The sequence below is a fragment of the Enterobacter sp. Sphag1F genome (assembly GCF_014193275.1).
Lineage (GTDB): Bacteria > Pseudomonadota > Gammaproteobacteria > Enterobacterales > Enterobacteriaceae > Pantoea > Pantoea symbiotica.
This window is the reverse complement of sequence record NZ_JACHZD010000001.1, coordinates 805,423-862,864: the sequence shown is the minus strand read 5'-3', so window position 1 is coordinate 862,864 and position 57,442 is coordinate 805,423. Positions and strand designations below refer to the sequence as shown.

Sequence of the window (57,442 nt, the reverse complement as noted above, 5' to 3'; positions counted from 1 at the left end):
AGATTCGACGGCATATCGTGTTGATTCCCGGCAGCATTGAACAACATCGGCACCGTATTGGCGAGGCCAAAACCCACCAACAGGAAAGCCAGCAGCGCGATTTGCGGCCAGGGTAATAACACCGCCAGCGTCATACCCGCTGCAGCGGCTAACGCACCGGTCAACATCACCGGATAACGGCCAAAGCGTTGAATCACTTTATCGCCGGTCAGACGACCAATGGTCATCGCCACCGAGAACACCGCATAACCCAAACCGGCGTGCGCCGGGCTCATCTCCGGGCTTTGCAGCAGCAACAGCGCGCCCCAATCCAGCACCGCGCCTTCGGCAAGAAACAGAATAAAGCAGAGCAAACCGAGGAAAGCCACCCAGCCGCGCGGGATCACCAGCCACGGCTGATCGGGCTGGTGCAGGCGTTCGGTCATCAGCGTTGGCAAACTCCACACCAGCAGCAACACAATCAGCACCATTACCGCGCCAACCGCTTGCAACGGCGTCAGGCCGCTGCCGAGCAGCAGGCTGACGGAACCCGCGCCGATAATGCCGCCGAGGCTAAAGAAACCGTGGAAACCGGACATCATCGGCTTGCGCGCGGCTTTTTCCACTTCCACCGCCTGCACGTTCATCGCCACATCCAGCATGCCGAGTCCGGCACCAAACACCATCAAGGTGGCGGCCATCAGCCACATCACATCGAGCGTCGCCAGCAGCGGTAACACCGCAAGAACCACCAGCGTTGAGCACAACATCACCCGACGACCACCGAAACGCGCAATTAAACCGCCGGTAATCGGCATCGCCGCCAGCGATCCAATGCCTAAACACAGCAGCAAACCGCCCAATGACGCGCCGCTTAACGCCAGACGCTGGCTGGCGAACGGCACCAGCGGTGCCCATGCGGACATTCCCAATCCGGCGATGAGGAAAACGATGCGTGTCCCAAGGTTGACACGGTGATGCAATTTATTGTGCGGCGCGGCGTCCAGTGCTGTCATAAAGAGTATTTTTCAGTAGCGGTTGAAGCGACGAAGTTTAGCATCAAAGCGGGCGTCACACCGCGCATCAGACAATTCGGATGGCAGCGATTAAACGCCAGAAACAGGCATATTACCGATTTTTCACGCATCGCTACGCTTTTCCAGAACTTTCCTGGCATGTGCCAACCAAAACTGGAGTGACTTAAGTAAAATTTTTTCTGCTGAATGATGCAGTATACTGATGAAAGATTCCGCGCCAGACGCGGCTTACACGTCAATTTTTTGGCGCTGTCGCAAAGCACGCATTTCCGGATTTTCGCCAATAGGCAGCGACCACCTAAAACCGATATGTTAGTCATCCCATCGCCTCCCGATGCGGAATATAGCGAGATCGAGATTATTTCTCCCGATTGGGAGAGTTTTGCTGTGCCTTCTTTTAATCCTTGTTACCTGCTGGTAACCCGTTTTCATCAGGTGAAGCGGACCGTTTATTAACGGCCTGTATGGCGCACCGGTACGCTTAAATCATTAATAAGCTTAATGGCCGCTGCAATACATTCCCTGTAACGAGGTTATCTATGTCTTCACGTCAATCAGAACAACAATTAGCGGCGATTCTGCAATCTGCGGTCAGCCTTTATCCGGTGGCAGACGACACGTCAACTTTGCAAACGCGCAGCGTGAATATCACGCCGCCTGCGCCGCTACGTCCGTATGAACCCATTGCGATGGATGGTGTGATCGCCGCGTGGGAATCCGGCAGGAACATTCACCTGCGCGGTCGCGCCGAATCCGAACCGGGCGCCACCGTGACGCTGAGCTTTAACGGTGAAAGCTGGCACAGCACGGTGAATAAATGGGGTTACTGGAATGCCTCAATGCCGCCTTCGGTGCTCAACGGATTAGCCGATGGCGACTATTCGTTGACGCTAACCATCACCGACAAAGCTGGCAATAGCACCGATACGCAGGTGGGCTTCGGGGTTTACGTGGATAAAACCATCAAGCCCACGCTGACGGTAGATCCGATCAGCGGGGATAACGCGGTCAACGTGGCAGAAGGGATTTACGGCGTGGAGGTGCACGGTAGCGTCACGCATATGCCGGCGAACAGCCATATTACGGTGATCTTAGCCGGTCAAAAATATATCGGCGGCGTTAACGACAAAGGCGAATGGACCGCCGCCATTCCCTCACAAGATCTTCAGGCATTACAGGATGGCGTCTATAGCCTGAAAGTCAGCGCCACCGATCCCAACGGCAAAACCACCGCTTATCAGCAGGATGTCACCTTAATTACCCACGTCAGCAGTTTGCCGCACATCAGTTTCGATAAGGTCACGGCAGACAACGTGATCAATAAAGAAGAGAGCCAAAACGATCTCACCTTTAGCGGCGATCTCTCGGTGGTGGTGCCGGGCCAGCAACTGTTGCTGTGCAGCGGTGATGCGGTCTATCACGCGCAGATTGGCAGCGATGGTCACTGGCAGGTAACGATTCCGTCCAGTGACGTAGCGAATTTCATTTCACTGGGCGAAATCCGTGTTTATGCGCAGGATGGTGCCGGCAACAGCACCGACGCGATGCTGGAACTCAACGTGGTTACCAAACTGCCAGACATCTATTACGAAATTAATATTGGCGGCGATACCACGCTGAATCAGCAAGAAGCACAGCACGATCTCAGTTTCTATCTCGAAGGCGTGAAGGAGCTGACGCTCAACGGCAAAAATTACACGCCGGTCAACGGCATGGTGACCATCAGCGCCGACGATCTGCAGGCGTTGCCGGATGGTGAAGTGTCGCCGCTGGCCACGCGCTGGGATGAGTACGGTAACCACGACACGCAAATCATCGAGAACTTGTTCAATGTCGCCACACATCAGGTACCGACCGTTACGCTGAATCAACCGTCAGGCGACAGCGCCGCCGCCGTTCCGCATAGCGATGCGCGCGCCACGGAAAGCCACTACAACGCCAGCGATAGCAGTTACACCCTCGCCGACCATTTGCAGCAACATCAGGTTCAGAGCCTGGCGTAATCCGCCCATCAACCGCTAGCGACCTCGGCTAGCGGTTGCCAGCTCACTCTCATTTCTCACGGGACAACAGGGATGACTGCACAACCCTTCAACAGCGACAACGGCATCGCGGCGATGCTGCGCGTGGCGGCACGCTTCGGTAAACCAGCAGACGCCAGCACGCTGCGTCAGCAGATGCGCTGGTTTCAACATCTGGTACCCACGCAACAACTAGAACGTTTAGCCGGGCTGTTAGGCCTGCATTTCATGCTGGTGCCGCATAGCAAACTGCGCTGGCGGCAGGAAATTGTGCCGATATTGCTGCTGCTGGAAAACGGCAGCGTGGCGTTGATTGAAGAGGTGGATAGCAAGGGTGGCGTGCGTTACTGGCTGAGCGAAAGTGGCGATGTGGTGCGCGCAGGTCAGCTGCAGGATTTGTTACTGCAGGCCGACATGCAAGTTGGCGTAATTGGCGTGGCGGCACGGGCGCGCGATGCGCGCATCGACGAGTTTGTGCAGCCGTATCAGCCGCACTGGTTTTGGCATAACTTTCGTGGCATGAAGCGGCGCATCGCGGAGATCAGCCTGGCATCGCTGGTCGGTAACGTGCTGGCGTTGGCGGGCATTTTGTTTTCCATGCAGGTCTACGATCGGGTGATTCCGGCGCAGTCGCAGCCGACGTTGTGGGTGCTGTTTGCCGGTGTGGTGCTGGCTGCGGCGATCGAGTATCTGATTCGCCTGATGCGCACCCAGGTTTCCGATCTGATGGGCAAACGCATCGACCTGAAAATATCCGCCATGCTGTTTGCGCGGGCGATGAATATCCGCAACGAAGCGCGTCCGCGTTCCACCGGCTCCTTTATTGCCCAACTGCGTGAAATTGATCAGGTACGCGAACTGCTGACTTCGACGACGGTGAATGCCGCCGCCGACCTGCCTTTTGTGCTGCTGTTTCTGCTGATCATGGCGTCGATTGGCGGCTGGCTGGTGCTGATTCCGTTACTGGCAATTCCGCTGATTGTCATTCCCGGCTTGCTGGTGCAGATCCCAATGGCGCGGCTGGCGCAGGAAGGGCTACGTGAAAGCGCGCTGCGTCAGGCGGTGCTGGTGGAAACCCTCGAAGGCGTTGAAGACATCAAAGCGCTGCAAGCGGAACCCTATTTTCAGCGGCAATGGGAGCAAACGCACGAAGTCAGCGCGGCCATCAGCAATCAGCAACGTTTGTGGGGTGCGCGCCTCACCGGTTGGTCGGCCAGCGTGCAGCAGCTCACCTATGCCGGCATGTTGGTGTTCGGTGTCTATCTGGTGCTCGACAATCAGATCACCACCGGCACGCTAGTGGCGTGCAGCTTGCTCTCGTCACGCACCATCGCGCCGCTAATGCAGCTCACCATGGTGTTCTCGCGCTGGCAGCATGCTAAATCGGCAATGAAAGGGCTGGATGAGCTGCTGAAAAAGCCGCTCGACCAACCCGATCACGCCTCGCTGGCGCACTGTCCGGTGCTGACCGGCAGCTATCAACTGCAAAACGTGCATTACCGCTACGAAGAGGAGAGCGGTAATAGCGTGCTTAACATTCCGCAGCTGCAGATCACGCCCGGCGAACGCGTGGCGATCCTCGGTAAAGTCGGCGCGGGTAAATCGACGCTGCTGAAAATGCTGGCCGGGCAGGCGCGCGCTAGCCAGGGAAAAGTGCTGGTGGACGGCGTCGATCTCACCTGCATCGATCCGGTCGATCTGCGGCGTCAGCTTGGCTGGCTGTCGCAGGATGCGCGGCTGTTTTTCGGTACGCTGCGCCAGAACCTGCTGCTCGGGAATCCGCACGCCAGCGAGCAGGAGATGCTGCAGGCGCTGCGCATCAGCGGCGCGTTAGCGCTGGTGCAACAGGACGCTGCCAGCCTCGATCGCATTATTCATGAGGGCGGACGCGGCTTGTCCGGCGGCCAGCGGCAAATGGTGCTGCTCAGTCGGTTGATTCTGCGCCAGCCGCAGGTAGTGCTGCTGGATGAACCGACGGCGGCGATGGATGAACAGCTGGAAGCGCAGGTGATTCGTCAGCTGGCGCAATGGGTAACCGGGCGCACGCTGGTGCTGGTGACGCATCGTCCCGCGCTGCTACGCATGGTTGATCGCATTATCGTGATGGATAACGGCCGTATTGTGGCTGATGGCGCGCGCGACGAGATTCTGCGTCATGCCGCCAGTAAAAAAGGAGATGCGGCATGAGCGTGGTGTTGCTGGATAAAGAGCTGGCGCGGCGTGAACGTCATACCTCGGCCATCATCTGGCTGTGCGTGGTAGCGCTGCTGCTGTTTCTGCTGTGGGCGCACTTTGCGGTGCTGGATGAAGTGACGGTGGGCATCGGCAAAGTCACGCCTTCCAGCCGCGCGCAGATCATTGATAGCCTCGATGGCGGCATCGTCAAACAGCTCGATGTGCACGAAGGCAATATTGTGCAACGCGGCGAGGTGCTGGCAACGCTCGATCCCACGCGCTTTCAAACCAATTTTGGTGAAGCGATTGCGCGGGTACGCACGCTGCGTGCCTCCTCTGAACGTTTACAGGCCGAGCTCAGCGATACGCCACTGAAATTCAGTACCGATATCCTGCAACATCCCGAGCTGGTGGCGCGTGAAACGCAGCTCTATCAGGTACGGCGGCAGAACTTTATCGAGACCATCGGTAATTTGCAGCAATCGCTGACGTTGGTGCAGGCAGAACTCAACGTGACGGAACCGCTGATGCTGCGCGGGGCGGCGGGGAAGGTGGACGTGATTCGTCTGCGTCGCCAGGTGAGCGATCTGCGCGGCAAAATCGACGAAGCGCGCAACGATTATTATGTGCGCGCTCACGAAGAGCAGGTGAAGAACAACGGTGAGCTGGATGCGCAATTGCAGGTGGCGGCGGGAAAACAGGATCTGTTGACACGCACCACGCTGATTTCGCCGGTACGCGGCATTGTGAAAGATGTGCGCGTCACCACCGTGGGCGGCGTGCTGGAGCCGGGTGGCAAGCTGATGGAGATTGTGCCGCTGGAGGATCAGCTGCTGATTGAGACGCGCATCAATCCGCGCGATATCGGCTACATTCGCCCAGGTTTGCCTGCGGCAGTGAAGATCACCGCCTACGACGCTTCCATCTATGGCGATCTGCGCGGAGAAGTCGAAACCGTTTCACCCGATACGTTGCAGGACGACGTGCGCCACGACGAATTTTACTATCGCGTCTATGTGCGCACGCAAAAAGCCGAGCTGACCAATAAAAGCGGACGCAAATTCGCCATCATGCCCGGCATGGTGGCCAATGTTGAAATTAAAACCGGTCAGAAAACCGTCATAGATTATTTACTTAAGCCGCTGAATAAAGCGAAGGAATCACTGCGTGAGCGTTGATAATCTGCACCGGCTATTATTGCAGCAATCTTTGTTACGTGCCGAAATTAACATTGCCATTTTAAGACTATGAATTGAACAAAATGTGCGGAAAGAGACAAATAATGCGTAGCGATTATTGTGGTTAATTTGACCCGCATAATTAACTTTACGCAATATAAGGTGACACCTGAATTTCTGGCAAAAAAATGCCGGGCAATCTAGCCCGGCGGGAAATTAGGGTAAATCAAATCATTCGGGGTGAATGAAGGTAATAATGAAATAAATGATGATAGCGGGGATAATTGTATGCTCTGGATAGGTTAGAGTTTTGTCATTCAGTGCGGAAATGCAACTTATGTAATCTTATGTTTTTAAACGATTAAATTATATGTTGTCAAAAAGTGCTATATTTTTTACCTATCTGTGCTGGTTATTAGTTCCCCGATATTTACATCCTGAAATAACTATTAAATAGAATGAAACAGTTTTGGAAATTTAGTAGCATTTTCGTGATAGATTATTGCCCAACATAAAATAACAATGGCTTGCCGGCTGAATTTTTAATCGTTCAGCTCGCAGTGGCAAAAATAAAGGCACATTAAAGAGGGTAATAAAATGAAACGTCGCGTTCTCTCCCTGATGATTCCTGCATTGCTGGTTGCAGGATCAGCAAGCGCAGCTGAAATTTACAACAAAGATGGCAACAAATTAGACCTCTACGGCAAAGTGGATGGTCTGCATTATTTCTCTGATAACTCTAGCTCAGACGGTGACCAGTCTTACCTGCGTTTTGGCTTCAAAGGTGAAACTCAGGTGACCGATCAGCTGACCGGTTACGGCCAGTGGGAATATCAGGCAGCACTGAACACTGCAGAAAGCGAAGGCACCGCTAATAGCTTTACGCGTGTTGGTTTTGCTGGTCTGAAATTTGGTGATGCAGGTTCATTCGATTACGGCCGTAACTACGGCGTGATGTACGATCTCGGCGCATGGACTGACGTTCTGCCTGAGTTCGGTGGCGATACCTACGGCGCGGACAACTTCCTGTTCCAGCGCAGCAACGGCCTCGCAACCTATCGTAATACCAACTTCTTCGGTTTAGTCGATGGCTGGAACTTCGCGGTTCAGTATCAAGGCAAAAACGACAACCCAACCGAATCTACTGGCTCTGGTCGTGATGTACTGGGCGAGAACGGTGATGGCTACGGTCTGAGCACCACTTATGATCTGGGTTCAGGTTTCGGTATTGGTGCAGCGATGTTCCAGTCTGACCGTACCAATAACCAGAATGGTAATAATCCGCGCACTGCTAACATTCTTGGTCGCGGTGATAAAGCCGAAGCTTACAGCGGCGCGCTGAAGTATGACGCTAACAACGTTTACCTGGCCGCAATGTACAGCCGTTCATATAACGCGACGCGTTTTGGTGCGAGCGATAGCGGCACTGTTTACGGTTACGCTAACAAAGCAGATAACTGGGAATTGGTGGCACAGTACCAATTCGACTTCGGCCTGCGTCCATCTCTGGCATTCGTCTCTTCTCGCGGGACTGACATCGAAGGTTACGGCAGCCAGAACCTGAAGAAATACATTGATGTAGGCGCAACTTACTACTTCAACAAAAACATGTCGACCTATGTTGATTACCAGATCAACCTGCTGGACGACAACAACTTCACCGACGCAGCCGGTATCAATACCGATGACGTCGTAGCGCTGGGCTTGGTTTACCAGTTCTAAGGGTGATGGAGCGTGACTTGCCGGTCACGCTCCCGTTTTCAGTAGCGCATTCAGCGCGGCACGCAGCACCTCGACCACCAGTTCCGCATCCTCGCCAATCTGTACCTGCACAATCGCTCCCTCAACCAGCAACACCATTTGCGCCGTTTTTACCTGCTGCTCAGGCATCAACTTGTCGCTTATCGCCTGCGCCATCTCACGCTTATGCTGACGAATAATTTCGCTGGCTTCCGGTAACGTGCTGCCCAGTTCCGCCGCGGTATTGATAAACGCGCAGCCGCGATAATCGTCATCCCTGAACCAGCTCAGTAACGCTGCGGGCAGGGCATCGATCAACGCCGCGTGCTGATTCAGCGCATGACGAAACGCCAGCATCCAGCGCTGATGACGCTGCTGCAAAAACGCCAGCACCAGCGCATTTTTCGCCGGAAAGTGACGATAGAAAGTCACTTTAGTCACGCCCGCTTCTGCAATCACCTTATCCACGCCGGTGGCACGAATGCCCTGTTGGTAAAACAACTGCTGCGCGCACAGCAAGATACGATCGCGCGCGGATGCGCTGGCATCAAAGATCAGAGGTTCAAGCATAAAAAATTCCTTGTGTGCATGTAGACAGAATTGTCTACATACGGCAGGATGAATCAAGTAGACAGACCTGTCTACATAATCGGGAGAAATAACATGCTGGTGCCACCGTTCAATCAACAAACCGCGTTACAGAAAGTCCGCATGGCGGAAGATGCCTGGAACAGCTGCGATGCGCAGCGTGTTTCGCAGGTGTACAGCGAAGACACGCGCTGGCGCAATCGCAGTGAATTCGTTAATGGGCGCGCAGAAGTCGTGACCTTCCTGCAGCGCAAGTGGGTCAAAGAGTTGGATTATCGACTGATTAAAGAGTTATGGACGTGGCACGAAGATAAGCTGGCGGTGCGCTTTGCCTACGAATGGCATGATGACAGCGGTAACTGGTTCCGCAGCTATGGCAATGAGAACTGGCACTTTGGCGCCGATGGTTTGATGATTCAGCGATTCGCCTGCATCAACGATCTACCGATTAGCGCCGACCAGCGTCTGTTCCACTGGCCAGCTGGCACGCGTCCGGACGATCATCCGGGCCTGAGTGAGTTGGGGCTGTAGCGGTTACTGCATACCGCGCCATTTTTTGGCTTTGGGCGCCGGTTGCGGCGGCGGGTTGGTGATGGCGGTCAGGCTGCCTTCCATCGCGACACCCGCCAGCGTAAAGGCGGAGAAGCTAAGCCAGTGCTGCCATTTACTGTTTTGTGTTTTAGTATTTTCCATTCTGCACCTCGCTGAAGTTCAACTCATCTTCAACAATGCAGCATTCATGCCAGCGCACCGCTCTCAGCGCCACGCGCCTTGCAGCGACTTTGCTACACTGCGCCAGCGCTGAAGCGGTGCAGAAGGGTGATTTTCTGGTGCAATAATTTAACGTCGGCGTGCAGGATAGTGCTGAATCAGGCGATGGCGGTAAGTCTGCCAACATTTGAAGCTGCCATAAATAAATAGCGCGGCGGTAATTGCGACAATCATATAAACCATCTGATGCTCCTGTAGGTATAACGTTGCAGGAACCGCTTATCCTGTGTCAGCGTTTATCGAACATCAAGCAACTTTAGACTGCTTTACAAGCGAGTTATGCTTTGTAATTGGCTGTAGTAATGCGTTACAGATGAGGAATTGATGCGTTTTCAGAATATTCTGCTAATTAGCCTGCTGGCATTGGGACTCAGCGGTTGCGAAAAAAACAGTAGCCAACCCGCGTTGGTACTGGAAGGCAAAACCATGGGAACCGTGTGGCGCGTCAGTGTTGCCGACGTTGATCAACAGCGCAAAGCGGCGTTGCAGCAGCTGATTCAGCAACAGCTGGATCGTGATGACGGCGAACTCTCGACATGGAAAAGTGATTCGGTGCTGTCGCGCTTTAATCAGTATCAAGGTAATACTCCGCAGCCGGTGAGCGCCGATATGGCGGATATCGTCACTGAAGCGCTGCGAATTGGGCACAAAACCTCGGGTGCGATGGATATTACCGTCGGCCCGCTGGTCAATCTGTGGGGCTTTGGCCCGACAAAGCAACCGGCGCACACGCCCAGCGAGGCGGAAATCGCCGCCGCTAAAGCGCAGACCGGTTTGCAGTATCTGCGCGTCATTCAGGGCGTTGACGGCCAATGGCTGCAGAAAGATCTGCCCGGCTTGTATGTCGATCTCTCGACCATGGGCGAAGGTTATGCCACCGATCACCTGGCGCGCCTGATGGAGCAGCAAGGTATCACCAATTATCTGGTTTCGGTGGGCGGCGCGGTATTGAGCCGGGGCGTTAATGCCAATCAAAAGCCGTGGCGCGTGGCGATCCAGAAACCCACCGATCGCGAAAACGCGGTGGAAGCGCGCGTTGATCTGCAAGGGCACGGCATCAGCACTTCCGGCAGCTATCGCAACTATTATGAACTGGACGGCAAACGCATTTCGCACGTCATCGATCCCACCACGGGAAGACCGATTGAGCATAAGCTGGTGTCGGCGACGGTGATTGCCACCACCGCGCTGGAAGCGGATGGCTGGGATACCGGCTTGATGGTGCTCGGCAGCGAACGCGCTAAAGCGTTGGCGTTAAAAGAGCATCTGGCGGTTTATTTGATCAGCAAGCAGGGCGACGGCTTTACTCACTGGATGTCGCCGCAGTTTAAAACCTTCCTCATCGATCAGGCATCTCAATAAAGGAGGCGCACATGCTGGATTTATTTAGTGACGAAGCGCCGTGGCAGGAACCGCTGGCGGAAGGCGCGGTGATTCTACGACGTCGTGCCCGCGATCAGGCTGATGCGCTACTGGCGGCGATTCACGACATCGCTGCTAAAAATCCCTTTGCCCATCGCATCACGCCCGGCGGCCATCGCATGTCAGTGGCGATGACTAACTGCGGCGATTTTGGCTGGTCCACCGATTCGCGCGGCTATCAATATACCGAGCAGGATAGCAACAGCGGACACCATTGGCCGCCGATGCCCGCGCTGTTCCGCGAACTGGCGCAGCACTCCGCGCGTGAAGCGGGCTTTGCCGGTTTCAATCCTGATGCCTGCCTGATTAACCGCTACGAACCCGGCGCAAAACTGACGCTGCATCAGGACAAAGATGAGAAGGACCTGCGCCAGCCGATTGTGTCGGTTTCATTAGGATTGCCAGCGGTGTTCCAGTTCGGTGGTTTCGAACGCGGCGATGCCACCCAGCGCGTGCTGCTGGAACATGGCGATATTGTGGTGTGGGGCGGGCCATCGCGCCTGCGTTATCACGGCATTTTGCCGCTCAAACCCGGCATTCATCCGCAGGCAGGCGCGTTCCGTTTCAACCTGACTTTCCGCCGTGCTTTTTAGGCACTTTCGGCGTTTATATGCAGGTGCGCATGAATGCGCACCCTACGAAACCCCGCCATATATCCGTAGGGTCGCCATTCATGGCGACCAATTCATTCAGGCAACTAAGAGATGAGAATTATTCTTGCTATCAGCCAAGGCGACATTAAACTGCAGGCTGCTTTATTGACCGCTGGAACCCTTTGATGGCATTGCTGCAAGTCGTTTTTCGCCAGTACCGCTGGCCTTTTATTGGCGTTATTCTTCTCACGTTGTTAAGTGCCGTGCTCGGTATCGGCCTGATTGCCTATATCAATAATGAGCTGATCGTCGCGGTGAATACCTCGATTTCGGTGCTGCCAAGTTTCCTTGGCCAACTGTTCCTGCTGATGGCGGTGACGCTCGGCTCACAGCTGGCGTTGACCATGCTCGGCCACCACTTTGTCTGGCGGCTGCGCGGCGAATTCATCAAACGGATCCTCGACACGCGCGTGGAGCGCATCGAACAGATCGGCAATGCCCAGTTGCTGGCCGGTCTCACCAGCGATGTGCGCGCCATCACCATCGCCTTCGTGCGTTTACCCGAGCTGATTCAGGGCATCATTATTACGCTCGGTTCGGCACTTTATCTCGCCTGGCTCTCGCCGAAAATGCTGCTGATCACCTGCCTGTGGCTGGTGGTGACGCTGGTTGGCGGCTGGTTGCTGGTGTCACGGGTTTATCAGCACATGGCTAAGCTGCGTGAAATCGAAGATGACCTATATCGCGATTTCCAGACCATTATTGAAGGGCGCAAAGAGTTGCAGCTCAACCGCGAACGTGCGCAGCTGATTTACGACAGCGTTTATCAGGAAAATGCCAAAAGCTATCGCCACCATATTGTGCGTGCCGATACCTTCCATCTCAGCGCGGTGAACTGGTCGAATATCATGATGCTGGGCGCGATTGGCATCGTGTTCTTTATGGCGAACGGATTGGGCTGGGCCAACACGGCGGTGGCGGCAACCTATTCGCTGACGCTGCTGTTCCTGCGCACGCCGCTGCTGGCGGCGGTTGGCGCCTTGCCGACGCTGCTTAGTGCGCAGGTTGCCTTTCGCAAACTCAACACCTTCGAACTGGCGCCGTATGAAGAAACTTTTAAAGCGCTGCCAAAAGTCAGCGACTGGCAAACGCTGGAACTGCGCGATGTCTACTTCCACTATGGCGAGCACGGATTCCAGGTTGGGCCGATCAATTTGACGCTGCGTCGCGGCGAGCTGGTGTTCCTGATTGGCGGCAACGGCAGCGGAAAATCGACGCTGGCGATGCTGCTCACTGGCCTCTATCAACCGCAGTCGGGCAGCTTACTGCTGGACGGCAAAGTGGTTGACTGGCAAAACCTCGATGCGTATCGCAAACATTTCTCGGCGGTGTTTACTGACGTACATCTGTTTGATCGCTTGATCGGCGACCAGGGGCAACCGGCCAATCCTGCGCTGGTGCAGCAGTGGCTGGAGCGTCTGAAGATGCAGGATAAACTCAAGCTGGAAGGTAACAAGGTGCTCAATCTGCAACTGTCGAAAGGGCAGAGCAAGCGACTGGCGCTGCTGCTGGCGGCTGCTGAAGAGCGCGACATCCTGCTGCTCGACGAATGGGCAGCGGATCAGGATCCGCATTTCCGTCGCATCTTCTATCGTGAGCTGCTGCCGTGGTTACAGGAATCGGGCAAAACGGTGTTCGCCATCAGCCACGACGATCACTACTTTATCCATGCCGATCGCTTGCTGGAGATGCGCGAAGGTCAGCTGAGTGAGTTGACCGGCAACGAACGCGAGATGGCAACGCTGGATGCGGTGCAACGTACCGATACCGGCCATTAACGCCAGCCGGGAAAGCTTAGCGAAAACCCTTATTGGGCAAGAGGTTGCGGAGTGAGTAAAGTGACTCCCAGCAGAAATCCTCGTTTCTGCGTCCCTGGAACACTTTTCTGTCGTCTTGTGTTGTCACCGGCTCGGGTTTATTTCTGAGCCGGTTTTTTATTTTGGTAGCGGATGCGTCAGCAGTGTAATCACGCGGTTTCCAGCCAGCCAGAAACGCGCCTGCAGCAATACTTCCGTGGTGAAATGCCTATCAAAATCCCGACACAAGCGCAGCGTTGCGCGGCCTTGCTGCACGTCCAGCTCTACGACTTCCGCCTGAAGAAAATCCATCGGCTGATGCAACTGCGGCCACAGCGCTTTGTAAACACTCTCTTTCAGTGAAAACAGCAGCGTAGCGGCCTGGGCAAAGGGCAAAGGTTGCGCCATCAGACGCTGCTTTTCCGCCGTGTTCATTAACATCTCAGCAGTTTCATTAGCGGTTTCCTCCGCCATTATCTGCTCAACGTCCACGCCAATGCACAATGGCTCGCGCGTCGCAGCCATCACCGCAACGCTGTGCGTGTGCGACAGCGACGCCTGAATGCCGGCGGGCCATAGCGGTGAACGATCAGGTGCATTACACAATACAAAATGCGGTAAGCCGAAGTGCGCAAGGTTTTGCTGCACCAGCCAACGACTCGCGAGATGCTCGGCTTTGCGTTTGGTCACCGCGCACTGTAGCGACGCGGGCAGCGGCAATTGCCACGCCTGATGCAGTTCGGCATGCCAGTGTTGTTGATCAAATTCACACCAGGCGATCGGTACGACATCCAGCGACATGCCAGCAGCGCGGATAAACGGGGAAGAGGGCAGAACAAGCGGCGTTTGAGAGGCGAACATAAAAAATCACGGCTGACGGAAAACGTAGTTTTACCAGTCAGCCGGATGGAGAGCAAGCCAAAGGGGCTCGCCTACTTTTAGTTGTTTGGCGGAATCGCCATACCTTTAATCTGCACCACGAAGTGCTGATGGCCTTTGGTGATGCGCGCACCGCGATCGCACCAGCGCGAGGCGAGACGGAAGAAATCGTCGCTGCCGATATCGTAAGCCAGTTCAACTTTATTGATACCCGAGTGCAGGAGTTCTTCCGCATCCTGCAGGTTTTTTGCTTTGATGACCATAATGGTTTCCATCGAAAAAACAAGAGACCTAAGAGTAAGAGAATTCTGTGACAGTTTTGTTTCAGTTTGATGAAGTGCTGTCATATTTATCCAGAAATGTGATCTGGCTAGGGTTGGGTTGCTTTCGGTAAGTTACTGATTAAAAGTCATTTATAACCTTCAGATTGGCGATAATCTGATATTTCTTCTGATCTCTAAAGAGATGGGGGCGTGGCGGAAAAATTTAATCTTCCAAATCGGGATCACAAATAAACCGTGTATTTCTATATAAGAGACGTTTGAGGGTGACGTAGGTCAAATTTATAAACAATAAGAAGTGTATAAATACGTCAACTTAATTCGAATCGGAAATTAACAAGTGAAACCTACCTTTGTTGCTTTATTCATTAGCATGGCTGCTTTTAACCTGAATGCTATGGATTTTTCACAGGCTCAGGAAGGCGTTAGCCATTCAAGTCGTATGGCATCCGCTGCACAAGCTCGTATTAATGATGCCCAAAGCCGAGCTTACGAAAGTGGCACTTTACACGATCGTAATGATGCTCAAATGATGAATAGCGCAAGCGAAGCAAGAGCAAATGCAATAGCTGAGGAACGTGGATATGCCGCTGCACTGGCCAATGCTGTCAATACTCAATCACAACAAGATGCTAATTATGGCATTAAAGGCAATGCAAACCTGACAAACCAGGTAAGGGATATGCAGCAAGCTGTTTCCTATTCAGGTATGTCGCCACGTCAGGGATATGGGGCAACTATTAATGTTGCTGTAAGCAGTTTGAAACCAGATGCAAAAGTCAGTGTGACAGTGAACGGAGTTACCAAAGTGACTACGGCCGCTGCTATTACCGCGGTTAATCCAGAAGCACAAATTGCCGTCTCACATGTTTCCGCCTTTCAGGCTAATCCGGGCAAAGGTTCCAAAAATGATCAAGGCTCATCACATTCTGTTGGTGGCAGCGGCAATGGTGCTAATAATGCTGCTAACACTCATAGCGCGCATGGCTTAGGTGGTGGTGATCATATTGGTGGTGGTTCAGCAATGGGCGGTGGATTCCACGGTAGCTGGTAAGCGAGACTATTGAGATATGAAAAAGGGACTATCCCGAAAGATAATCCCTTTTTCGCAGTGATTTGGTCGGCACGAGAGGATTTGAACCTCCGACCCCGGACACCCCATGACCGTGCGCTACCAGGCTGCGCTACGTGCCGAACGTGGAAGAATATTACTGTTTCCGCGCACGATTGCAATATGAGCAGCATTTAACTGCCTCATAATTAATCAGTTTGCGACGAATCGCTTCTCTTCCGTCAGCACCTGCAGCAGCAACGCCAACTGCGGTTTATGATCTTTCAGCTTGTGACCCTGCGCATCGTAAGCGCTGTAGCTGCCGTTGTTATTCAGCACCAGCGTCACGGTTGGCGTGGTCACCACCAGTTTGCCATCTTCGCTGCTCGCCACCCAATCGTGGCTGCGTTGCGCGGCAAACAGATCTTCACCCTGCGAGAAGTTGGCGGGGTTGGTGCGCACGTGCAGCAGACGCTGCATCAGCGTGGTCATAACATCCTGTTGATCGGTCAGGCGATCGATGGTTTGCGCGGGCGTGTTAGGCCAATGCACCACCAGCGGCACCTGCAAGGTCGCACGATTACCTGGATTATCATCGTTGCTATCAAGATTAACCGCACGCTGCGCCGTAATCACCACCACGGTGTTTTTCAGCAAATCGCGATCCTGCAAGGTTTGCAACACCGCATTAATCTGCTCATCGACACCGCTTGCCTGACGCGTATAGCTGCGCTGGCGCGCCTTCAGGTTGTCGCCATTAACCGTGACACCGTTCAGGGCAATCCACGAGAACCATGGTGCGCTGTTTGCTCTCTGGCCGTTGAGCCAGTTTTGCCACTGCGTCACCGTGGTGCTATTCGGCTGGGTATCGGCCTGCGGCAGCGAATAGTCTGCTAATAAAGCCTGACGATATAGCGGTTGGCTAAAGCCGTCCGATGAGAACAAGCCAAACTGATAACCTTGCGCATTCAGCGCATTGAGCAGGGCCGAAGGCGTGCGCGATGCTAAGACGCCATCCATATAGCTGGAAGAGATGCCGTAGAACAGGCCAAACAGCCCTTTTTCCGGTTGCAGTCCCGCGCTGTAATGTTGGGTGAAGCGCACGTTTTCGCTGGCGAATTGATGTAGCGACGGCAGCGCTTTTTCCACCGTGGCGTTGTTCAGGCCATCAACGGTCAGCACCAGCAGATTGTGGCGCGTACCGCCATCGCGGAAGGTAATGTCACTCAGCGGATACTGCACTGACAACGCTTCCGGATCGCCCTGTTGCACCAGACGGCGCTGATACTCTTGCGCATCCAGCAAACCGTGACGCTCAAGGAAGCGACGCGCAGTCATTGGATAGGAGAGCGGCAGATTGGCGCGCTGCATAGTAATCGGGCGATAGAAGTTAGCATCGGCCCAGATATACAGCAGATGGCTGGCGAAGAAGGCGCTGATAAACAGGGCGGCCAGCGGCTTGCCGAACGAGCGCCGATTAAGGCTGCGCAGTTTTTGCCAGCTCCAGGTCGCGAATAGCATTTCGACGAGGAAAATCAGCGGCACGCTAATAAACATCAGCTGCCAGTCACGCGCCATCTCACTTTGATCGGGGTTAATCACCAGCTCCCACACCACCGGATTAAGGTGCAAATGGAAGCGGCTGAATACCGCGCTATCGACCATTATTAGCGTCAGCCCGGCGGTGGCGATAATCGCCGACAGCACCCTCAGCAATCGCTGTGACATCACCACAAAGGTGAGCGGGAAAATGATCAGCAGATAGCCCGCGAAGACAATGAAACTGAAATGACCGATCCAGCTGGTAAAGGCATAGATACGTCCCGCGAGCGACGCGGGCCAGTCGGCGACCAACAGGTAGCGGCTGCCTAATATAAACGCGAAGATAATATTAAACAGGGCAAACCAATGCCCCCAGCTGATCATCTGGGAGACTTTTTCGCGGTAGCGCTGCCGGTTGGTTACCATATTATGAGGTCAAATCTGCATATTAATGAGCGTTATCGTCGCGTACGGATGACTGCAACGCATCCGCGAAAGATCGTGCCAGAGTGCGGCGTTGAGCCGGTGAAACGCTGGTATTGATCAAGTTAGTTACCATGTTACCCAATACCATCAGGGAAAGGTCGGTTGGCGCTTTGTCTTTTTCAAGAATCTGCGCCATCTCTGCGAGGAGCTTTTCCACGCGTTCGTCACTGTAACGGGATGATTGTGGCATATCGTCGTCTAATCAAGGGTGAAAAGGCGGTATATTACCGTAACAACGCACTTTTTTCCGCAATTTTATCGCAAGCAGAGCGATCAGTTTGTGCTGGTAGTTGAAAGCGGCTGCGGGCGGTGTTTGAATACGCGCCTGAGCTAAAAGGAGAGTCTACCATGAGTCTGGATATCGACCAGATTGCCCTGCATCAGTTAGTTAAACGTGATGAAAACCAGCTGGAACTGGTACTGCGCGACACTTTGCTGCCCGCGACCCGCGCGGTTGAAGAGATGGCAGAAGAGCTGCATCGGGTTTACAGCGCCAAAAGCAAAGCCTACGGCCTGTTTAACGAGGACAGTGAACTGGCCGATGCGTTGCGTAACTGCCGCAAAGGGGAAGATGACTTTCTGGCATTTAGCCGTGCGGCAACCGGACGTCTGCGCGATGAGCTGGGTAAATATCCCTTTGCGGAAGGCGGCGTGGTGCTGTTCCTGCACTATCGTTATCTGGCCGTCGAATATTTGCTGATTGCGGTTCTCAACAGCCAGTCGAGCATGCGCGTGAATGAACAGCTGGATATCAGCAGCACGCATTATCTCGATATCAATCATGCGGATATCGTGGCACGCATCGATCTCACCGAGTGGGAAACCAACCCGGAATCCACCCGTTATCTCACCTTCCTGCGCGGGCGCGTAGGCCGTAAAGTGGCGGATTTCTTTATGGATTTCCTCGGTGCCAGCGTCGGTCTGGACACCAAGGCACAAAACCGTGGCTTGCTGCAAGCGGTGGATGATTATTGCGCCGAATCGGATCTCGATAAAAATGAGCGCCAGAACTATCGTCAGCAGGTTTACACTTACTGCAACGATCAGCTGCAGGCGGGCGAAGAGATTGCGCTGCACGATCTCTCCAGCGAATTACCGCCGCTGGGTGAAAAAACCTTCCAGGCGTTTACTCAGGAGCAGGGGTACGAGCTGGAAGAGACCTTCCCGGCGGATCGCAGCACCTTGCGCCAGTTGACCAAGTTCGCTGGTAGCGGCGGTGGCTTAACCCTGAACTTTGACGCCATGCTGCTTGGCGAGCGCATCTTCTGGGATCCCACCACCGACACGTTGACCATCAAAGGCACGCCACCGAATCTGCGCGATCAGTTGCAACGTCGGACCAGCAGTAAATAAATTTCAACCATAAAAAAACGCCGCATATGCGGCGTTTTTTTTCAACTCATTCAGCGATTAAGCGCGAACGAAGTCGATGTGGAACAGTTTTGGCTTGAACGGATGACGCTGTACCGCCTGAGCTTTAACTTTGATTTCTTTACCATCAACAGCGATGGTCAGCACTTCGCTGTAGAACTCAGCTTTAACTTGCACGTTCATCACAGCGTCGTGGTCCAGTTCGATAGCAACTGGTGCTTCATTTCCGCCATAGATGATGGCTGGGAATTTGTTTGCTACACGCAGGCGGCGGCTCGCACCCTTACCCTGGTCTTTACGTACTTCAGCGTTAATAGTGAACATTTGATGTCTCTTCAATAGTTCCTGCTACAGGCGACCCAGCAACAGGACGGTTATTCAAACTGCTTTTACGGATGCAAAAGCGGGCGGCATTATAGCCCCAATGATGTCGCAGGGGCAAATGATTCTGCCGCTTATCGCAGCTCATTGGCGCGGCGATAACGGCCCTGATAATCAAACATTTTTTCGCGGATCTGCCAGAAATGGCCTTTTGCACGTGCCACCACGAAATCTGGATGGCGTAATAAAGGCTGTAAGGCGATCACATCCGCTGCGGTTTGCCAGCCGAGTTCCACGCCTGGCGCGCGCTGATGCGGACGCATAAACAGCTGCTCAAAGGCTTTACGTTGCGCTGGCGTTTGCAGGCGAAAACGCTCGCTGACGCTGGTGCCATCTTCATCGAAATAGGTGGCTTTCAGCCATTCACCTTTGTCATCGCGTCCTTGCTCCAGCGTCATGCCAGAACAGCGCAACACACGCGCATCTTTCAATTTCAGCGCGGCTTTCAGCATGTCATCCGGGTCGACCAGAATTTTGTCGCATTGATTGCAGCGCCGCGCGGCGATGTCATTCTCGGCGCCACAATCCGGGCAGCTTTTAAAGCGGAAGCGGTAATCACACTGTTCGCGCTCGCCTTCATCATCTTCCAGCACGCCCTGACAGCGGCGACCAAAATGCTCAATGATGTGACCATCTTCAGTGGTTTTGCCCCAAAACGTGTTGGCGAAACCACAGGCGGGACAGAACACCTGCACCGGCTGATTGTCGCTGGCGCCTTTCGGTGCGCCGACTTCGGGGGTAAAAAGATCGTGTGGATTTCCAGCGTAATCCAGCACCAGACAATCGGTTTTGCCGGGCGACAGGCGCAAACCGCGACCGACAATCTGCTGATAGAGGCTGACGGATTCGGTAGGGCGCAGAATGGCGATCAAATCAACGTGGGGCGCGTCAAAGCCGGTGGTCAGAACGGCAACGTTGACCAGGAACTTCAGCTGCTGCGCTTTAAATTCACCAATTAAGCGGTCGCGATCTTTCACTGCCGTTTCCGCCGATACCAGCGCGCTGTTTTCAGGCAGTAGCGTGAGAATTTCACGGGCGTGTTCCACGGTAGAAGCAAACACCATCACGCCGCGTCGATCTTCAGCAAACTCAACAATCTGCCGGATAATATGCGGCGTCACGCGATGCTGTTGTTTCAGCTCGCGGTTGAGATCGGCTTCGCTAAACAGCCCATTATTCTGCGGGATCAGCCGGCTGAAATCGTACTGCACCACCGGCATATCTAAGCGCTCCGGCGGCACCAGAAAGCCGTGTTTGATCATATAGCGCAGCGGCAGCTCATAAATGCAGTCGCGGAACAGTGCTTTCTCATCACCGCGCACCATGCCGTGATAGTGGAACTGGTAAATCCAGCCTTTGCCGAGACGGAAGGGCGTGGCGGTCAAACCCAACAGGCGCAGCTGCGGATTATGTTGCCGCAGGTGAGTGAACAGCAGCTGATACTGACTCTCTTCGTTATCGCTGATGCGGTGACACTCATCGACGATCACCAGCGAAAAGGCGCTGTCGAAGCGATCAAGATTGCGCGCCACCGACTGCACGCTGCCAAACACCACTTTGCTTTCGCTCTGTTTGCGCTGCAAACCGGCGGCGAAGATGTCGGCTTGCAGGCCATACGCCTGATATTTGCTGTGATTCTGCTCCACCAGCTCTTTCACGTGGGCCAGCACCAATACTCGTCCGCGCGCTAACCGCGCCAGTTCAGCAATCACCAGGCTTTTACCCGCGCCGGTCGGCAGCACAATCACCGCCGGCGTAGCATGGCGACGAAAGTGGTTGAGCGTGGCGTCAACCGCCTCTTGTTGGTATGGGCGCAGGGTGAATGACATCGGGGCAAACTTTTTTCTGGAACGGACGCGCATTATGGCATGAAAGCCAGTTAAACGCAGGTTCACTACTGTTAGCAGTCTAAGGATCAAGCTATACTGCCCACACTTTCTTAACGGACAAAAACACCGTTTCAGTTTCCCCCGCAGTAACAGGCAAAGCGAATTCATGCGACTCGAAAAATTCATATCTCAGCAACTGGAAGTTAGCCGTGCTATCGCCGGACGCGAAATCCGCGCCAAAAAAGTCACCATTAACGGCGAAGTCGTGCGCGATGCGGCTTACAAAGTATTGCCAGACGATGAAGTCGAATACGACGGCAATCCGCTGGTGGTGCAGCAAGGTCCGCGCTACTTCATGCTGAACAAGCCGCAAGGTTACGTCTGCTCAACCGACGATCCCGATCATCCCACCGTGCTGTTCTTTATCGAAGAACCTGCGGCGTTCAAGTTGCATGCGGCGGGACGTCTCGATATCGACACCACCGGTTTGGTGCTGCTGACCGACGATGGTCAATGGTCACACCGCATTACCTCACCGAAGCATCACCTGGAAAAAACCTATCTGGTTGAAGTCGAAGAGCCAATCGATCCAGAACTGGTTGAGAAATTCGCTGCAGGTGTACAGCTGCACAATGAAAAAGAGCTCACCAAACCTGCGGTGCTGGAGATCCTTGATGAGAAAGCGGCACGCTTGACCATCAGTGAAGGGCGCTACCATCAGGTCAAACGCATGTTTGCGGCGATGGGTAACCATGTATCGGCGCTGCATCGCGAACGTATTGGTGACATCGAGCTCGATGAAGATCTCGGTGAAGGTGAATATCGTGAATTGACCCAGCAAGAGGTCGACAGCATCGGCCTGCCAGAAGAACTCAAACAACGCAAATAGCGGGAGAACGCGGTGCGCAAGGAAAAGAATTCACCGGTTGGTTTAGTGGTCATCCTCGGATTGCTGGCGATGTTGATGCCACTTTCGATTGATATGTATCTGCCGGCCATGCCGCAAATCGCGCGCGAGTTTGCGGTTTCGGCGGGCAGCGTGCAGATGACGCTCAACCTCTACATCCTCGGTTTCGCTATTGGCCAGTTAGTTTATGGTCCGCTGGCGGATAGCTACGGACGTAAACCGGTGATTGTGCTGGGCACGCTGATCTTTGCCTGCGCCGCTGCGGCTTGTGCGCTGTCACAAACCATCGATCAGCTGATCTTTATGCGCTTCCTGCACGGCTTATCGGCCGCCGCTGCCAGCGTGGTGATCAACGCCTTAATGCGCGATACCTACTCGAAAGAGGACTTCTCGCGCATGATGTCGTTCGTGATGCTGGTGACCACCATTGCGCCGCTGCTGGCACCGATTATCGGTGGCTGGCTGCTGTTGCTGTGGAACTGGCACGCCATCTTCTGGACGCTGGCGGGTGCCGCGCTGATCACCACGGTGCTGGTGGTGACGCAAATCCGTGAAACGCTTAAGCCCGAACAGCGGCAGCGTTTTCATCTGCGTACCACCTTGGGTAACTTCGTGGCGCTGGTGCGCCACAAGCGTGCCTTCAGTTATATGCTGGCGAGCGGTTTCTCCTTTGCCGGATTATTCACCTTCCTCAACGCCGGTCCGTTTGTGTACATCGAAGTGAACCACGTTTCACCGCAGAACTTCGGCTATTACTTTGGCCTGAACGTGGTGTTCCTGTTCGTGATGACGCTGATCAATAGCCGCGCCGTGCGCCGCTTTGGTCCGGTGAAAATGTTCCGCCTGGGATTGGTGATTCAGTTTGCGATGGGCGTTTGGCTGCTGATCTCCAGCGCGCTGGATTTAGGCTTCCTGTCGCTGGTGTTTGGCGTGGCGATGTTTATTGGCTGCGTCTCGACGGTGTCGTCGAATGCGATGGCGGTGATTCTGGATGAGTTCCCACATATGGCGGGCACGGCTTCCTCGCTGGCGGGCACGCTGCGTTTTGGTGTCGGTGCGTTAGTCGGCGCACTGCTCTCATTAGTCAGCATTAACAGCGCATGGCCGATGGTGGCTACGATTGCGCTGTGCGCCACAATTTCGATTGTGCTGTTTACCTATGCTTCACGGCCTCAACAGCCAGCGTGACATCACCAAGGTCGCCATGAATGGCGACCTTACATATCCTGAATCTTCCCGTAGGGTCGCCATTTATGGCGACCTGGCCTAACTTAAATCTCTCCCCTCACTCGCTAATCCCCATTCATTCGTTATGCTTAATGTTTCCATTATGTGAAAATTTAGAGATAAAAAAGTAACGAGATTGCGTCTAAAATGATTGTTAACCGCAGCCGAACACGGTAAACATAGGCATAAATGTGAGAAGCCTCGCAAATTATAAATTGGCTACACGCTTTGTGCTTAAAACGATAAGGCAGACTGAGTTCGTATTCTGAGCTAACCAGGTTGGGATTCACCACGTTGTGCCGTCGTCGTGAATAAAGTTAACGTCTCTGGGGGCCGTATAACTATGCTGCAACTTTCCGTTGTGCATCGCTTGCCACAACATTATCGCTGGTCGCTTGAACATGCGGGTGAAATTGAGCGTCAGGAAGCGGCGAATGGCGTGCATGCCGAAGATTTAGTGGTACTGCGTCTGCTGAGCCACGATGGTCATCCGGCGCTGGAAATTCTGCACCAGCTGAAAGAAACGCTGGCGCAGATTCAGGTCGAATGCAAAATCGCTCAGTGTGAAGGGCAACCTTGTCTGCTGATTCAACGTGATGACGAAAGCGCGACCAACTGCTGCCTGAAAAATCAGGGTGTTGCTATCGCCGAAACCTTTGATGGTCACTGACTAAGATCTTTTCCCTGCGCTGACGCCAGTAGCTGCCGCGTGTAATCGGCTGCTGGTGCGTTAAAAAGTGTTTCGCAATCACCTTGCTCCACCACTTCACCCTGACGCAGCACAATCAGCTGATGACAGAGCGCGCGTACCACCTGCAAATCATGACTGATAAACAGATAGGCGAGTTGATGCTGCTGCTGCAAACGACGCAGCAAGGTCAGAATTTGCTTCTGCACCGAGCGGTCCAGCGACGAGGTGGGTTCATCCAGCACAATCAGCTGCGGCTCAAGGATTAACGCGCGGGCGATAGCGATGCGCTGACGCTGACCGCCGGAAAACTCCGCCGGATAACGTGAACGGCTGTCGGCATCGAGTCCCACTTCCTGCATCACCGCAATCACCTTTGCTTCCTGCTCGGCAGCACTGAGTTCCGGACGATGCACCGCTAAGCCTTCTGCAATCACCTGTTGCACCGTCATACGCGGATTGAGCGACGAATTGGGATCCTGAAACACCACCTGAATGCGCTGGCGCAGCGGCAATAACTGCTTTGGCGATAGCTTATGCAGCGGCTGATCGTCAAACCAGATCTCCCCGCGCGCGGTGATTAAGCGCAGCAGCGCCAGGCCGGTGGTACTTTTACCCGAACCCGATTCGCCGACCAATCCCAGGCTTTCGCCACGCCGCAGCGTAAAGCTGAGATCCTTAAGCGCCAGCTTCTCTGCCACGGTGCGACGCAGCAATCCACGCCGGATCGGGAAACCAACCTGTAGATTCTTCACCTGCAACAGCGGTTTAGGATCCAATAGCGGCACCGGTTGACCATCCGGCTCGGCGGCGATCAGCTCGCGCGTATAGGGCTGCTGCGGTTGGCTAAACAGCAAATCGCAGCGATTGTGTTCCACACCGCGGCCATTACGCATCACCGTGACGCTGTGCGCCAGCTGACGCACAATATTCAGGTTGTGGGTGATGAACAGCATGCCCATATTGAGTTCACGCTGCAGTTCGCGCAGCAGTTGCAGAATCTGCGCCTGAACCGTGACATCCAGCGCGGTGGTCGGTTCATCGGCGATCAGCAGCTTCGGTTGCGTCAGCAGCGCCATGGCGATCATCACGCGCTGTCGCTCACCACCGGAAAGCTGGTGCGGAAAATCCTGCAGACGAGACGCCGCGTTACGAATGCCGACGCGATCCAGGCAGCTTAGCATTTCGCCACGCGCGGCTTCGCGCCGCATCCCGCGATGCACCGACAGCACTTCATACAGCTGCTTTTCCACATTGTGCAGCGGATTGAGCGACACCATCGGCTCCTGAAAAATCATCGCCATCTGGTTGCCACGCAGCCCGCGCAGGGTGCGTTCGCTGGCCTGCAGAATATCCTGGCCGTTAAACAGAATTTCGCCTTGCGGATAGTTGACCGGCGGCTGTGGCAATAAGCGCATGATCGATAGCGCGGTAACGCTTTTACCGGAACCGGATTCGCCCACCAGCGCCAGCGTTTCGCCGGCATCAATCTGCAGCGAAATGTCTTCCACCACGCGGCGATCCTGAAAGGCCACCGCCAGATGATTCACCGTTAGCAGGCTCATTTAGCGTCCTCGGCTCGGGTCAAAGGCATCGCGTACCGCTTCGCCGATAAAGATCAGTAACGACAGCAGCAGGGCGAGGGCAAAGAAGCCCGCCAGCCCCAGCCAGGGTGCCTGTAAATTGTTTTTGCCCTGAAGCAGCAGCTCGCCGAGCGATGGCGATCCGACCGGCAAACCAAAACCAAGGAAGTCCAGCGAAGTTAGCGTGGTGATTGAGCCGCACAGGATAAACGGCAGAAACGTCAATGTGGCGACCATGGCGTTTGGCAGCATGTGGCGCAGCATAATGCGGCTGTCGCTGACGCCAAGCGCGCGTGCCGCACGGATATAATCGTAGTTACGTGCGCGCAGGAATTCGGCACGCACCACGCTCACCAGGCTCATCCAGCCAAACACCACGGTAACCAGCAGCAGCCACCAGAAGCCGGGCTGAATCACGCTGGAGAGCAGAATCAGCAGGAACAGCGATGGCATGCCGGACCACACTTCAATCAGACGCTGACCCACCAAATCGATGCGGCCACCAAAGTAGCCTTGCACCGCGCCGACCACGATGCCAATCACGCTGGAGAACAGCGTCAGCATGATGCCGAACAGCAATGAGATGCGCGTGCCATACAGCAAGCGTGCCAGCACATCGCCGCCGTTAGCATCGGTGCCGAGCCAGTTTTGCGCCGAAGGCGGAGAAGGGAAGGGCACATCGGTAGCGAAGTTGATGGTGCTATCGCTAAAGCGAATCGGTGCCCAAATCGCCCAACCTTGCTGATCGATGCGCTGCTTCAACCACGGATCCTGATAATCAGCGGGCGTAGAGAAATCGCCGCCGTAATCACTTTCGCTGTAGTTGAACAGCAGCGGCATGTACCAGCGCTGCTGATAATGTACTAGCAGCGGTTTGTCGTTGGCCAGCAACTCAGCGCCCAACGACAGGACAAAAATGATCAGGAAAATCCACAGCGACCAGTAACCGCGACGGTTATGGCGAAAACGCTGCCAGCGCTGTTGGTTAACAGGAGATAAGCGCATCAGCGTCCCTCAAAATCAATGCGCGGATCGACCAGCGTGTAGGTCAGATCGCTGAGAATGTTCATCAGCAGGCCAATCAGGGTGAAGATGTAAAGCGTGCCAAACATTACCGGATAATCGCGTTGTATGGTGGCGTCGTAGCCGAGCAGGCCTAAACCATTGAGTGAGAACATCACCTCAATTAACACCGAGCTGGTGAAAAACATGCTGATAAAGGTGGCAGGAAAACCGGCGATCACCAGCAGCATGGCATTGCGGAACACGTGGCCGTAAAGCACGCGCTTCTCATCCAGCCCTTTGGCGCGCGCGGTGACCACGTATTGTTTGCGGATCTCATCGAGGAAGGAGTTTTTGGTCAGCATGGTCAGCGTGGCAAAACCGCCAATCACCGTGGCCAGCACCGGCAGCGTGATGTGCCACAGGTAATCGGTGATTTTGCTGTACCACGGCAGCGCATCAAACTGCGGTGACGTCAGGCCGCGCAGCGGGAACCAGTCGAAGTAGCTGCCGCCGGCGAACAGCACAATCAGCATGATGCCGAACAGGAATGCCGGAATCGAATAGCCAATGATGATAAAGGTGCTGCTCCAGATATCGAAGGCACTGCCGTTACGCACCGCTTTTTTGATGCCCAGCGGAATCGACACCAGATAAATGATCAAGGTGCTCCACAATCCCAAACTGACGGAGACCGGCAAACTCTCTTTGATTAGCTGCAGCACCGATGCGCTGCGGAACAGGCTGTCGCCGAAATCAAAACGGATGTAGTTCCACAGCATTTCGCCGTAACGCTGCAGCAGCGGCTTATCGAAGCCGTAGCGATGCTTAATCTCCTCGATCACTTCCGGATCCAGGCCGCGCGCGCCGCGATATTGGCTGTCGCCGGGATTGTCGCGCACCAGCGATCCGCGCGCGCCGGCGTCGCCACCGCCTGAGCCGGGAATACCGGTGCTGTGACCAAACTGCACGTTGGCTAACGCCTGATCCACCGGGCCGCCGGGTGCTATCTGCACAATAAAGAAGTTCAGGGTGATGATCGCCCATAGCGTGGGGATGATCAGCAGTAACCTGCGTAGAAAATAGGCTGCCAAACCGTGCTCCTCAGCGTCGATCGACCGGCAATCGCCCGGCTTTGTTCACATCGTACCACCAGTTTTCCAGACCGGTAGCAAACGCGGGTTTAATCTCGGGATGGGAAAACTTGTCCCAATACGCCATGCGATCTTCCGCGCTGTACCACATCGGAATCATGTAGGCATTCCACAGCAGGATGCGATCCAGCGCCTGGCCAAGCGGCAGCAGCGCTTTCTCATCGCCCTGATGCTCAACGATCTGCTCGACAAAATGGTCGACGATGGGATCTTTCACGCGCGGCGTATTCCATGAAGAGTTGATGAACTCAGACTGCCAGATAGTGCGCAAGCTGGTGGAGGGCCATGGCATCGCGTAATAGAGTGACGGAATCATGTCGTAGTCACCTTCACGTAAACGCCGTAAATATTGCGAGCTGTCAATCTGGCGCAATGTGACCTGAATGCCAAGCCGTTGCAGGCTGTGCTGGAACGGCAGCGCCCAGTCGTTTTGCGTGCCGCTGCGCATCAGTAATTCGAAACGGAACGGCTGGCCGGTTTTCACGTTCACCAACTGCTGGTTTTTAATCTCCCAGCCCGCCTCTTTCAGCAGCTTCATGGCTTGCAACAGGTTGCCGCGATCGAAACCGCTGCCGTCGGAACGGGGCGGGGCATACTCATTGTTGAACACTTCCGCTGGCAGCTGCGCCTTGTACGGCGCCAGCAGAATCAACTGCTCGGCTTTGGGATAGCCAAGTGCAGCATATTCGGTGTTCTGGAAATAGCTGCGCGTGCGTTTATAAGCGCCGTAGAACAACGCTTTATTCATCCACTCAAAATCAAATGCCAGCGTAATGGCTTCGCGTACGCGACGATCGGCGAACAGCGGTTTTTCGTTGTTAAAGGCCAGCCAACGCGTGTCGGTGGAAACGGTGTTGGGAATGGTTGATTTGACGATGGCGTGACTATCAAAGTTGCGCCCGCGATATTGCGTGGCCCATTTCTTGGCTGAACTCTCTTCACGCAAATCGTAAGCGCCGGCTTTGAAGGCCTCGAACGCCACGTTGTCATCGAGATAATAGTCATAACGCAGGGTATCGAAGTTAAAGCGTCCGCGATTGACCGGCAGATTGGCCGCCCAGTAATCTTTCACCCGGCTGTACTGGATAAACTGACCCGATTTATACGAGGTGACGCGATAGGGCCCGCTGGCCAGCGGCGGATAACCAATCGGCTCATTAAACTTTTTGTTTTGCCAGAATTTTTCCGGGATGACCGGCAGCGTTAACCAGCTAAGAACGCGATCTTTGTCCGGCTTCGGCATGTCGATGCGCACGGTGAGGCGATTAAGCGCTTTAACTTGCACGTCGCGAAACGCCACGCGAAATTGCGGCACACCTTCCGTCATGAATTTCTGAAAGGTAAAAGCCACATCCTGCGCGGTAATCGGTGTTCCATCCTGAAACTGTGCATGTGGATTGATCGACACTTCCATCCAGCGATAGTCGTCGGGATAGCGCGCCGATTCAGCGATCAGCGGATAGTAGCTGCCAGGTTCATCATCGGATGTGGTAAACAGGCCGTCATACAGCGTATCAGTGCCAATGCCGGGATTGCCGCGCGAGGCGAAGCGATTGAAGTTGTCGTAGGTGCCGACCACCGCCAGCGTGATTTTGCCGCCTTTAGGTGCGGCGGGATTGGCGTAATCGTAGTGCGTGAAATTGACCGCATATTTCGGCTCGCCCAGTTTAGCAAAGGCATAGCTTTCGTTGATGGTTGCGGCATGCAGCGGCGCAATGGCGCTACAAAACAATAACGCTGTGACAAGACGCAGCAGCATAAGTGAGGCGATCTCCTGTGGTGTTCCGCACTTTATGGTAGCAGTTTCATGGGGTTCGCGTGATGCTAACTCAGTATGCGCTGGCGTTGGAAGTAACTGGCGAGTTTTTCAGGTCGTAGCGGTCGGCTAAACAGATAGCCCTGTAAATGCGTCACGCCGCGATTCACCAGCCATGCAGCCTGATCGCCGGTTTCAACGCCTTCCGCCACAGTTTTCAGGTTTAGTTTTTTCGCCAGCAGCAGCACCGCATCAAGAACCGGCGAGGTGACGGTTTCCGTGCCAATGCTTTGCACAAACCCACGATCGATCTTCAGATAATCGAACGGATATTTTTCCAGGTAGATCAGCGCACTGTGTCCGGTGCCAAAATCATCAATCGCAATTTTGAAATTGTTTTCGTGCAGCCAGGCGAAGATTTCACCGGCGTTTTTTTCCCCGACCATAGTGCGTTCGGTAATCTCAAACACATAGTTGAAATGATCAGGCGGCATGGCGTTAATCCATACCTGCACATCATGACGGAAACTCTCTGAAGCGAGATGCAGCGGCGAGAGATTGAGGCTCAGACGTGTGCCACGCGGCAGTTGTTTACAGAGAAACTGTGCATCGCGCGCCACCAAAGTAAACAGATGCTGGGTGAGCGGAATAATCAGGTTTTGCGCTTCGGCGTAGCTAATAAAGGCATCAGGCGGAATCATGCCTTCAGTGGGATGCGTCCAGCGCAGCAGCGCTTCCACGCCGTAAGGTTGTCCATCATGTGCGGTAACCAGCGGTTGGTATTCAACGTGAAACTGACCACGTTTGATTCCCTGCATGATCTCTTTGCCCGGACGCTGATGTCGAGTCAGCAATAGCCAACTCAAAGCGGAAACCAGTAAGGAAAATAGTATCCCAGTGAGCAGCGTCAGTGAGTAATCACGTGGCGCTAAGGTGCTGCCAAACAGCACAAAGTGCAGGTCGCTATTGTTAAAGGCTATTTCATGCAGCGATGCAGGCAAATCACTGGCGTGCACCACCTTGTTGCTGCCGCTGAGTAGCGCCTTATTACCAATCACCAACGCCATGCCGGTGATTTCGGGATGATAGGAAGCCAGCAACTGGTAAGGCGTCAGGCTGATGTTCATGGTGGCGAGAATGCCGGTCTCAGCCGAACCTGGATTTTTCAGCCAAAGCGCCAGCGCCGGTTTCGTTGGTAGCAATGGCGTGCCTTCCAGTAAGCGCATATCGCGATCGCGTTCCAGTTCAGATTCAGGCGATATCGCGTTGGCAGCCAGCAAAAAACTGCCCGTAGCAGAAGAGCAGTAAGCATTACTGTCGCGGACCAGCAGGATGGCGCGGATATTCCCGGCAAACGCGGCGCGAGAAGTCAGCTCACGGCCGACGCTGCTACAGGTTAATTGTGTGTATTGCTGCAGTGGATAAAGCGTATCCACCAGGGTTGTAATGACCTGTTGTAAATCGTCACGGCTGTGAGCCAGTAGCTGTTGATGTTGTTGTACGCGTTTTTGCCAGGTCAGTGTTAACAGGACGGTGACAAAAAGCAGAAAAAACAACGTGCCGATGATTACGCTACTCCAGGCGATGCGTCTTGAGTAGCTGGCGTGGCGTTTTAATGTCCCCGAAAGTGGCATGGAGTGTATTCCCCTTGTCTTGCCATTTTTTATTATGTTTATCACTTTGGTCATTACCCAGAGTCCTGCCGACATCGCAGTAATCACGGCGTCTGAAGGGCGATGTTTGGGTATCAGGAAGTCAACGAGAATATAACGAGAGCGCGAAGAATGTCTCGTTATATTTTTGATTCTCAATTACTTTTTATCGATTGGATTTGAGTTAAAAACAGTGGGCGAAAAAAAAACGCTGCCGGGGCAGCGTTTTCTGATTCTCTGGCTGAGAGGATCTTCAAAAGAATACGTTAGCTCGGGTTTTTAGCGAGAACCCGACGCGCTTCACGGTAACGATTTTTCCAATAACTGTCATTCAGATTGGAAATCATCACGCCACTGCTAGTGGATGCGTGAACAAAATTATCGTTGCCGAGATAGATGCCAACGTGGCGACCGGTAGAACCGGCGCGGAATAGCACTAAGTCACCTGCGCGCAATTTATTGCGTGAAATCTCTTTGCCGGTGTCTTGCTGTTCTGACGTTGAGCGTGGCAAATCTAAACCAAACTGCTCGCGAAAGGTGCGCTGAACAAAAGCAGAACAATCAATGCCGCGTTTGGTGTCGCCGCCTAAGCGATAACGTACACCTTTCCAGTCACTGTACTGTTCCATGATGCGGGACTTAACGTCCACATTCTGCACCATCTGTTCAAATTCGTCCTGAGACGCTTGAAGTAAAAAACCATTCTGGTTGTTAACTTCATGATTCTCGTTATTCGCGTTCTGACCGTTATGGGTGCTGCTACATGCTGATAAAAGTGTTGCCAGAGCAACTGCGGGAATGATCCGCCTGAGGTATCTCAGTATTGGTTGAGACTTGACCATTGTACGTGAATTCCTTCGGTTTCCTTACGACAGAATGTCGTCAGCCAGATGACAAAACGGGTTGAGATTAATAAGTACGGCCGTCTAAGACAAATCCTTAATTACTAAAATGTGTTAATGCACACATTTTTGTAGCTTTAAGCACCGCATTTTATGCTGTTGCTTACTAATCGGATTTGAGGTTAACCGATTACAGACCGCGTGGCGAGTGCTTTTATATAAATATTCAAAGGTTTTTTCGATGTGAAATCAATCTGTAACACAATGGCTAGTTTATCAACAATTGGCAGCGATTTAATAGCCAAACAGCGGTGCAATAAGGGGGTAATTCTGGCGCTAAGGCCGATTTTAAGAGGGTTCGGGCTGGACAGACTAAGATAAAGGCTATTGTTCCGCATTTTTCATCATAATCTTTTCTTTTACCTGAATAATGTTAGTTTGCTAATAGTTTATTCAGGTTTTAAATAAGCGCGAGCGATCGACTTTTTATTCTATGATCACTCGCGCTTAACAATTACCTGCGCGGCTTATATTTGCCCGGCAACGAACGGTCCAGCCAATTGACTAGCTTGTCGCTGAATGGCGTTAACAGGCACCAGCTCATGCCAACCAGCACCACCGACAACGAACCGACAGCAATATCGGTAAACCAGTGCGCACCCGCCATCACGCGTGGCAGAGCAAACACCACGCTAATCGCCAGTCCCACCAGAAACGCGCGGAAGCCGAAATAGCGCCACATAAAGCAGGTGAAGATCATCAGCATCATGCCGTGGTCGCCCGGGAAGCTATCTTTCGACGCATCTTTGGCCGGGATGCCGGTCAGTTCGCTTACGCGATGCACATTGTCAAAGAACAGCGTTGGGCTGGAGTGTTGCACCGGCAGCAGATGGCCGAGCTGGTTCAGGATCACGGCGCTTAGCAACATGGTGATGCCAATCGCGAGCATGCGACGGCGTCCTTGCGGTGTTTCGCGACGCCAGAAGCACAGATACAGCGCACCCATCGCCAGCAGTGAAACCACATCGAAGCCGCGAAAGTTAGTGATGGCCACTAACAGCGCGAAGCCGTGATGGTCAACCATCTGGTCATTGAAGCCATAAAAGATGGCTTTATCGATACCAAACCAGAACCCGTGATCGGGCGGCAGGTACCATGAAACAAACAGCATTATCCCTAGCGCATTCAGCAGCAGGATGGTGATTAATCGTGACGCGCGCATAAAAAATAAATCCAAAGTGAAAACAACGGGGCAACCTAACGCACCTAATTTAAACGAATCTTCAACAAGGCGGTCTGCAAAAGGTTCCAGTCTACGGGCTGATGATGGATTAATTCGATGCGGCTATCCGGCGGGGTAGTAGGGCGCGTTTCGATAAACAAGTCTTCGCCCTGGCGATTGATGTTGACTAAACCGTCCGCCGTCCTCAGTACACCTTTAACACGATCCACCGGCGCAAGCCGCGCCCACTCTAGCGCGGCAATAGTATCGAACACGGTTTCCTCATCAAAAATCCAGCCACAGGAAGCATAACCCTGGCCTTCATTGAGCGCCCGACGCCAGCGCGCCTGACCATCCAGTTTCAGTGCGGCTAAGCCTTGTGGACGTGAAGCGTGGTGGTGGTGGGCTGCATCGGGAACCGCACGATCCGCCAAGGCGGGTTGCGTCAGCAGCGCGGGATCGATCGCACCCCAGGCCGCTTCTACCAGCTGGCGTTCACCCAAAAATTGCAGCTGCCAATCCTGTAAACGCTGACGATCCTCATCGCTCCAGCGATCGCTTTTGTTCGCCACGATGACATCGGCCGCCACCAGCTGATCGCGGAAGTTCTCATTCTCCACCACGCGTGCGTCGGCGAGCTGGCGCGGATCGAGCAACGTTAAGGTGGCATCCACCTGAATCCAGGGTTGATAGACCGCAGCACGCAGCATGTTCAGCAGCTGTTTAGGATGGCCAAGACCGGTGGGTTCGATAATCAGACGATCGGGTTTCGCCTGCTTCAGCAGCATGTTCAGCCCAACCTGCAGCGGCAAGCCGTTAACGCAGCACATGCAGCCGCCGGGAATCTCTTTCAGCGTGGCACCACGATCGGCGAGCAGTGCGCCGTCGATGCCAATTTCGCCAAATTCGTTGACCAGAATCGCCCAATTTTCGTCGGCGGGTTTGTTGGCTAACAGATGCAGCAGTGTGGTGGTTTTTCCGCTGCCGAGAAATCCGGTGATGAGGTTTACGCGCGTCACAAAAGGGCTCCCAAAAAAAGAGAATAAATCGCGCGCGGATGAAGGGCATCCGGCGCGCACGGCCTTGTTATACTATAACAATCACCGGCGGCCGGACGGAAGCACGTTATGAGTCAGCGCGTCCCATGTAACGACGTTCCGCAATATGAATGCGGATGCGATCGCCATTGCTCAGATATTCTGGCACCTGAATGGATAAGCCGGTGCTCATGCCAGCGGGTTTGGATCGCGCGCTGGCGGAGGCGCCTTTGATGCCCGGTGAGGTATCAACAATTTCCATGTCGACGGTTTGTGGCAGTTCAAGTGCCAATACCTGGCCGTCCATCGTCAGCACCTGAATGCCGGGAATGCCGCCTTCAGGAATAAACAGCAGCTCTTCTTCGATTTGCTCTTTCTTAAAGTTGTACGGCGTGTAGTCTTCGTCATCCATAAACACATACTCATCACCATCTATATAAGAGAAGGTGACGGCGCGGCGGCTGAGCGAAATGGCGTCAATAATATCGTCGCCTTTGAAGCGCTCTTCCACTTTCAGGCCGGTGCGGACATCGGTAAAACGCATCTTATAGAGCGTCGCGGCACCGCGAGCACTTGGGCTCTGCACATCAATGTCTTTCACCAGCAACAGTTTGCCGTTCCAGGTGACAGCCATCCCTTTTTTGATCTCATTTGCCTTTGGCATGGTGGTTTTCTCGCTGACAGGAGGTTAATGCGCGTCACGTTACTCGCGCGGCGAAAAACTGGCAAGCGAGGCAATGTAAAATTGTTGCCGGTGCATGGCATTCGCGGCCTCAGACTGTTATTGTCGCGGCGAATTGTCTACAGGAGCGCATGATGTTTTGTCGTGACCAGTGCGGTGCCTGTTGCACAGCCCCCTCAATCTCATCCCCGATTCCTGGCATGCCGCACGGCAAGCCGGCCAACACGCGTTGTGTGCAGCTTGATGAGCAGCAGCGCTGCAAAATCTTTGGTTCACCGCTGCGTCCTGCGGTCTGTGCCGGTTTACAACCGAGCGCGGAAATGTGCGGCAGCAGCCGTGATAGCGCTATGACGTTCTTGCTAAAACTGGAAGCCGATACCGCACCTTGAACCCTTTGCTGACGCTGAGCTGAAAAATTTGGCTTAGTGCCGGTTGTCTGTACAGCAAAAGCATCAGCCTGCCTGCCGGTAAAAATCTTAAATCCAACATGAAGTGTGCGGGACGTCAAAAATCTGCTACTCAGATCGCGCATTTTCTTGCCTGCTGTTCGTGGCTGTACCATATTCCCTGAAACGTTTCAGCGTTGTCATTCCGGCTAAGTCCGCGATGCATAGCATCTTTTTTCAACATCTAGCTGAAACGATTCAATACAGCAAGCGAGGAGAGATATGTTCCAGCTCGAAGTTCAGGCTATTCATACCGGTGCTAGCGCACAGAATAAAGAAGAGGCCATTCGCCAGGTTGCCGCTGCGTTAACCGCTGCGGGCAATGTGGCCGAAGGCTACGTTAACGGCATGCTGGCGCGCGAACAGCAAACCACCACTTTCCTGGGTAATGGTATTGCCATTCCGCACGGCACCACCGACACCCGCGACCTGGTACTGAAAACCGGTGTACAGGTTTATCAGTTCCCGCAGGGCGTGGATTGGGGCGAGGGGCAAACGGCATATGTGGCGATCGGTATTGCCGCCAAGTCTGATGAACACCTCGCGTTGCTGCGCCAGCTCACCCACGTATTAAGCGACGACAGCATTGCTGAACAGCTGAAAACCGCCTCGGCGGAAGATCTGCGAGCGCTGCTGATGGGCGAAAATCAGGCGGCAGAATTCAAATTCGATACTTCGCTGATTGCCGTTGATGTAGCGGCCAGCGATTTAATTACCTTACAGGCACTGAACGCCGGTCGTCTGCAGGCTGCAGGCGCGGTGGATGCGTCCTTTATTGCTGACGTGATTTCCCGTGCACCGCTGAGCCTGGGTCAGGGCATCTGGCTGAGCGACAGCGCTAACGGCAACCTCGGCAGCGCAGTGGCTGTCAGCCGCACCGCTGCACCATTCCAGCATCAGGGCGAAAACGTTGCGCTGCTGCTGACCGTGGCGGCTAACGATCAGCGTCCGCTGGAGGTGCTGGGCTACCTCAGTAACTTGCTGCTAACCAACAAAGCTGAACGTCTGCTGAAGGCCGATGCCGCCGGGATTCTGGCGCTGCTGACTAGCGAAGTCGATGAAGCCGCTGAGCTGCTGACTGCGGAGTTCACCATTCGCAACGAACATGGTTTGCATGCGCGTCCGGGAACGGCGCTGGTTACTGTGATCAAGCAGTTCAACAGCGATATCACTGTGACCAATCTCGACGGCAGCGGTAAACCGGCTAACGGCCGTAGCCTGATGAAAGTCGTCGCGCTGGGTGTGAAAAAAGGCCATCGCCTGCGCTTTACCGCCAGCGGTGATGATGCGCAGCAGGCGCTGAACGCGATTGAAGAAGCCATTAACGCCGGTTTAGGCGAGGGGGCAGCATGAGTCGTCGTGTCGCAACAATTACCTTAAACCCGGCTTACGATCTGGTCGGTTACACGCCAGAAATTGAGCGCGGTGAAGTTAACCTGGTGAAAACCACCGGCCTGCACGCGGCGGGTAAGGGCATCAACGTTGCCAAGGTGCTGAAGGATCTGGGTATCGATGTCACCGTCGGCGGTTTCCTCGGCAAAGAGAATCAGGACGGCTTTCAGCAGCTGTTCAGTGAGCTCGGCATTGCTAACCGTTTTCAGGTGGTGCAGGGCCGGACGCGTATCAACGTTAAGCTGACCGAAAAAGACGGCGATGTAACCGACCTGAACTTCTCCGGTTTTGACGTCACCGCGCAGGATTGGGATCGCTTCACCGCCGATTCACTCACATGGCTGGGCCAGTTCGACATGGTGTGCGTCAGCGGCAGCTTGCCAGCCGGCGTAGCGCCAGAAGCGTTCACCAAGTGGATGAGCGATCTGCGCACGCTGTGCCCGTGCATCATCTTCGACAGCAGCCGCGAAGCGCTGGTAGCCGGTCTGAAAGCCGCGCCGTGGTTGGTGAAACCGAACCGCCGCGAGCTGGAGATTTGGGCCGGTCGTAAACTGCCTGCGCTGCAGGACGTGATTGGTGCCGCACATGAACTGCGTGAGCAAGGTATTGCGCACGTGGTGATTTCTCTCGGTGCGGAAGGCGCGCTGTGGGTGAATGCTTCCGGCGAATGGATCGCCAAACCGCCCGCTTGCGAAGTGGTCAGCACCGTTGGTGCCGGCGATTCGATGGTCGGCGGCCTGATTTACGGCTTGCTGATGCGTGAATCCAGCGAGCACACGCTGCGTCTGGCAACGGCAGTGGCGGCGATGGCCGTCAGCCAAAGCAACGTTGGCGTTAAAGATCGTACCCAGTTGGCCGCGATGATGGCGCGCGTCGACTTACAACCCGTTAACTAACAGCAGGAGAGCGATAATGAAAACGCTGCTGATAAAAGATTCTTCACTGGGACTGGCATCAGGACATCTGGCGCTGGAACGCTTACGCGCGACGGCGGCACAAGCCGGGCTGACGCTGACCGATAATGCCGCCGAAGCGGAACTGGTGCTGGTTGCTGGCCATAATGCGCCGCATGACGCAGAGCTGGCGGGTAAATCGCTGGCGCTGGTTGATGTGCAGCAAGCGCTGCGCGATCCGCTGGCGGCAATCAATCAAGCCAAAGCGAGTGCCAAAACCTGGCAGCCTGCTGCTGCAGCAACCGCTGCCGCGCCAGTGGCGGCGCAGAGCGGTGGGCAGAAACGCATCGTGGCGGTGACCGCTTGCCCAACTGGCGTTGCCCATACCTTTATGGCCGCCGAAGCTATTCAGGCCGAAGCGACCAAGCGTGGCTGGTGGGTGAAAGTCGAAACCCGTGGTTCTGTGGGCGCTGGCAACGCGATTACGCCAGAAGAAGTGGCGGCAGCCGATCTGGTGATCGTCGCGGCTGATATCGATGTGGATCTGGCGAAATTTGCCGGTAAGCCGATGTACCGCACCTCAACCAGTCTGGCGCTGAAGAAAACCGCGCAGGAGCTGGATAAAGCGCAGGCCGAAGCGAAAACCTATCAGCCGAGCGGCAATCAGGCGGCTAGCGCGCATGGCGACAGCAAAGAGAAAGCCGGTGCCTATCGTCACCTGCTGACTGGTGTTTCGTACATGCTGCCGATGGTGGTCGCTGGTGGTTTGAGCATCGCGCTGTCATTCGCCTTTGGTATCACCGCATTTAAAGAGCCGGGCACCTTAGCAGCGGCACTGATGCAGATTGGTGGCGGCAGCGCCTTTGCGCTGATGGTGCCCGTTCTGGCCGGCTTCATTGCCTTCTCGATTGCGGACCGCCCGGGTCTGACGCCAGGTTTGATTGGCGGTATGATCGCCACCAGCATTAACGCCGGTTTCCTTGGCGGCATCATCGCCGGTTTCATTGCGGGTTACGCCGCGAAGATGCTCAGCAGCAAAGTGAAGTTGCCGCAGAGTATGGAAGCGTTGAAGCCGATTCTGATCATTCCGCTGGTGGCGAGTTTGATTACCGGTTTGCTGATGATTTACGTGGTTGGTAAGCCGGTTGCTGGCATCATGACTGGCCTGACAACCTGGCTGGCAAACATGGGTACGGCGAACGCAGTACTGCTGGGCGCGATTCTCGGTGGCATGATGTGTACCGACATGGGCGGTCCGGTGAACAAAGTGGCTTACGCATTTGGTGTTGGTCTGCTCAGTTCACAAACCTACGCACCGATGGCGGCAATTATGGCGGCCGGTATGGTGCCACCGCTGGCGATGGGCCTGGCGACGATTGTTGCGCGTCGTAAGTTCAACAAAGGTCAGCAGGAAGGCGGTAAAGCGGCGCTGGTACTTGGTCTGTGCTTTATCTCTGAAGGTGCCATTCCGTTTGCGGCGCGTGACCCAATGCGTGTGCTGCCATGCTGTATCATTGGCGGCGCGGTAACCGGTGCGATTTCCATGGCGATTGGCGCGAAACTGATGGCACCGCACGGTGGTCTTTTCGTCCTGCTGATTCCTGGCGCGATTACCCCAGTGTTGGGTTATCTGATGGCGATTGTGATTGGTACTGCGGTGGCAGGTCTTGGCTACGCCATCCTGAAACGTCCGGAAGAAGAGCTGGTAAAAGCAGCGTAATCTTCGCCAGACATGAAAAAGGGAGCCTCGGCTCCCTTTCGTTTATGGCTGGCATCAATACAGAACCATTACGTAGGGTCGCCATTCATGGCGACCTGGTTAAATCATTAACCCTGCTGCTCTGACTTCAGCCACGCAATCTCATCCTTCCAGATATCGGGATTGATGGTTTCCAGAATCATCGGAATGCCGTCAAAACGTTTATCCTTCATCAGCCAGCTAAATGCGGTTTTGCCAATATTGCCTTCACCCAAACTGTGATGGCGGTCGACGCGACTGCCCAGCGTGCTCTTGGCATCATTCAGGTGCATCCCGCGCAGATATTGGAAACCGACGATGCGTTCAAAATCGCTAAACGTCTCCGCGCAGGCTTCTTCGGTACGCAGATCGTAACCGCCCGCAAACGCATGGCAGGTATCAATGCACACGCCAACGCGCGACTTATCTTCCACGTGTTCAATAATGGTGGCGAGGTGCTCGAAGCGGAAACCGAGGTTGCTGCCCTGGCCAGCGGTGTTTTCGATCACCGCCACCACGCTGCTGGTTTTATCCAGTGCGATGTTGATCGATTCGGCGATACGCTTCAGGCACGCTTCTTCATCAATTTGCTTAAGATGGCTGCCGGGATGGAAGTTCAGCAAGGTCAAACCCAACTGCTCGGCACGCTGCATCTCATCGAGGAAAGCTTCGCGCGATTTCTCCAATGCTTCCATCACCGGATGGCCAAGGTTAATCAGATAGCTATCGTGCGGCAGGATCTGCGCAGAGGTGAAGTTATAGCGATCGCAGGCGGTTTTAAACGCATCGATCACTTCTCCTGACAGCGGTACTGCTTTCCACTGGCGCTGATTTTTGGTGAACAAAGCAAACGCGGTGGCTTCGAGTTCGTGGGCACGGATAACTGCCTGGTCCACGCCGCCTGATGCACTGACGTGTGCGCCGATATATTTCATGCCGCTCTCCTGATTGGGCGATTGCTACTGCAAAGCGCTCACTATAGCGGATGCGATTACGCCATGAAATGTTGCACCAGCACATTGAGTGCTCCGCCGCCAACAATCAACCAGCCAAACATCACCAAGCCGAGCAGCAGCGGTTTCAAACCGGCCTGCTTTAAGGCACTGAAACGCGTGGTTAAACCCAGCGCCGCCATCGCCATCGCCAGCAGCAGATTTGCCAGCTGATTCAGCGTACTAACCACGTTAGCAGGCAGCAGATGCAACGAATTAAATAGCGCAACCACAATAAATAGCAGCGCGAACCACGGGAAACTGATTGATTGCTGCTGCGCGCTGTGGCTACGTTGACGCTTCAGCCAGCTGCCCAGAATCAGTAAGAAGGGCGCTAACATCATCACGCGCAGCATTTTAGCGATCACCGCAGTATTCTCGGTTTCTGCACCCATTGCATGCCCAGCCGCGACAACCTGCGCCACTTCATGCAGCGTCGATCCGGTAAAGATGCCGAAATGTTCTGCACTAATAGTCGGCAGCAGCGACCACAATAGCGGATACAGCACGATGCCAACGGTGCCAAACAGCACCACGGTGGCAACCGCTACCGCCACTTTTGACGGCGCAGCTTTAACGATAGGTTCACTCGCCAGCACCGCCGCCGCGCCGCAAATGCTACTGCCCGCACCAATCAGCCACACGGTTTCACGATCCATCTTCAGCATACGAATGCCGATAAAACAGGTCAGCAGGAAAGTTGAACTGAGGACCATCGCATCGATCAGCACGCCGCTCAGACCGACATCAGCAATCTGCTGTACGGTAATACGAAAGCCATACAGGATGATGCCGAGGCGCAGCAAGCGCTGTTTCGCCAGCAGCACGCCGCTGTCACAAGCTCCAGCAATCTGCGGATAAAGGGTGTTGCCGAGCACGATGCCCAAAATAATCGCTAACGTCAGCGCACCGAATCCGGCACCGGCCAACCATGACTGATTGCCAAGCCACGCCGCGAGACCGGCAATCGCGACAGTCAGCAGCAAACCCGGCAGCCAGTGATGTAGATGAAACGGGCTTTTATTCACGCTTAACTCAGCCATACTTTTCTCCTTATCGTGTCGGCATTCATTTCGAAATGCCGCTCACTTAAGCAATAAATCGCTTATGTAATCAGGTGCGCATGAATGCGCACCCTACGAAAACCCGTAGGGTCGCCATTTATGGCGACCTTCTAACATTCAATCTCTGCCTTAAGCGTGCGCTGCACTGGTATAAAAGTAAAATTGATAATATATTTATAATTAACCAGAATAAGTAATATAAGAGGGACACATGCACATCACGTTGCGGCAGATTGAAGTGTTTACCGAAGTGCTGAAAAGCGGCTCGACAACCCAGGCTTCGCAAGTGCTGGCGCTGTCGCAGTCGGCGGTGAGCGCCGCGTTAGCGGATCTGGAAAACCAGCTTGGCGTGCAGCTGTTTGACCGCGTCGGTAAGCGGCTGGTGGTGAATGAGCATGGACGTTTACTCTATCCGCGCGCCGTGGGTTTGATGGAGCAGGCGGGTGAAATCGAACAGCTGTTTAAAGAAGATAATGGGGCGATTCGCCTGTTCGCCAGCAGCACCATCGGCAATTATCTGCTGCCCGGCATGATCGCTGCCTATCGCCGTGATTTTCCCGCGCTGCCGCTCGAGCTGAGCGTCGGCAACAGCCAGGATGCGATTAATGCGGTGGCGGATTTTCGCGTCGATATCGGCTTGATCGAAGGTCCATGTCACGAGCTGGATATTATCAGCGAGCCGTGGCTGGAAGATGAGCTGGTGGTATTTGCTGCGCCGGATGCCGCCATCCTGCAGCAGCCGATTACGCTGGAAACACTCGCCGCCGCACCGTGGATTCTTCGCGAGCGCGGCTCGGGTACGCGTGAGATCGTCGATTATCTGCTGCTGTCGCATCTGCCGCAGTTTCAGCTCGGCATGGAGTTGGGCAACTCAGAGGCGATTAAACACGCGGTGCGTCACGGCATGGGCATCAGCTGTTTGTCGCGGCGGGTGATTGAAGATCTGCTGGAAGCCGGCACGCTGGTGGAAGTATTGATCCCGCTGCCGCGCCTGACGCGTACGCTGTATCGCATCCATCATCGACAGAAGCATGTCTCCAAAGCTTTGAGCCGTTTCCTGTCGTATTGCCGAGAATAATCGCAGCGCTAAACACGCTGCGGCTAATAATTCCTGGCCGATCATGAAGGTAACTAATAACCCGACGTGAATGCTATACAGCTTGGGGCTAGCTGCTACAATCTCGCCTCATTTTTATCCAGCATAGCGTTTACACATGCATAATGACTCAAAAACAACACAACAACCTGGATTGCGCCGTGAATTAAAAGCGCGTCATCTCACCATGATCGCCATTGGTGGCTCCATCGGTACCGGCCTGTTTGTCGCCTCGGGTGCCACCATTTCTCAGGCCGGACCTGGCGGCGCGCTGCTCTCTTATGCGCTCATCGGCTTGATGGTTTACTTCCTGATGACCAGCCTCGGCGAACTCGCGGCATTTATGCCGGTTTCTGGCTCCTTCTCCACTTACGGTTCGAAATACGTTGAAGAAGGCTTCGGTTTCGCGCTGGGCTGGAACTATTGGTACAACTGGGCGGTCACCATCGCCGTTGACCTCGTCGCCTCGCAGCTCGTCATGAACTACTGGTTCCCGGACACGCCCGGCTGGATCTGGAGCGCACTGTTCCTCGGCCTGATGTTCCTGCTCAACTACATCTCCGTAAAAGGCTTCGGCGAAGCGGAATACTGGTTCTCGCTGATCAAAGTGACCACCGTCATCATCTTTATTGTGGTGGGCGTGCTGATGATCACCGGCATTATGCGTGGCGCAGAAAACGCTGGCTGGCACAACTTGACCGTCGGCGAAGCGCCGTTTGCCGGTGGATTTGCCGCAATGATTGGCGTGGCGATGATTGTCGGCTTCTCCTTCCAGGGTACCGAACTTATTGGTATCGCGGCCGGTGAATCCCAGGACCCGGCGAAGAACATCCCGCGCGCGGTGCGTCAGGTGTTCTGGCGAATCCTGCTGTTCTATATCTTTGCCATTCTGATCATTAGCCTGATTCTGCCGTACACCGATCCGAAGCTGCTGCATAACGACGTCACCGATATCGCCATCAGCCCGTTCACGCTGGTGTTCCAGAATGCCGGTCTGCTCTCAGCGGCAGCGGTGATGAACGCGGTGATTCTGACGGCGGTGCTGTCCGCGGGTAACTCCGGTATGTACGCCTCAACGCGCATGCTGTTCAACCTGGCACGTGAAGGCAAAGCGCCACGCATTTTCGGCAAGCTGTCGAAAGGTGGCGTGCCGCGTAACGCGCTGATTGCCACCACCGTGGTGGCGGGATTGTGCTTCCTGAGCTCGAAATTTGGTAACCAGGAAGTCTACCTGTGGCTGCTGAACACTTCGGGTATGACCGGCTTTATCGCCTGGTTGGGTATCGCCATCAGCCATTACCGTTTCCGTCGCGGTTATATCGCGCAGGGCCACAGCCTTGCCGATTTGCCGTACCGTTCGGGTTTCTTCCCGCTGGGACCGATCTTCGCCTTTATTCTGTGTCTAATTATCACGCTGGGGCAGAACTATCAGGCGTTCCTTGCCGACCGCATTGATTGGTATGGCGTGGCCGCTACCTATATTGGTCTGCCGCTGTTCCTGGTGATTTGGTTGGGTTACAAGCTGACACGCGGCTCGCGCTTCGTGAAATACAGCGAGATGGAATTCCCGACGTTTAAAGAGTGATTTTTACGTTAAGGTGCGCATTTTTGCGCACCTGCTTTTTAAGCTTTGTTACTCAGATTGAATTGATAATTATTATCACCTGCACTATTGTGGCTGCCGTTATGATTTCGACAAGAAACGGGTAGAACAATGCGTACCACCGACGCCACGCTGCTGGCGGAAAACGGCCTCGAAACCGATACCATCACACATTATCGTCAGGTACTGCGCCAGCGACTGTTGTTAATTGGCGTGCTGGTGCTGGCGATACTGGCCTCAGTAATTCTTGATTTCACGCTCGGCCCGGCTGGGCTCTCCCTCGACACCTTATGGCAAACGCTGACCCATCCCGATGCGGTCGATGCCGGCACGCGCGTGATTGTCTGGGATATACGGTTACCGTACGCCTTGATGGCTGTGGTGGTGGGCTTCTCGCTTGGCCTCGCCGGTGCAGAGATGCAAACCATTCTGAATAACCCGCTCGCCAGCCCGTTTACGCTCGGCGTCTCGTCAGCGGCGGCCTTTGGTGCGGCGCTGGCGATCATCCTCGGTATCGGCATTCCTGGGGTACCGGACCAGTGGTTTATCTCCGCCAACGCCTTTGTGTTTGCGCTGTTTGCCGCCTTGATGTTGGATGGCGTGACGCGCTGGACCAAAGTTTCAACCTCTGGCGTGGTGCTGTTTGGTATCGCGCTGGTGTTCACATTCAACGCATTAGTCTCGATGATGCAGTTCATCGCTAGCGAAGATACCTTGCAGGGCTTGGTATTCTGGACCATGGGCAGCCTTGCGCGCGCGTCGTGGGAAAAGCTCGGCGTGTTAACCGCCGCCTTTGCCATCCTGATTCCGTTCTCAATGCTCAGCAGCTGGAAGCTGACCGCGCTGCGCCTTGGCGAAGATCGTGCGGTGAGCTTTGGTATCGACGTACGCCGTCTGCGCCTGGCGACGTTGCTGCGCATCAGTATTCTCTCCGCGCTGGCGGTGGCCTTTGTCGGCCCGATTGGCTTTATCGGCCTGGTCGCGCCGCACATTGCGCGCATGATGTTTGGTGAAGATCACCGTTATTACCTGCCAGCCAGCGCGCTGGTCGGTGCACTGGTGCTGTCGTTGGCCTCGGTGGCGTCGAAAAACCTGATTCCCGGCGTGATCATTCCGGTGGGGATTGTGACTTCGCTGGTCGGCGTGCCGTTCTTCCTCAGCATTATTCTGCGTCATCGGGGGACGGTGTAATGGAACAGGGATTACGTCTGAGTAATTTCTCCGCCGGTTACCCGAAGCGCAAGGTGATTGAAGATCTTAACGTGCCGGAACTGCCGCAGGGCAAAATCACCGTGTTGCTCGGTCCTAACGGCTGCGGCAAATCAACGCTGCTGCGCGCGCTGGCCGGTCTCGGCAAAGGGCAGGGCGAGCTGTGGCTGAACGGTGAAGAGCTGATGGGCCAGCCGTTTGCGCGTCGGGCGCAGCGCGTGGTTTATCTGCCGCAAAGTTTGCCGGCTGGCGTGCATCTGCACGTGCTGGAGTCGATTATCGTGGCGCAGCGCGCGTCGGGTGGCTTGCACAGCGCCTCGAGCGAAGCGGAGATCATGCATCTGCTTGAGCAACTCGGCATCGCGCATTTAGCCATGCGCTATCTCGATCAGCTGTCGGGCGGACAGAAGCAGTTGGTTGGCCTGGCGCAGTCGCTGATTCGTCGCCCGGAACTGCTGCTGCTGGATGAACCGCTTAGTGCGCTGGACCTCAACTACCAGTTCCACGTGATGGATCTGGTACGTCGTGAAACCCGGCTGCGCAATATTGTGACGGTGGTAGTGGTGCATGATATCAACATCGCGCTGCGTCATGCGGATCACGCGCTGATGCTGAAGGATGGCAATCTGCTGGCGGACGGCGAGCCGTCGCAGGTGATTACGCCAGAGACGCTGGCGCAGGTGTATGGCGTGCGCGGCCGTATCGAGCACTGCTCACGCGGCATGCCGCAGGTGATGATCGACGGGCTGGCGGAGACGTTGGTGTAATTCAGGTGCGCATGAATGCGCACCCTACGTAAGGTCGCCATTTATGGCGACCTTGTCACACCAACAAATGCTTCGCGTGGAAACGCAGATGGTCTTCCACGAAGCTGGCTATAAAGAAGTAGCTGTGGTCATAACCCGGCTGAATGCGTAACTCCAGCGGGAAACCTTGCTCACGCGCTACGGCTTCCAGTCGCTCTGGACGCAGTTGATCGGCGAGGAACTGGTCGCTATCCCCTTGATCAATCAGAATCGGCAAGCGCTGTTCCACGTCACGCATCAACAGGCAGCTATCCCATTCACGCCACGTTTGACGATCTTCACCCAGATAAGCGGCAAAGGCCTTCTGGCCCCACGGCACTTCAGTCGGATTGACGATCGGCGCGAAAGCCGAAGCAGACGCAAAACGCCCGCCAAGACGCAGTGCCAGCACCAGCGCACCGTGTCCGCCCATCGAATGCCCCATCACCGACTGACGATCGCTCAGCTTGAAGTTATCCGCCACCAACTCCGGCAACTCGCTGCTGAGGTAATCGAACATGCGGAAGTTCGCCGCCCACGGCTGCTGCGTGGCGTTGAGGTAGAAACCTGCGCCCTGGCCGAGATCGTAACCGCTGTCGTTCGCCACCTCGTCACCGCGCGGGCTGGTGTCCGGCATAATCAGCACCAAACCCAGCTCAGCAGCAACGCGCTGTGCACCGGCTTTGGTAGTGAAGTTCTCATCGCTGCAGGTCAACCCAGCGAGAAACCACACCACCGGCGGCGGCGCGTCACTCTGCGGCGGCGGCAGAAAAATGCTGAAGGTCATCGGACAGTTCAGCACCGCCGACTGATGGCGCCAGCGCTGCTGCCAGCCACCAAAGATGCGATGCTCTTCTAACAGCTCCAAAGTGGAAGCCATAACGTCTCCTGATTACTTAGTAAAATGCACCACCGTACGAATTGATTTCCCTTCATGCATCAGATCAAAGGCGTCGTTAATCTCTTCCAGCGGCAGTTTGTGGGTGATGAAATCGTTAAGCGCGAATTTACCGTCGAGATAATCCTGCACGATGCCCGGCAACTGTGAACGGCCTTTAACGCCACCAAACGCGGAACCACGCCATACGCGACCGGTCACCAGCTGGAATGGACGGGTAGAAATTTCCTGGCCCGCGCCAGCAACGCCGATGATCACCGATTCGCCCCAACCTTTGTGGCAGCACTCCAGCGCCGAACGCATCACGTTGACGTTACCGATGCATTCGAAGGAGAAATCGACGCCGCCGTCGGTGAGTTCAACGATCACATCCTGAATCGGCTTATCGTGATCTTTCGGGTTGATCAGATCGGTTGCTCCCAGTTTGCGCGCCAGATCGAATTTGCTGGTGTTGAGATCGATACCGATGATGCGGCCGGCTTTCGCCATTTTCGCGCCAATGATCGCTGACAAACCAATGCCGCCGAGGCCGAAGATCGCCACGGTATCGCCTTCTTTCACTTTGGCCGTGTTCATCACCGCGCCCATGCCGGTGGTGACGCCGCAGCCCAGCAGACACACTTCTTCCAGTGGCGCTTCTTTGCTGATCACCGCCAGCGAGATTTCCGGTACCACGGTGTATTCAGAGAAAGTTGAGGTGCCCATGTAGTGGAAAATCGGCTTGCCGTCTTTGAAGAAGCGGGTGGTGCCGTCTGGCATCAAACCTTTGCCCTGGGTGGCGCGAATCGCCTGACACAGGTTGGTTTTGCCCGAGAGACAGAACTTACACTTGCCGCACTCTGGGGTGTAAAGCGGAATCACGTGGTCGCCCACGGCAACGCTGGTCACGCCTTCACCGACCGCTTCTACCACGCCGCCGCCTTCGTGGCCGAGGATCGCCGGGAATACACCTTCCGGATCTTGTCCAGACAAGGTGTAAGCATCGGTGTGGCACACGCCGGTGGCCACGATGCGCACCAGCACTTCACCTTTTTGTGGTGGCATCAGATCCACTTCTTCGATTTTCAGCGGTTCGCCAGCTGCCCAGGCAACGGCGGCGCGGGTTTTAATCATGTTCATGCAATCCCTCTTCCTGTAGATGCGGGACAAAAGCCCCGATGGTCGTGATGTCGATAAAAAAGAAAATCACTCGGCAGCGTGCAGCGGATGCCGCAATTCGTCGTTAACCGGGCGATCGTCAAACAGTTCAATAATCAAATACTTCAGCGCTTCCACGTTGGGAGTAAACGCATCGCGTCGCCACATTAGCCAGGTGGCGGTATCGCGGTAAGCGGGCGGTAACGCATGCTCCTGCACGCGTGCGCGTGCGGGCATTTGCGCCAGCACCGAGGCGGGAATCATCGCCACGCCCGCGCCACCGGCCACGCACGCTACCATCGCGTGATAGGACTGAATCTCCATCACGCTGCTTGGCGCGGTCTGGCTTTCACGATACCAGGCTTCCAGCTTGGTGCGGTAGGAACAGCTATTGCGGAACGCAAACAGCGTGTCGCCTTGCACATCGCGCGCGCTGGCAATCGGCGCATGTTCCGGGCTGGTGATCAGCACCATCTGCTCGTTAAAGGCAATGCAGCCGTTGAGATCGTCGTGCGCCACCGGGCCATCCACCAGCGCGGCAGCCAGCGTACCTTCACGCACCTTGTCGATGATTTCACCGGAGGTATTGGTGATCAGCGACAGTTCCACGGCGGGAAAACGCTGGTGATAGGCCGCCAACAGCGCGGGCAACCGCGTCGCGGCGGTGCTCTCCATCGAACCAAGCGCAAAATTACCGCCCGGCTCACCGGCGCGCGCCATATTCAGCGCTTCATCGCTCAGCGCCAGGATGCGCTGCGCATAGTTGAGGAAATTGTGGCCCATTGGCGACAAACGAATGCGTTGCTTCTCACGAATAAACAGATCAACGCCAATTTCATCTTCCAGCTGGCGCAGACGCGTGGTGAGATTGGAAGGTACGCGATGGAGTTGCTCGGCGGCACGCGCCAGCGAACCGGATTCGGCTACGGAGCAAAACATGCGGAGCTGTACTAAATCCATATTCTCTTCTCGTAAACAACTTGGTTAGTATTATTCACTTTCCGTGAGTTTAAACGTCATGCATGCTAGTGACAAGTGATAAAACATCCTGAGGTCGGTATGGCGTTTCGTGTCGCGCTTAGCGCGTTCTTAAGTTTAGTGGTTGCGATGGGGATTGGGCGATTTGCTTTCACGCCGCAGGTTCCGCTGATGATTCATGACCATCAATTGACGCTCACCAGCGCCAGCCTGGTGGCAGCACTCAACTATCTCGGTTATCTGTTTGGCTCTTTTGATGCGATGCGTGCGCGCAAACGCGTCGAGTGGCGCTTACAGGCGGGCGTGTGGGGCGCGGTGATATTAACGCTGCTGTCGGCCTGCGTCAGCGGTCCGTGGTTACATGGCTTGATTCGTTTCCTGATTGGCTGGGCCAGCGGCTGGGCCATGGTGTTACTGGCGGCATGGGCCAGCGATCAGCTGCATCATCATGGCCGTCCGGGCTTGCTGGCAGCGGTGTTTGCCGGCCCCGGCACCGGCATCTTTATCAGCGGCATGCTGGCCGTGGCGCTGCATGCCAGCGGCGTCAGTGCGGCCTTTGCGTGGGCGGCGTATGGTTTGCTGGCACTGTTGTTGATTGCCGCAATTGCGCGTTTTCTGCCGCGTACCGGCCAATTGCATCGTCCCGATCAAGCTGCATCGCCGCTGGTGCTGAATGGCGATCTTAAGCGCTTGGTGCTGAGCTACAGCCTTGCCGGATTTGGCTACATTCTGCCCGCCACCTTTTTGTCGCAAATGGCGGCGGCGCGTTTTCCTGACAGCGCCTTTGCCCAGTTTGTCTGGCCAGTGTTTGGCGGCGCGGCGGTGATCGGCATCGTGTTAGGCATCCTGACGCGTCACTGGGGCAGCAGCCATGCGCGTTTAGCGATGGTGCTGTGGGCGCAGGCATTGGGCGTCATCGCCGCGATTGTGCTGCCGGGTTTAAATGGCCTGATGCTGGGCGCGGCACTGATTGGCGGTGGATTCCTGTGCGTAGTGCAACTGGCGTTGCAATATGGGCGTGAGCTGGCACCGCAGCATGCGCGCTATCTTGCCGGTTTGCTCACCACCGGCTATGCGGTCGGGCAGCTGGCCGGTCCGCTGCTGTCGTGGATTTCCAGCATGCTGTGGCATCAACTGGAACCGGCGCTATGGGTGGCGGGCGCCAGCTTAATCGTTGCCGGGATGCTGGTTTTACGTCGCAGTAAGTGATGAAAAGCTTATCGGAATGATTACTGGATTAAGGGCGCGGAGTATTTCACAATACGCGCTCAGAATTTCCCCCGTGGGCGAAGACCCGCGGGCGCATCACCTGCCGGAGAAGAGTAAATGAGTATCTTAAGTCAGGAAGCCGCCCTGGTTCACGAAGCGCTGTTGGCGCGTGGTCTGGAAACGCCGCTACGCGCCCCGGTGCGTGAAATGGATGACGACGCACGTAAACGCGAAATTGCCGGCCACATGACGCAAATCATGCAGCTGCTGAACCTGGATCTGGAAGATGACAGCCTGATGGAGACGCCGCACCGCATCGCTAAGATGTATGTGGATGAGATTTTCTCAGGTCTGGATTACGCCAACTTCCCGAAAATCACCGTCATCGAAAACAAGATGAAAGTGGATGAGATGGTGACCGTGCGCGATATCACGCTGACAAGCACCTGCGAACACCACTTTGTGATTATCGATGGCAAAGCCACCGTGGCGTATATCCCGAAAGAGAAAGTGATTGGCCTGTCGAAAATCAACCGTATCGTGCAGTTCTTTGCCCAGCGTCCGCAGGTGCAAGAGCGCCTGACGCAGCAAGTGCTGGTGGCGCTGCAAACGCTGCTGGGCACCAATAACGTTGCGGTATCGATTGATGCGGTGCATTACTGCGTGAAAGCGCGTGGCGTGAAAGATGCCACCAGCGCAACCACCACCACCTCGCTGGGCGGCTTGTTCAAATCCAGCCAGAACACGCGTCAGGAGTTTTTGCGCGCGGTTCGCCACAGCTAATCTGTTTGGGCGGCAGCTTGTCGCCCGATTTCCTCTCTCCGTCAGGGCACTCGATGCAACGCTATCTCGCGCTGGATTTCATTCGTGGTTGCGCCATTCTCGGCATCTTGCTGCTAAACATTGTCGGCTTTGCGTTGCCATCGGCGGCATATCTCAATCCGGCGTGGCGCGGAGAGGCTTCAACATCTGATGCCTGGACATGGGCGATCATGGATGGCCTGGCGCAGCTGAAATTCCTCACGCTGTTTGCCTTGCTGTTTGGTGCTGGCCTTTACATGCAGGCGCCGCGCGGCAGCCGCTGGATGTCGGCGCGTCTGACGCTGCTGGTGCTGCTCGGTTTCATTCACGGCATCTTTTTCTGGGAAGGCGATATCCTGCTGGATTACGGCCTGATTGGGCTGATTATCTGGCGCATGCTGCGTGATGTGCCGTCCGACCGTGCGTTGTTACAAACCGGCGCATTACTCTATTTGGTTGGCTGTGGCGTGTTAGTAGTATTCGGCCTAATTTCCAGTCCGAATCCTACACGTTCCTGGCTGCCAGGCGCGGCGGATCTGCAATATGAAAGCTACTGGAAACTGCTCGGCGGTTGGGAAGCAGTGCAGAATCGGCTGGATCACCTGTCATCCGGTCTGATGGCGCTGGCGTCACAATATGGCTGGCAGCTGGCGGGATTGATGCTGATTGGCGCGGCATTGATGCGCAGCGGCTGGCTGAGCGGGCAATTCAGCGTGCAGCACTATCGACGTTCGGCTGCGCTGCTGCTCACCATCGGCTGGCTGATCGCCATTCCCGGCATCGCCGCGCAGTGGATGATTGGCTGGGAATTCCGCTGGACCGGTTTCTTCCTGCAGGTGCCGCGCGATCTCGCCAGCCCGTTTATCAGCCTTGGTTATGCCGCACTTTGCCTTGGATTTTGGCCGCAAATTGCGTCAACCCGCATTAGTTACGCCATTCAATGCGTTGGCCGCATGGCATTGAGCAATTACCTGTTACAGACGCTGATTTGCACCACGCTGTTCTACCGCTTTGATCTTTTCCTCAAGTTTGACCGCCTGCAGCTGCTGGCTTTTGTACCGGCTATCTGGCTGGTTAATATCCTGTTTTCCGTGCTGTGGCTGCGCGTCTTCCCGCAGGGGCCAATGGAGTGGATCTGGCGCAAACTGACGCGTCTTGCCGCGGGAAAACCTGACCCTTCCTCCTCGCTCAGATAATGATGTTCATCACAAAGGTTGCAGAATTGTATGTAACCGTTTTCATTGATGTGACGTGATTCACGTAGTCGTGCCAGATGCCCTGACAGAATAGCGCCGTTACGCGCTTGTCGCGCATTTTCAGCCTCTGTGGAACAGCTGCATGATAACGATTCGTGATGTCGCCCGTCAGGCCGGTGTGTCAGTAGCCACCGTGTCGCGTGTGCTCAATAACAGCAGTGCAGTCACCGCCGATACCCGTGAAGCCGTGCTGGCCGCCGTTGACGCGTTAGGCTATCGCCCGAACGCCAACGCCCAGGCGCTGGCGACACAAATCAGTGACACCATTGGCGTGGTGGTGATGGACGTTTCCGATCCCTTCTTTGGCGCGCTGGTGAAAGCGGTCGATACCGTGGCGCAGCGTGTGCATAAACACGTGTTAATCAGTAACTCCTGGCATCAGGAAGAGAAAGAACGTCACGCAATTGAGGTGCTGATACGTCAACGCTGCAACGCATTGGTGGTGCACGCGAAAACGCTTTCAGACGCCGAATTGACGCAATTTATGGATCAGGTTCCGGGTATGGTATTGATTAATCGTACTATTCCCGGTTATGAACACCGCTGCGTCTGCCTGGATAACGTCACCGGCGCTCAGGTGGCGACGCGCATGCTGTTACAACAGGGACATCAACGCATTGGCTTTCTCAGCTCCAGTCATCCGATTGAGGACGTGACACAACGGCGTGAAGGCTGGCTGCAGGCCTTGTCAGAGCAGGGAATTCGCCCGCAGGAGTCATGGATTGCTCATGCTGAACCTGACATGCAAGGCGGCGAAGCAGCGATGGTGGAATTACTTGGCCGTAACTTACATTTAACAGCAGTGTTTTCCTACAATGATGGCATGGCAGCCGGTGCATTGACCGCTTTAAAGGACAACGGCATCCAGGTTCCACAGCATTTCTCTGTCATTGGCTTTGATGACATTCCCATTTCACGTTACACCGATCCGCAGTTAACTACGGTCCGTTATCCTATTGTTTCTATGGCAAAACTTGCCACTGAGCTGGCGCTCAAAGGTGCGGCCGGTGAACTGGATATCAATGCATCACACTGCTTTATGCCCACGCTGGTACGTCGCCATTCTGTCGCCCAGCGGCAAATTGTGGAGTCGGTCACTAATTCAGGCGATAGCCCAGTGTAACCGTTTCCAATCTGTGATTGCATTCACAGTTAATTAACATGCCGCTCACTATGATGGCAGCGTCTTACCGGACTGAAACATCATGTAACGCTGAGAAATCCTCTTCCCAGCAGGTTTCAGTAGCCGATTGAAATAGTTCACAACACTCTTCAGGAAGCGTTTACCTACAGGGAAGTCAGGATTGCGATGGTGGCCCGGCTTTGCGTTACGCGTCCGCCCATTATCAGGTTTACAACCGACGGCGCTGTTTGCCCGCAGGCAAATAGCGCAATGAAATGCCCTACATAAAAAACCGGAGATACCATGAATAAGAAGGTTTTCACGCTCACAGCACTGGTTGCCAGCATGATGTTTGGTGCAACTGCGCACGCCGCCGATACCCGCATTGGCGTGACGATTTACAAATACGACGACAACTTCATGTCGATGGTGCGTAAGGACATTGAGAAAGAAGCGAAATCATTGGGCGGTATTCAGCTGCTGATGAACGACTCGCAGAACGACCAGTCCAAACAGAACGACCAGATTGACGTGCTGATGGCAAAAGGCGTGAAAGCGCTGGCTATCAACCTGGTGGATCCGGCTGCTGCGGCAGTGGTGATTGATAAAGCGCGCGGTAACGATGTGCCGGTGGTGTTCTTCAACAAAGAACCTAACGCCAAAGTGCTGGCCAGCTATCCGAAAGCGTATTACGTCGGTACCGACTCTAAAGAGTCTGGCATCATCCAGGGTCAGCTGATCGAGAAGCACTGGAAAGCCACGCCAGCGTGGGATCTGAACAAAGACGGTACGATTCAGTTCGTACTGCTGAAAGGCGAGCCGGGCCATCCGGATGCTGAAGCGCGTACCAAATACGTGATCGATACCCTGAACAAAGACGGTCTGAAAACGCAGCAGCTGGCGATGGATACCGCGATGTGGGATACCGCACAGGCAAAAGACAAAGTTGACGCCTGGCTCTCTGGCCCGAACGCCGACAAGATTGAAGTGATTATCGCCAACAACGATGCGATGGCGATGGGTGCGGTTGAAGCGCTGAAAGCGCACAACAAAACCAGCATTCCAGTGTTTGGTGTCGATGCACTGCCAGAAGCGCTGGCTCTGGTGAAATCGGGCGCACTGGCCGGTACCGTGTTGAACGATGCGGAAAACCAGGCGAAAGCGACGCTGGATATTGCTAACAATCTGGCCAATGGCAAAGAGCCAACCGCTGGCACCAACTTCAAGATGGAAAACAAAATCGTACGTGTTCCTTACGTACCAGTAGATAAAGAAAATCTGTCGCAGTTTGTGAAGTAATTCATCCTGGGCGCGGCGTTTCGCCGCGCCTTATTGCATCTGACCAACGCTTTATTTAGCCAGGTAAATTATGGCCAGTGAGAATCCGACCACACAGCGTGAATATCTGCTGGAGATGACGAATGTCTCGAAATCATTTCCAGGGGTTAAAGCCTTAGATAATGTGAATTTAAAAGTGCGGCCGCACTCCGTTCATGCATTAATGGGAGAAAACGGCGCCGGGAAATCTACATTATTAAAATGTCTGTTTGGGATTTATAAAAAGGATACGGGGAGCATCCTGTTTCAGGGTGAGGAAATTGATTATAAGAGCTCCAAAGAGGCGCTGGAAAATGGCGTTTCCATGGTGCATCAGGAATTAAACCTGGTTCTGCAACGCAACGTCATGGATAACATGTGGCTTGGCCGTTATCCACGTAAAGGCGTGTTTGTCGATCAGGATAAAATGTATCGCGATACCAAAGCGATCTTTGATGAATTAGATATTGATATCGATCCGCGCGATAAAGTCGCCACCTTGTCTGTCTCGCAGATGCAGATGATCGAAATCGCCAAAGCTTTTTCCTATGACGCGAAGATCGTCATTATGGATGAGCCGACATCATCGCTTACCGAAAAAGAAGTGAATCACTTGTTCACTATTATTCGTAAGCTGAAAGATCGCGGCTGCGGCATTGTCTATATCTCGCATAAGATGGAAGAGATATTCCAGCTGTGCGATGAGATCACCATTTTGCGTGATGGACAGTGGATTGCCACTCAGCCGCTGGAAGGGCTGGATATGGACAAGATCATCTCGATGATGGTTGGCCGTTCATTGAACCAGCGTTTCCCGGACAAGACCAACGTGCCGGGGGAAACCATTCTTGAGGTGCGTCATTTAACCTCACTGCGTCAGCCTTCGATTCGTGATATCTCGTTCGATCTGCGTAAAGGTGAAATTCTTGGTATTGCCGGTTTGGTGGGAGCCAAGCGTACCGACATCGTCGAAACCCTGTTTGGGATTCGCGAAAAGTCGGGCGGCACGATTAAATTGCACGGTAAGGCGATTAATAACCATAGCGCCAATGAAGCCATTAACCATGGCTTTGCGCTGGTGACGGAAGAACGTCGTTCCACCGGTATTTATGCTTATCTGGATATTGGCTTTAACTCACTTATCTCCAATATTAAAAAGTATAAATCCAGCATGGGACTGCTCGATAATAAACGCATGAAAAGCGACACCCAATGGGTTATTGATTCGATGCGCGTGAAAACGCCGGGTCATCATACGCAAATTGGTTCGCTTTCCGGTGGTAACCAACAAAAAGTGATCATTGGTCGCTGGTTATTAACGCAGCCGGAAATATTGATGCTGGATGAACCAACGCGCGGGATTGATGTGGGCGCGAAATTCGAAATCTACCAACTTATTGCTGAGTTGGCGAAGAAAGAGAAGGGCATCATTATTATCTCTTCTGAAATGCCAGAGCTGTTGGGTATTACCGATCGTATTTTAGTGATGAGTAATGGCCAGGTAGCAGGCATTGTTGATACCAAAACGACCTCGCAGAATGAAATCCTGCGTTTAGCGTCATTACACCTTTAATGAAGCAAGGGCTTTAACATGAAAGCGACTACTAAAAAGAATGCGCTAACCTGGTTAAAAGAGGGCGGCATTTACGTTGTCCTGTTTGTACTGCTGGCAATTATTATTTTCCAGGATCCAACGTTCTTAAGTTTAATGAACCTGAGTAACATTCTGACTCAATCCTCGGTGCGTATTATTATCGCATTGGGCGTGGCCGGTTTGATTGTCACCCAGGGTACGGACCTTTCAGCGGGTCGTCAGGTGGGTTTAGCGGCAGTTGTGGCCGCCACGCTGCTGCAGGCGATGGATAACGCGAACAAGGTATTCCCGCATCTGGATACCGTGCCAATTCCGGTGGTTATCCTGACCGTGTGCATCATCGGCGGCGTGATTGGTCTGGTGAACGGTGTGATCATTGCTTACCTGAAGGTAACGCCATTTATCACCACCCTGGGCACCATGATCATCGTTTACGGCATCAACTCACTCTATTACGACTTTGTGGGTGCATCGCCGATTGCCGGTTTCGATCCTGGCTTCTCAAAATTTGCCCAAGGCTTCCTGCGTTTCGGTGACTTCAAACTGTCGTTCATCACCTTCTACGCTGTGATTGCCATCGTATTTGTTTGGGTGCTGTGGAATAAAACCCGCTTCGGCCGCAACATCTTCGCTATCGGCGGTAACCCGGAAGCGGCGAAAGTGTCTGGCGTAAACGTACCGTTCAACCTGATTCTGGTGTATGCACTGTCTGGCGTGTTCTACGCGTTCGGCGGGATGCTGGAAGCGGGCCGTATCGGCAGCGCCACCAACAACCTCGGCTTTATGTATGAGCTTGATGCAATTGCGGCTTGTGTGGTCGGCGGCGTGTCGTTTGCCGGTGGCGTCGGTTCTGTAGCGGGCGTGGTGACCGGTGTGATCATCTTCACCGTCATCAACTACGGTTTGACCTACATCGGCGTTAACCCTTACTGGCAGTACATCATCAAGGGCGGCATCATTATCTTCGCCGTGGCGCTGG

General features: G+C 54.6%; 53 protein-coding genes and 1 tRNA gene (2 of these 54 running past the window's edge). 28 read left to right on the top strand and 26 right to left on the bottom strand.

What is annotated here, in order from left to right; translation table 11 throughout:
• On the bottom strand, window positions 1–995 hold the 5' portion of the coding sequence (locus tag FHW71_RS03890; RefSeq protein WP_176973734.1) for an MFS transporter. Its footprint begins 160 nt before the window's first position; the window shows 995 of its 1,155 coding nt (coding positions 1–995); the start codon lies at window positions 993–995; its stop codon lies beyond the left edge, outside the window.
• Window positions 992–1,336: a hypothetical protein gene (locus FHW71_RS03885; RefSeq protein WP_179450044.1), complete on the bottom strand. Its 345-nt coding sequence runs from the start codon at window positions 1,334–1,336 to the stop codon at window positions 992–994. The genes FHW71_RS03890 and FHW71_RS03885 overlap by 4 nt, the downstream gene beginning before the upstream one ends.
• Window positions 1,337–1,555: 219 nt before the next feature.
• Here FHW71_RS03885 and FHW71_RS03880 point away from each other — a divergent pair, with 219 nt between their 5' ends.
• The 4 genes from FHW71_RS03880 to ompC all read left to right on the top strand — a co-directional run bounded on the left by FHW71_RS03880 (window position 1,556) and on the right by ompC (window position 8,112).
• Entirely contained in the window at window positions 1,556–3,019 is a 1,464-nt protein-coding gene (locus FHW71_RS03880) for an Ig-like domain-containing protein (protein WP_179450046.1), read from the top strand.
• Between the two features lie 72 nt (window positions 3,020–3,091).
• Complete coding sequence (locus FHW71_RS03875) at window positions 3,092–5,224, top strand: type I secretion system permease/ATPase (protein WP_179450048.1); 2,133 nt, start codon at window positions 3,092–3,094, stop codon at window positions 5,222–5,224.
• Window positions 5,221–6,390: an HlyD family efflux transporter periplasmic adaptor subunit gene (locus FHW71_RS03870; RefSeq protein ID WP_179450050.1), complete on the top strand. Its 1,170-nt coding sequence runs from the start codon at window positions 5,221–5,223 to the stop codon at window positions 6,388–6,390. The genes FHW71_RS03875 and FHW71_RS03870 overlap by 4 nt, the downstream gene beginning before the upstream one ends.
• Before the next feature lie 597 nt (window positions 6,391–6,987).
• Window positions 6,988–8,112 carry a porin OmpC gene (gene ompC / locus FHW71_RS03865; RefSeq protein ID WP_008105096.1) on the top strand — a complete coding sequence of 375 codons (1,125 nt, stop codon included), beginning with the start codon at window positions 6,988–6,990 and terminating at the stop codon, window positions 8,110–8,112.
• Window positions 8,113–8,136: 24 nt separating this feature from the next.
• Here the strand turns inward: ompC and FHW71_RS03860 are convergent, their stop codons facing one another.
• Window positions 8,137–8,700: a TetR/AcrR family transcriptional regulator gene (locus tag FHW71_RS03860; RefSeq protein ID WP_179450052.1), complete on the bottom strand. Its 564-nt coding sequence runs from the start codon at window positions 8,698–8,700 to the stop codon at window positions 8,137–8,139.
• A gap of 93 nt (window positions 8,701–8,793) precedes the next feature.
• On the opposite strand from FHW71_RS03860, the gene FHW71_RS03855 reads away from it, so the two are divergent.
• Window positions 8,794–9,249, top strand: a complete 456-nt coding sequence (locus tag FHW71_RS03855) for a nuclear transport factor 2 family protein (protein ID WP_179450054.1) — start codon at window positions 8,794–8,796, stop codon at window positions 9,247–9,249.
• A gap of 3 nt (window positions 9,250–9,252) precedes the next feature.
• On the opposite strand, the gene FHW71_RS03850 is transcribed toward FHW71_RS03855, so the two are convergent.
• Both FHW71_RS03850 and FHW71_RS23940 read right to left on the bottom strand, forming a co-directional pair.
• Window positions 9,253–9,411, bottom strand: a complete 159-nt coding sequence (locus tag FHW71_RS03850) for a hypothetical protein (RefSeq protein ID WP_176973727.1) — start codon at window positions 9,409–9,411, stop codon at window positions 9,253–9,255.
• 147 nt (window positions 9,412–9,558) lie between these two features.
• On the bottom strand, window positions 9,559–9,672 hold the full coding sequence (locus FHW71_RS23940) for a hypothetical protein (RefSeq protein WP_008105089.1): 114 nt from the start codon (window positions 9,670–9,672) through the stop codon (window positions 9,559–9,561).
• A gap of 141 nt (window positions 9,673–9,813) precedes the next feature.
• On the opposite strand from FHW71_RS23940, the gene apbE reads away from it, so the two are divergent.
• The 3 genes from apbE to FHW71_RS03835 all read left to right on the top strand — a co-directional run bounded on the left by apbE (window position 9,814) and on the right by FHW71_RS03835 (window position 13,342).
• A complete protein-coding gene (gene apbE / locus FHW71_RS03845; RefSeq protein ID WP_179450056.1) occupies window positions 9,814–10,851 on the top strand; it encodes an FAD:protein FMN transferase ApbE in 1,038 nt (345 codons plus the stop codon).
• Between the two features lie 11 nt (window positions 10,852–10,862).
• Window positions 10,863–11,504 carry a DNA oxidative demethylase AlkB gene (gene alkB, locus FHW71_RS03840; RefSeq protein WP_179450058.1) on the top strand — a complete coding sequence of 214 codons (642 nt, stop codon included), beginning with the start codon at window positions 10,863–10,865 and terminating at the stop codon, window positions 11,502–11,504.
• A 185-nt stretch (window positions 11,505–11,689) separates the two neighbouring features.
• Window positions 11,690–13,342: a multidrug ABC transporter permease/ATP-binding protein gene (locus tag FHW71_RS03835; RefSeq protein WP_179450060.1), complete on the top strand. Its 1,653-nt coding sequence runs from the start codon at window positions 11,690–11,692 to the stop codon at window positions 13,340–13,342.
• A 156-nt stretch (window positions 13,343–13,498) separates the two neighbouring features.
• Here the strand turns inward: FHW71_RS03835 and FHW71_RS03830 are convergent, their stop codons facing one another.
• On the bottom strand, window positions 13,499–14,221 hold the full coding sequence (locus tag FHW71_RS03830) for a 4'-phosphopantetheinyl transferase superfamily protein (protein WP_179450063.1): 723 nt from the start codon (window positions 14,219–14,221) through the stop codon (window positions 13,499–13,501).
• 77 nt (window positions 14,222–14,298) lie between these two features.
• Entirely contained in the window at window positions 14,299–14,502 is a 204-nt protein-coding gene (locus FHW71_RS03825; RefSeq protein ID WP_008105079.1) for a hypothetical protein, read from the bottom strand.
• A 358-nt stretch (window positions 14,503–14,860) separates the two neighbouring features.
• Here FHW71_RS03825 and FHW71_RS03820 point away from each other — a divergent pair, with 358 nt between their 5' ends.
• Window positions 14,861–15,574 (top strand): hypothetical protein, encoded by a 714-nt coding sequence (locus FHW71_RS03820; protein ID WP_179450065.1) that lies wholly within the window; start codon window positions 14,861–14,863, stop codon window positions 15,572–15,574.
• Between the two features lie 63 nt (window positions 15,575–15,637).
• On the opposite strand, the gene FHW71_RS03815 is transcribed toward FHW71_RS03820, so the two are convergent.
• From FHW71_RS03815 to FHW71_RS03805, 3 genes are all read right to left on the bottom strand, one after another.
• Window positions 15,638–15,714 (bottom strand) — tRNA-Pro (locus FHW71_RS03815).
• A 70-nt stretch (window positions 15,715–15,784) separates the two neighbouring features.
• Window positions 15,785–17,539, bottom strand: coding sequence for an LPS biosynthesis-modulating metalloenzyme YejM (gene yejM, locus FHW71_RS03810; RefSeq protein WP_179450067.1), 1,755 nt, complete (start codon window positions 17,537–17,539; stop codon window positions 15,785–15,787).
• A gap of 22 nt (window positions 17,540–17,561) precedes the next feature.
• A complete protein-coding gene (locus FHW71_RS03805; RefSeq protein WP_036648480.1) occupies window positions 17,562–17,789 on the bottom strand; it encodes a YejL family protein in 228 nt (75 codons plus the stop codon).
• Between the two features lie 158 nt (window positions 17,790–17,947).
• Here FHW71_RS03805 and yejK point away from each other — a divergent pair, with 158 nt between their 5' ends.
• Window positions 17,948–18,952: a nucleoid-associated protein YejK gene (yejK, locus tag FHW71_RS03800; protein WP_154181563.1), complete on the top strand. Its 1,005-nt coding sequence runs from the start codon at window positions 17,948–17,950 to the stop codon at window positions 18,950–18,952.
• Between the two features lie 57 nt (window positions 18,953–19,009).
• On the opposite strand, the gene rplY is transcribed toward yejK, so the two are convergent.
• Window positions 19,010–19,294 (bottom strand): 50S ribosomal protein L25, encoded by a 285-nt coding sequence (gene rplY, locus FHW71_RS03795; RefSeq protein ID WP_008105033.1) that lies wholly within the window; start codon window positions 19,292–19,294, stop codon window positions 19,010–19,012.
• A 131-nt stretch (window positions 19,295–19,425) separates the two neighbouring features.
• A complete protein-coding gene (locus tag FHW71_RS03790) occupies window positions 19,426–21,180 on the bottom strand; it encodes a DEAD/DEAH box helicase family protein (RefSeq protein WP_036648474.1) in 1,755 nt (584 codons plus the stop codon).
• Window positions 21,181–21,346: 166 nt separating this feature from the next.
• On the opposite strand from FHW71_RS03790, the gene rsuA reads away from it, so the two are divergent.
• From rsuA to FHW71_RS03775, 3 genes are all read left to right on the top strand, one after another.
• Window positions 21,347–22,069 (top strand): 16S rRNA pseudouridine(516) synthase RsuA, encoded by a 723-nt coding sequence (rsuA, locus tag FHW71_RS03785; RefSeq protein ID WP_061717809.1) that lies wholly within the window; start codon window positions 21,347–21,349, stop codon window positions 22,067–22,069.
• A 12-nt stretch (window positions 22,070–22,081) separates the two neighbouring features.
• Complete coding sequence (locus FHW71_RS03780) at window positions 22,082–23,275, top strand: Bcr/CflA family multidrug efflux MFS transporter (protein ID WP_179450069.1); 1,194 nt, start codon at window positions 22,082–22,084, stop codon at window positions 23,273–23,275.
• Window positions 23,276–23,657: 382 nt separating this feature from the next.
• Window positions 23,658–23,984, top strand: coding sequence for a hypothetical protein (locus tag FHW71_RS03775; protein ID WP_008105027.1), 327 nt, complete (start codon window positions 23,658–23,660; stop codon window positions 23,982–23,984).
• Here FHW71_RS03775 and yejF read toward each other — a convergent pair.
• From yejF to yeiP, 9 genes are all read right to left on the bottom strand, one after another.
• Window positions 23,978–25,567, bottom strand: coding sequence for a microcin C ABC transporter ATP-binding protein YejF (gene yejF, locus FHW71_RS03770; protein WP_179450071.1), 1,590 nt, complete (start codon window positions 25,565–25,567; stop codon window positions 23,978–23,980). The genes FHW71_RS03775 and yejF overlap by 7 nt on opposite strands.
• The gene (locus FHW71_RS03765) at window positions 25,568–26,590 is read right to left on the bottom strand and encodes a microcin C ABC transporter permease (protein ID WP_008105023.1); all 1,023 of its coding nucleotides are present in this window, start codon (window positions 26,588–26,590) and stop codon (window positions 25,568–25,570) included. It lies immediately after the preceding gene.
• A complete protein-coding gene (locus FHW71_RS03760) occupies window positions 26,590–27,681 on the bottom strand; it encodes a microcin C ABC transporter permease YejB (protein WP_179450073.1) in 1,092 nt (363 codons plus the stop codon). Before FHW71_RS03760 ends, FHW71_RS03765 begins: the two co-directional genes overlap by 1 nt.
• Before the next feature lie 10 nt (window positions 27,682–27,691).
• Window positions 27,692–29,500: an extracellular solute-binding protein gene (locus FHW71_RS03755; protein ID WP_179450075.1), complete on the bottom strand. Its 1,809-nt coding sequence runs from the start codon at window positions 29,498–29,500 to the stop codon at window positions 27,692–27,694.
• A gap of 65 nt (window positions 29,501–29,565) precedes the next feature.
• Window positions 29,566–31,131 carry a cyclic di-GMP phosphodiesterase gene (locus tag FHW71_RS03750; RefSeq protein ID WP_061717803.1) on the bottom strand — a complete coding sequence of 522 codons (1,566 nt, stop codon included), beginning with the start codon at window positions 31,129–31,131 and terminating at the stop codon, window positions 29,566–29,568.
• Between the two features lie 284 nt (window positions 31,132–31,415).
• On the bottom strand, window positions 31,416–31,991 hold the full coding sequence (gene mepS / locus FHW71_RS03745; RefSeq protein ID WP_008105015.1) for a bifunctional murein DD-endopeptidase/murein LD-carboxypeptidase: 576 nt from the start codon (window positions 31,989–31,991) through the stop codon (window positions 31,416–31,418).
• A gap of 514 nt (window positions 31,992–32,505) precedes the next feature.
• Window positions 32,506–33,213: a phosphatase PAP2 family protein gene (locus tag FHW71_RS03740; RefSeq protein ID WP_179450077.1), complete on the bottom strand. Its 708-nt coding sequence runs from the start codon at window positions 33,211–33,213 to the stop codon at window positions 32,506–32,508.
• A gap of 44 nt (window positions 33,214–33,257) precedes the next feature.
• Window positions 33,258–34,232, bottom strand: a complete 975-nt coding sequence (locus tag FHW71_RS03735; RefSeq protein ID WP_061717801.1) for a GTP-binding protein — start codon at window positions 34,230–34,232, stop codon at window positions 33,258–33,260.
• Window positions 34,233–34,338: 106 nt separating this feature from the next.
• A complete protein-coding gene (gene yeiP / locus FHW71_RS03730) occupies window positions 34,339–34,914 on the bottom strand; it encodes an elongation factor P-like protein YeiP (RefSeq protein ID WP_008105009.1) in 576 nt (191 codons plus the stop codon).
• 152 nt (window positions 34,915–35,066) lie between these two features.
• Between yeiP and FHW71_RS03725 the strand changes: the two genes are divergently transcribed.
• From FHW71_RS03725 to fruA, 4 genes are all read left to right on the top strand, one after another.
• Complete coding sequence (locus tag FHW71_RS03725) at window positions 35,067–35,321, top strand: YkgJ family cysteine cluster protein (protein WP_008105007.1); 255 nt, start codon at window positions 35,067–35,069, stop codon at window positions 35,319–35,321.
• A 279-nt stretch (window positions 35,322–35,600) separates the two neighbouring features.
• Window positions 35,601–36,731, top strand: coding sequence for a fused PTS fructose transporter subunit IIA/HPr protein (gene fruB, locus FHW71_RS03720; protein WP_179450079.1), 1,131 nt, complete (start codon window positions 35,601–35,603; stop codon window positions 36,729–36,731).
• Window positions 36,728–37,666: a 1-phosphofructokinase gene (gene fruK, locus FHW71_RS03715; RefSeq protein ID WP_061717799.1), complete on the top strand. Its 939-nt coding sequence runs from the start codon at window positions 36,728–36,730 to the stop codon at window positions 37,664–37,666. Before fruB ends, fruK begins: the two co-directional genes overlap by 4 nt.
• Window positions 37,667–37,682: 16 nt before the next feature.
• The gene (gene fruA, locus FHW71_RS03710) at window positions 37,683–39,383 is read left to right on the top strand and encodes a PTS fructose transporter subunit IIBC (RefSeq protein ID WP_179450081.1); all 1,701 of its coding nucleotides are present in this window, start codon (window positions 37,683–37,685) and stop codon (window positions 39,381–39,383) included.
• A gap of 107 nt (window positions 39,384–39,490) precedes the next feature.
• On the opposite strand, the gene nfo is transcribed toward fruA, so the two are convergent.
• Both nfo and FHW71_RS03700 read right to left on the bottom strand, forming a co-directional pair.
• The gene (gene nfo, locus FHW71_RS03705; RefSeq protein WP_179450083.1) at window positions 39,491–40,336 is read right to left on the bottom strand and encodes a deoxyribonuclease IV; all 846 of its coding nucleotides are present in this window, start codon (window positions 40,334–40,336) and stop codon (window positions 39,491–39,493) included.
• A gap of 56 nt (window positions 40,337–40,392) precedes the next feature.
• Entirely contained in the window at window positions 40,393–41,436 is a 1,044-nt protein-coding gene (locus tag FHW71_RS03700) for a YeiH family putative sulfate export transporter (RefSeq protein WP_179450085.1), read from the bottom strand.
• A gap of 232 nt (window positions 41,437–41,668) precedes the next feature.
• Between FHW71_RS03700 and yieE the strand changes: the two genes are divergently transcribed.
• The 4 genes from yieE (at window position 41,669) to FHW71_RS03680 (ending at window position 46,132) form a co-directional block, all read left to right on the top strand.
• The gene (yieE, locus tag FHW71_RS03695) at window positions 41,669–42,535 is read left to right on the top strand and encodes a DNA-binding transcriptional regulator YeiE (RefSeq protein WP_061717796.1); all 867 of its coding nucleotides are present in this window, start codon (window positions 41,669–41,671) and stop codon (window positions 42,533–42,535) included.
• Between the two features lie 136 nt (window positions 42,536–42,671).
• Complete coding sequence (locus FHW71_RS03690) at window positions 42,672–44,138, top strand: amino acid permease (RefSeq protein WP_179450087.1); 1,467 nt, start codon at window positions 42,672–42,674, stop codon at window positions 44,136–44,138.
• Window positions 44,139–44,267: 129 nt separating this feature from the next.
• A complete protein-coding gene (locus FHW71_RS03685) occupies window positions 44,268–45,347 on the top strand; it encodes an iron ABC transporter permease (RefSeq protein WP_154181553.1) in 1,080 nt (359 codons plus the stop codon).
• Window positions 45,347–46,132, top strand: coding sequence for an ABC transporter ATP-binding protein (locus FHW71_RS03680; protein WP_179450089.1), 786 nt, complete (start codon window positions 45,347–45,349; stop codon window positions 46,130–46,132). Before FHW71_RS03685 ends, FHW71_RS03680 begins: the two co-directional genes overlap by 1 nt.
• 55 nt (window positions 46,133–46,187) lie before the next feature.
• On the opposite strand, the gene fghA is transcribed toward FHW71_RS03680, so the two are convergent.
• From fghA to FHW71_RS03665, 3 genes are all read right to left on the bottom strand, one after another.
• On the bottom strand, window positions 46,188–47,030 hold the full coding sequence (fghA, locus tag FHW71_RS03675) for an S-formylglutathione hydrolase (protein ID WP_008104985.1): 843 nt from the start codon (window positions 47,028–47,030) through the stop codon (window positions 46,188–46,190).
• Window positions 47,031–47,042: 12 nt separating this feature from the next.
• Window positions 47,043–48,167 carry an S-(hydroxymethyl)glutathione dehydrogenase/class III alcohol dehydrogenase gene (locus FHW71_RS03670; RefSeq protein ID WP_008104982.1) on the bottom strand — a complete coding sequence of 375 codons (1,125 nt, stop codon included), beginning with the start codon at window positions 48,165–48,167 and terminating at the stop codon, window positions 47,043–47,045.
• 66 nt (window positions 48,168–48,233) lie between these two features.
• Window positions 48,234–49,145 carry a LysR family transcriptional regulator gene (locus FHW71_RS03665; RefSeq protein WP_061717793.1) on the bottom strand — a complete coding sequence of 304 codons (912 nt, stop codon included), beginning with the start codon at window positions 49,143–49,145 and terminating at the stop codon, window positions 48,234–48,236.
• A 99-nt stretch (window positions 49,146–49,244) separates the two neighbouring features.
• Between FHW71_RS03665 and FHW71_RS03660 the strand changes: the two genes are divergently transcribed.
• From FHW71_RS03660 to mglC, 7 genes are all read left to right on the top strand, one after another.
• Entirely contained in the window at window positions 49,245–50,372 is a 1,128-nt protein-coding gene (locus FHW71_RS03660) for a YbfB/YjiJ family MFS transporter (protein WP_179450091.1), read from the top strand.
• Window positions 50,373–50,489: 117 nt separating this feature from the next.
• Window positions 50,490–51,155 (top strand): GTP cyclohydrolase I FolE, encoded by a 666-nt coding sequence (folE, locus tag FHW71_RS03655; RefSeq protein WP_008104975.1) that lies wholly within the window; start codon window positions 50,490–50,492, stop codon window positions 51,153–51,155.
• A 53-nt stretch (window positions 51,156–51,208) separates the two neighbouring features.
• A complete protein-coding gene (yeiB, locus tag FHW71_RS03650; protein ID WP_179450093.1) occupies window positions 51,209–52,369 on the top strand; it encodes a DUF418 domain-containing protein YeiB in 1,161 nt (386 codons plus the stop codon).
• Between the two features lie 142 nt (window positions 52,370–52,511).
• Window positions 52,512–53,552 carry an HTH-type transcriptional regulator GalS gene (gene galS / locus FHW71_RS03645; protein WP_061717790.1) on the top strand — a complete coding sequence of 347 codons (1,041 nt, stop codon included), beginning with the start codon at window positions 52,512–52,514 and terminating at the stop codon, window positions 53,550–53,552.
• A gap of 303 nt (window positions 53,553–53,855) precedes the next feature.
• Window positions 53,856–54,851, top strand: coding sequence for a galactose/glucose ABC transporter substrate-binding protein MglB (gene mglB / locus FHW71_RS03640; RefSeq protein WP_008104956.1), 996 nt, complete (start codon window positions 53,856–53,858; stop codon window positions 54,849–54,851).
• Window positions 54,852–54,921: 70 nt separating this feature from the next.
• Complete coding sequence (gene mglA / locus FHW71_RS03635; protein ID WP_008104954.1) at window positions 54,922–56,442, top strand: galactose/methyl galactoside ABC transporter ATP-binding protein MglA; 1,521 nt, start codon at window positions 54,922–54,924, stop codon at window positions 56,440–56,442.
• Between the two features lie 18 nt (window positions 56,443–56,460).
• On the top strand, window positions 56,461–57,442 hold the 5' portion of the coding sequence (mglC, locus tag FHW71_RS03630) for a galactose/methyl galactoside ABC transporter permease MglC (RefSeq protein WP_007889502.1). Its footprint extends 29 nt past the window's final position; 982 of the gene's 1,011 nt are visible here — the first part of the coding sequence; the start codon lies at window positions 56,461–56,463; the stop codon falls past the right edge of the window.

Excerpts from the sequence above, each read along its gene's own strand:
- FHW71_RS03885 (WP_179450044.1), bottom strand. The coding sequence starts at position 1,336 with ATGACTAACATATCGGTTTTAGGTGGTCGCTGCCTATTGGCGAAAATC.
- FHW71_RS03880 (WP_179450046.1), top strand. The coding sequence starts at position 1,556 with ATGTCTTCACGTCAATCAGAACAACAATTAGCGGCGATTCTGCAATCT.
- FHW71_RS03875 (WP_179450048.1), top strand. The coding sequence starts at position 3,092 with ATGACTGCACAACCCTTCAACAGCGACAACGGCATCGCGGCGATGCTG.
- FHW71_RS03870 (WP_179450050.1), top strand. The coding sequence starts at position 5,221 with ATGAGCGTGGTGTTGCTGGATAAAGAGCTGGCGCGGCGTGAACGTCAT.
- ompC (WP_008105096.1), top strand. The coding sequence starts at position 6,988 with ATGAAACGTCGCGTTCTCTCCCTGATGATTCCTGCATTGCTGGTTGCA.
- FHW71_RS03860 (WP_179450052.1), bottom strand. The coding sequence starts at position 8,700 with ATGCTTGAACCTCTGATCTTTGATGCCAGCGCATCCGCGCGCGATCGT.
- FHW71_RS03855 (WP_179450054.1), top strand. The coding sequence starts at position 8,794 with ATGCTGGTGCCACCGTTCAATCAACAAACCGCGTTACAGAAAGTCCGC.
- FHW71_RS03850 (WP_176973727.1), bottom strand. The coding sequence starts at position 9,411 with ATGGAAAATACTAAAACACAAAACAGTAAATGGCAGCACTGGCTTAGC.
- FHW71_RS23940 (WP_008105089.1), bottom strand. The coding sequence starts at position 9,672 with ATGGTTTATATGATTGTCGCAATTACCGCCGCGCTATTTATTTATGGC.
- apbE (WP_179450056.1), top strand. The coding sequence starts at position 9,814 with ATGCGTTTTCAGAATATTCTGCTAATTAGCCTGCTGGCATTGGGACTC.
- alkB (WP_179450058.1), top strand. The coding sequence starts at position 10,863 with ATGCTGGATTTATTTAGTGACGAAGCGCCGTGGCAGGAACCGCTGGCG.
- FHW71_RS03835 (WP_179450060.1), top strand. The coding sequence starts at position 11,690 with ATGGCATTGCTGCAAGTCGTTTTTCGCCAGTACCGCTGGCCTTTTATT.
- FHW71_RS03830 (WP_179450063.1), bottom strand. The coding sequence starts at position 14,221 with ATGTTCGCCTCTCAAACGCCGCTTGTTCTGCCCTCTTCCCCGTTTATC.
- FHW71_RS03825 (WP_008105079.1), bottom strand. The coding sequence starts at position 14,502 with ATGGTCATCAAAGCAAAAAACCTGCAGGATGCGGAAGAACTCCTGCAC.
- yejM (WP_179450067.1), bottom strand. The coding sequence starts at position 17,539 with ATGGTAACCAACCGGCAGCGCTACCGCGAAAAAGTCTCCCAGATGATC.
- FHW71_RS03805 (WP_036648480.1), bottom strand. The coding sequence starts at position 17,789 with ATGCCACAATCATCCCGTTACAGTGACGAACGCGTGGAAAAGCTCCTC.
- yejK (WP_154181563.1), top strand. The coding sequence starts at position 17,948 with ATGAGTCTGGATATCGACCAGATTGCCCTGCATCAGTTAGTTAAACGT.
- rplY (WP_008105033.1), bottom strand. The coding sequence starts at position 19,294 with ATGTTCACTATTAACGCTGAAGTACGTAAAGACCAGGGTAAGGGTGCG.
- FHW71_RS03790 (WP_036648474.1), bottom strand. The coding sequence starts at position 21,180 with ATGTCATTCACCCTGCGCCCATACCAACAAGAGGCGGTTGACGCCACG.
- rsuA (WP_061717809.1), top strand. The coding sequence starts at position 21,347 with ATGCGACTCGAAAAATTCATATCTCAGCAACTGGAAGTTAGCCGTGCT.
- FHW71_RS03775 (WP_008105027.1), top strand. The coding sequence starts at position 23,658 with ATGCTGCAACTTTCCGTTGTGCATCGCTTGCCACAACATTATCGCTGG.
- yejF (WP_179450071.1), bottom strand. The coding sequence starts at position 25,567 with ATGAGCCTGCTAACGGTGAATCATCTGGCGGTGGCCTTTCAGGATCGC.
- FHW71_RS03765 (WP_008105023.1), bottom strand. The coding sequence starts at position 26,590 with ATGCGCTTATCTCCTGTTAACCAACAGCGCTGGCAGCGTTTTCGCCAT.
- FHW71_RS03755 (WP_179450075.1), bottom strand. The coding sequence starts at position 29,500 with ATGCTGCTGCGTCTTGTCACAGCGTTATTGTTTTGTAGCGCCATTGCG.
- FHW71_RS03750 (WP_061717803.1), bottom strand. The coding sequence starts at position 31,131 with ATGCCACTTTCGGGGACATTAAAACGCCACGCCAGCTACTCAAGACGC.
- mepS (WP_008105015.1), bottom strand. The coding sequence starts at position 31,991 with ATGGTCAAGTCTCAACCAATACTGAGATACCTCAGGCGGATCATTCCC.
- FHW71_RS03740 (WP_179450077.1), bottom strand. The coding sequence starts at position 33,213 with ATGCGCGCGTCACGATTAATCACCATCCTGCTGCTGAATGCGCTAGGG.
- yeiP (WP_008105009.1), bottom strand. The coding sequence starts at position 34,914 with ATGCCAAAGGCAAATGAGATCAAAAAAGGGATGGCTGTCACCTGGAAC.
- FHW71_RS03725 (WP_008105007.1), top strand. The coding sequence starts at position 35,067 with ATGTTTTGTCGTGACCAGTGCGGTGCCTGTTGCACAGCCCCCTCAATC.
- fruB (WP_179450079.1), top strand. The coding sequence starts at position 35,601 with ATGTTCCAGCTCGAAGTTCAGGCTATTCATACCGGTGCTAGCGCACAG.
- fruK (WP_061717799.1), top strand. The coding sequence starts at position 36,728 with ATGAGTCGTCGTGTCGCAACAATTACCTTAAACCCGGCTTACGATCTG.
- fruA (WP_179450081.1), top strand. The coding sequence starts at position 37,683 with ATGAAAACGCTGCTGATAAAAGATTCTTCACTGGGACTGGCATCAGGA.
- nfo (WP_179450083.1), bottom strand. The coding sequence starts at position 40,336 with ATGAAATATATCGGCGCACACGTCAGTGCATCAGGCGGCGTGGACCAG.
- FHW71_RS03700 (WP_179450085.1), bottom strand. The coding sequence starts at position 41,436 with ATGGCTGAGTTAAGCGTGAATAAAAGCCCGTTTCATCTACATCACTGG.
- yieE (WP_061717796.1), top strand. The coding sequence starts at position 41,669 with ATGCACATCACGTTGCGGCAGATTGAAGTGTTTACCGAAGTGCTGAAA.
- FHW71_RS03690 (WP_179450087.1), top strand. The coding sequence starts at position 42,672 with ATGCATAATGACTCAAAAACAACACAACAACCTGGATTGCGCCGTGAA.
- FHW71_RS03685 (WP_154181553.1), top strand. The coding sequence starts at position 44,268 with ATGCGTACCACCGACGCCACGCTGCTGGCGGAAAACGGCCTCGAAACC.
- FHW71_RS03680 (WP_179450089.1), top strand. The coding sequence starts at position 45,347 with ATGGAACAGGGATTACGTCTGAGTAATTTCTCCGCCGGTTACCCGAAG.
- fghA (WP_008104985.1), bottom strand. The coding sequence starts at position 47,030 with ATGGCTTCCACTTTGGAGCTGTTAGAAGAGCATCGCATCTTTGGTGGC.
- FHW71_RS03670 (WP_008104982.1), bottom strand. The coding sequence starts at position 48,167 with ATGAACATGATTAAAACCCGCGCCGCCGTTGCCTGGGCAGCTGGCGAA.
- FHW71_RS03665 (WP_061717793.1), bottom strand. The coding sequence starts at position 49,145 with ATGGATTTAGTACAGCTCCGCATGTTTTGCTCCGTAGCCGAATCCGGT.
- FHW71_RS03660 (WP_179450091.1), top strand. The coding sequence starts at position 49,245 with ATGGCGTTTCGTGTCGCGCTTAGCGCGTTCTTAAGTTTAGTGGTTGCG.
- folE (WP_008104975.1), top strand. The coding sequence starts at position 50,490 with ATGAGTATCTTAAGTCAGGAAGCCGCCCTGGTTCACGAAGCGCTGTTG.
- yeiB (WP_179450093.1), top strand. The coding sequence starts at position 51,209 with ATGCAACGCTATCTCGCGCTGGATTTCATTCGTGGTTGCGCCATTCTC.
- galS (WP_061717790.1), top strand. The coding sequence starts at position 52,512 with ATGATAACGATTCGTGATGTCGCCCGTCAGGCCGGTGTGTCAGTAGCC.
- mglB (WP_008104956.1), top strand. The coding sequence starts at position 53,856 with ATGAATAAGAAGGTTTTCACGCTCACAGCACTGGTTGCCAGCATGATG.
- mglA (WP_008104954.1), top strand. The coding sequence starts at position 54,922 with ATGGCCAGTGAGAATCCGACCACACAGCGTGAATATCTGCTGGAGATG.